This window comes from Microbacterium sp. NPDC089186 (assembly GCF_040685115.1).
In the GTDB taxonomy this organism is placed as follows: domain Bacteria; phylum Actinomycetota; class Actinomycetes; order Actinomycetales; family Microbacteriaceae; genus Microbacterium; species Microbacterium galbum.
Map to the genome: position 1 here is coordinate 88,662 of NZ_JBFBHJ010000001.1, position 54,631 is coordinate 143,292.

Annotated in this window: 59 protein-coding genes (1 of these 59 running past the window's edge); 27 read left to right on the plus strand and 32 right to left on the minus strand. The window is 70.5% G+C overall.

Translation table 11 applies throughout. The features are described 5' to 3' along the window. Positions 1 to 379 precede the first annotated feature (379 nt). From guaA to guaB, 6 genes are all read right to left on the minus strand, one after another. Positions 380 to 1,960, minus strand: a complete 1,581-nt coding sequence (guaA, locus tag AB0N82_RS00420) for a glutamine-hydrolyzing GMP synthase (protein WP_315993519.1) — start codon at positions 1,958 to 1,960, stop codon at positions 380 to 382. Beyond that, positions 1,957 to 2,478 (minus strand): DUF3817 domain-containing protein, encoded by a 522-nt coding sequence (locus AB0N82_RS00425; protein WP_363386845.1) that lies wholly within the window; start codon positions 2,476 to 2,478, stop codon positions 1,957 to 1,959. Before AB0N82_RS00425 ends, guaA begins: the two co-directional genes overlap by 4 nt. 10 nt (positions 2,479 to 2,488) lie before the next feature. Then, entirely contained in the window at positions 2,489 to 3,373 is an 885-nt protein-coding gene (locus AB0N82_RS00430; RefSeq protein WP_363386848.1) for an SURF1 family cytochrome oxidase biogenesis protein, read from the minus strand. A gap of 13 nt (positions 3,374 to 3,386) precedes the next feature. Next, on the minus strand, positions 3,387 to 4,502 hold the full coding sequence (locus AB0N82_RS00435; protein ID WP_076673877.1) for a GuaB3 family IMP dehydrogenase-related protein: 1,116 nt from the start codon (positions 4,500 to 4,502) through the stop codon (positions 3,387 to 3,389). A 15-nt stretch (positions 4,503 to 4,517) separates the two neighbouring features. Beyond that, entirely contained in the window at positions 4,518 to 5,204 is a 687-nt protein-coding gene (locus AB0N82_RS00440) for a TMEM175 family protein (RefSeq protein ID WP_363386851.1), read from the minus strand. A 76-nt stretch (positions 5,205 to 5,280) separates the two neighbouring features. Beyond that, complete coding sequence (gene guaB / locus AB0N82_RS00445) at positions 5,281 to 6,783, minus strand: IMP dehydrogenase (RefSeq protein WP_363386854.1); 1,503 nt, start codon at positions 6,781 to 6,783, stop codon at positions 5,281 to 5,283. A gap of 311 nt (positions 6,784 to 7,094) precedes the next feature. On the opposite strand from guaB, the gene AB0N82_RS00450 reads away from it, so the two are divergent. The 5 genes from AB0N82_RS00450 to AB0N82_RS00470 are packed head-to-tail and all read left to right on the plus strand — an operon-like array spanning position 7,095 to position 11,913. Continuing rightward, on the plus strand, positions 7,095 to 8,387 hold the full coding sequence (locus AB0N82_RS00450) for a branched-chain amino acid ABC transporter permease (protein ID WP_363386857.1): 1,293 nt from the start codon (positions 7,095 to 7,097) through the stop codon (positions 8,385 to 8,387). An 11-nt stretch (positions 8,388 to 8,398) separates the two neighbouring features. Next, positions 8,399 to 9,379 carry a branched-chain amino acid ABC transporter permease gene (locus AB0N82_RS00455; protein ID WP_315993525.1) on the plus strand — a complete coding sequence of 327 codons (981 nt, stop codon included), beginning with the start codon at positions 8,399 to 8,401 and terminating at the stop codon, positions 9,377 to 9,379. After that, positions 9,372 to 10,304, plus strand: a complete 933-nt coding sequence (locus AB0N82_RS00460) for an ABC transporter ATP-binding protein (RefSeq protein ID WP_315993526.1) — start codon at positions 9,372 to 9,374, stop codon at positions 10,302 to 10,304. The genes AB0N82_RS00455 and AB0N82_RS00460 overlap by 8 nt, the downstream gene beginning before the upstream one ends. Beyond that, positions 10,304 to 11,083 (plus strand): ABC transporter ATP-binding protein, encoded by a 780-nt coding sequence (locus tag AB0N82_RS00465; RefSeq protein WP_315993527.1) that lies wholly within the window; start codon positions 10,304 to 10,306, stop codon positions 11,081 to 11,083. Before AB0N82_RS00460 ends, AB0N82_RS00465 begins: the two co-directional genes overlap by 1 nt. 38 nt (positions 11,084 to 11,121) lie before the next feature. Beyond that, on the plus strand, positions 11,122 to 11,913 hold the full coding sequence (locus AB0N82_RS00470) for a hypothetical protein (protein WP_363386862.1): 792 nt from the start codon (positions 11,122 to 11,124) through the stop codon (positions 11,911 to 11,913). Between the two features lie 99 nt (positions 11,914 to 12,012). Here AB0N82_RS00470 and AB0N82_RS00475 read toward each other — a convergent pair whose 3' ends face one another. The 3 genes from AB0N82_RS00475 to groES all read right to left on the minus strand — a co-directional run bounded on the left by AB0N82_RS00475 (position 12,013) and on the right by groES (position 15,036). After that, on the minus strand, positions 12,013 to 13,299 hold the full coding sequence (locus AB0N82_RS00475) for an ABC transporter substrate-binding protein (protein WP_363386865.1): 1,287 nt from the start codon (positions 13,297 to 13,299) through the stop codon (positions 12,013 to 12,015). A gap of 315 nt (positions 13,300 to 13,614) precedes the next feature. Further along, entirely contained in the window at positions 13,615 to 14,556 is a 942-nt protein-coding gene (rarD, locus tag AB0N82_RS00480; RefSeq protein WP_363386868.1) for an EamA family transporter RarD, read from the minus strand. 183 nt (positions 14,557 to 14,739) lie between these two features. Then, on the minus strand, positions 14,740 to 15,036 hold the full coding sequence (gene groES / locus AB0N82_RS00485) for a co-chaperone GroES (protein ID WP_013583903.1): 297 nt from the start codon (positions 15,034 to 15,036) through the stop codon (positions 14,740 to 14,742). A gap of 132 nt (positions 15,037 to 15,168) precedes the next feature. Between groES and AB0N82_RS00490 the strand changes: the two genes are divergently transcribed. Continuing rightward, a complete protein-coding gene (locus AB0N82_RS00490) occupies positions 15,169 to 16,356 on the plus strand; it encodes a class I SAM-dependent methyltransferase (RefSeq protein ID WP_363386871.1) in 1,188 nt (395 codons plus the stop codon). A gap of 21 nt (positions 16,357 to 16,377) precedes the next feature. Here AB0N82_RS00490 and AB0N82_RS00495 read toward each other — a convergent pair whose 3' ends face one another. The 4 genes from AB0N82_RS00495 to tsaB are packed head-to-tail and all read right to left on the minus strand — an operon-like array spanning position 16,378 to position 19,107. Beyond that, complete coding sequence (locus AB0N82_RS00495) at positions 16,378 to 16,827, minus strand: hypothetical protein (protein ID WP_363386874.1); 450 nt, start codon at positions 16,825 to 16,827, stop codon at positions 16,378 to 16,380. Next, positions 16,824 to 17,921 (minus strand): tRNA (adenosine(37)-N6)-threonylcarbamoyltransferase complex transferase subunit TsaD, encoded by a 1,098-nt coding sequence (gene tsaD, locus AB0N82_RS00500; RefSeq protein ID WP_315993533.1) that lies wholly within the window; start codon positions 17,919 to 17,921, stop codon positions 16,824 to 16,826. Before tsaD ends, AB0N82_RS00495 begins: the two co-directional genes overlap by 4 nt. Next, entirely contained in the window at positions 17,921 to 18,478 is a 558-nt protein-coding gene (gene rimI / locus AB0N82_RS00505) for a ribosomal protein S18-alanine N-acetyltransferase (protein WP_363386877.1), read from the minus strand. The genes tsaD and rimI overlap by 1 nt, the downstream gene beginning before the upstream one ends. Next, on the minus strand, positions 18,478 to 19,107 hold the full coding sequence (gene tsaB / locus AB0N82_RS00510) for a tRNA (adenosine(37)-N6)-threonylcarbamoyltransferase complex dimerization subunit type 1 TsaB (protein ID WP_315993535.1): 630 nt from the start codon (positions 19,105 to 19,107) through the stop codon (positions 18,478 to 18,480). Before tsaB ends, rimI begins: the two co-directional genes overlap by 1 nt. Positions 19,108 to 19,182: 75 nt before the next feature. On the opposite strand from tsaB, the gene AB0N82_RS00515 reads away from it, so the two are divergent. After that, positions 19,183 to 20,139 carry an alpha/beta hydrolase gene (locus tag AB0N82_RS00515; protein ID WP_363386881.1) on the plus strand — a complete coding sequence of 319 codons (957 nt, stop codon included), beginning with the start codon at positions 19,183 to 19,185 and terminating at the stop codon, positions 20,137 to 20,139. Between the two features lie 17 nt (positions 20,140 to 20,156). Here the strand turns inward: AB0N82_RS00515 and tsaE are convergent, their stop codons facing one another. From tsaE to coaA, 5 genes are all read right to left on the minus strand, one after another. Further along, positions 20,157 to 20,606, minus strand: coding sequence for a tRNA (adenosine(37)-N6)-threonylcarbamoyltransferase complex ATPase subunit type 1 TsaE (gene tsaE / locus AB0N82_RS00520; protein WP_315994587.1), 450 nt, complete (start codon positions 20,604 to 20,606; stop codon positions 20,157 to 20,159). A 50-nt stretch (positions 20,607 to 20,656) separates the two neighbouring features. After that, positions 20,657 to 21,778, minus strand: coding sequence for an alanine racemase (alr, locus tag AB0N82_RS00525; protein WP_363386884.1), 1,122 nt, complete (start codon positions 21,776 to 21,778; stop codon positions 20,657 to 20,659). Further along, positions 21,775 to 22,206 (minus strand): holo-ACP synthase, encoded by a 432-nt coding sequence (locus tag AB0N82_RS00530; protein ID WP_363386887.1) that lies wholly within the window; start codon positions 22,204 to 22,206, stop codon positions 21,775 to 21,777. The genes alr and AB0N82_RS00530 overlap by 4 nt, the downstream gene beginning before the upstream one ends. 188 nt (positions 22,207 to 22,394) lie before the next feature. Then, a complete protein-coding gene (glmS, locus tag AB0N82_RS00535) occupies positions 22,395 to 24,245 on the minus strand; it encodes a glutamine--fructose-6-phosphate transaminase (isomerizing) (RefSeq protein WP_363386890.1) in 1,851 nt (616 codons plus the stop codon). A 99-nt stretch (positions 24,246 to 24,344) separates the two neighbouring features. Continuing rightward, positions 24,345 to 25,298, minus strand: coding sequence for a type I pantothenate kinase (coaA, locus tag AB0N82_RS00540; RefSeq protein WP_363386893.1), 954 nt, complete (start codon positions 25,296 to 25,298; stop codon positions 24,345 to 24,347). A 71-nt stretch (positions 25,299 to 25,369) separates the two neighbouring features. Between coaA and AB0N82_RS00545 the strand changes: the two genes are divergently transcribed. Beyond that, positions 25,370 to 26,299, plus strand: a complete 930-nt coding sequence (locus AB0N82_RS00545; RefSeq protein WP_315993541.1) for a Ppx/GppA phosphatase family protein — start codon at positions 25,370 to 25,372, stop codon at positions 26,297 to 26,299. Positions 26,300 to 26,454: 155 nt separating this feature from the next. On the opposite strand, the gene glmM is transcribed toward AB0N82_RS00545, so the two are convergent. The 5 genes from glmM to AB0N82_RS00570 all read right to left on the minus strand — a co-directional run bounded on the left by glmM (position 26,455) and on the right by AB0N82_RS00570 (position 30,286). Beyond that, complete coding sequence (gene glmM / locus AB0N82_RS00550; protein WP_315993542.1) at positions 26,455 to 27,810, minus strand: phosphoglucosamine mutase; 1,356 nt, start codon at positions 27,808 to 27,810, stop codon at positions 26,455 to 26,457. A gap of 14 nt (positions 27,811 to 27,824) precedes the next feature. Continuing rightward, complete coding sequence (gene rpsI / locus AB0N82_RS00555) at positions 27,825 to 28,295, minus strand: 30S ribosomal protein S9 (protein WP_058597862.1); 471 nt, start codon at positions 28,293 to 28,295, stop codon at positions 27,825 to 27,827. A gap of 24 nt (positions 28,296 to 28,319) precedes the next feature. Further along, entirely contained in the window at positions 28,320 to 28,766 is a 447-nt protein-coding gene (rplM, locus tag AB0N82_RS00560; protein WP_058597861.1) for a 50S ribosomal protein L13, read from the minus strand. Between the two features lie 212 nt (positions 28,767 to 28,978). Further along, entirely contained in the window at positions 28,979 to 29,359 is a 381-nt protein-coding gene (locus tag AB0N82_RS00565; RefSeq protein ID WP_363386898.1) for a CPBP family intramembrane glutamic endopeptidase, read from the minus strand. Positions 29,360 to 29,449: 90 nt separating this feature from the next. Then, a complete protein-coding gene (locus tag AB0N82_RS00570) occupies positions 29,450 to 30,286 on the minus strand; it encodes an alpha/beta hydrolase (RefSeq protein WP_363386901.1) in 837 nt (278 codons plus the stop codon). 143 nt (positions 30,287 to 30,429) lie between these two features. Between AB0N82_RS00570 and AB0N82_RS00575 the strand changes: the two genes are divergently transcribed. Together AB0N82_RS00575 and AB0N82_RS00580 are read left to right on the plus strand one after the other, a co-directional pair. Beyond that, entirely contained in the window at positions 30,430 to 30,915 is a 486-nt protein-coding gene (locus AB0N82_RS00575; RefSeq protein WP_363386904.1) for a PepSY domain-containing protein, read from the plus strand. A gap of 166 nt (positions 30,916 to 31,081) precedes the next feature. Next, complete coding sequence (locus tag AB0N82_RS00580) at positions 31,082 to 32,377, plus strand: hemolysin family protein (protein WP_315993546.1); 1,296 nt, start codon at positions 31,082 to 31,084, stop codon at positions 32,375 to 32,377. Between the two features lie 69 nt (positions 32,378 to 32,446). Here the strand turns inward: AB0N82_RS00580 and AB0N82_RS00585 are convergent, their stop codons facing one another. Continuing rightward, entirely contained in the window at positions 32,447 to 32,584 is a 138-nt protein-coding gene (locus tag AB0N82_RS00585; protein WP_315993547.1) for a hypothetical protein, read from the minus strand. 110 nt (positions 32,585 to 32,694) lie between these two features. Here AB0N82_RS00585 and AB0N82_RS00590 point away from each other — a divergent pair, with 110 nt between their 5' ends. Continuing rightward, a complete protein-coding gene (locus AB0N82_RS00590; RefSeq protein ID WP_363386908.1) occupies positions 32,695 to 33,174 on the plus strand; it encodes a MarR family winged helix-turn-helix transcriptional regulator in 480 nt (159 codons plus the stop codon). 37 nt (positions 33,175 to 33,211) lie between these two features. Continuing rightward, positions 33,212 to 33,631, plus strand: a complete 420-nt coding sequence (locus AB0N82_RS00595) for an organic hydroperoxide resistance protein (RefSeq protein WP_315993549.1) — start codon at positions 33,212 to 33,214, stop codon at positions 33,629 to 33,631. A gap of 132 nt (positions 33,632 to 33,763) precedes the next feature. Here AB0N82_RS00595 and AB0N82_RS00600 read toward each other — a convergent pair whose 3' ends face one another. Continuing rightward, a complete protein-coding gene (locus tag AB0N82_RS00600; RefSeq protein WP_363386912.1) occupies positions 33,764 to 34,849 on the minus strand; it encodes a PIG-L family deacetylase in 1,086 nt (361 codons plus the stop codon). 252 nt (positions 34,850 to 35,101) lie between these two features. Between AB0N82_RS00600 and AB0N82_RS00605 the strand changes: the two genes are divergently transcribed. The 3 genes from AB0N82_RS00605 (at position 35,102) to AB0N82_RS00615 (ending at position 36,209) form a co-directional block, all read left to right on the plus strand. Then, positions 35,102 to 35,383: a hypothetical protein gene (locus AB0N82_RS00605; protein WP_315993551.1), complete on the plus strand. Its 282-nt coding sequence runs from the start codon at positions 35,102 to 35,104 to the stop codon at positions 35,381 to 35,383. Between the two features lie 70 nt (positions 35,384 to 35,453). Next, positions 35,454 to 35,978 (plus strand): YbhB/YbcL family Raf kinase inhibitor-like protein, encoded by a 525-nt coding sequence (locus AB0N82_RS00610; RefSeq protein WP_363386917.1) that lies wholly within the window; start codon positions 35,454 to 35,456, stop codon positions 35,976 to 35,978. 9 nt (positions 35,979 to 35,987) lie between these two features. Then, a complete protein-coding gene (locus AB0N82_RS00615; RefSeq protein ID WP_363386920.1) occupies positions 35,988 to 36,209 on the plus strand; it encodes a three-helix bundle dimerization domain-containing protein in 222 nt (73 codons plus the stop codon). Here the strand turns inward: AB0N82_RS00615 and AB0N82_RS00620 are convergent, their stop codons facing one another. Next, positions 36,210 to 37,319, minus strand: a complete 1,110-nt coding sequence (locus AB0N82_RS00620; RefSeq protein ID WP_363386924.1) for a PIG-L family deacetylase — start codon at positions 37,317 to 37,319, stop codon at positions 36,210 to 36,212. 376 nt (positions 37,320 to 37,695) lie between these two features. Between AB0N82_RS00620 and AB0N82_RS00625 the strand changes: the two genes are divergently transcribed. The 8 genes from AB0N82_RS00625 (at position 37,696) to AB0N82_RS00660 (ending at position 45,051) form a co-directional block, all read left to right on the plus strand. After that, positions 37,696 to 39,174: a sugar transferase gene (locus AB0N82_RS00625; RefSeq protein WP_315994588.1), complete on the plus strand. Its 1,479-nt coding sequence runs from the start codon at positions 37,696 to 37,698 to the stop codon at positions 39,172 to 39,174. Between the two features lie 76 nt (positions 39,175 to 39,250). After that, positions 39,251 to 40,576: a UDP-glucose/GDP-mannose dehydrogenase family protein gene (locus AB0N82_RS00630; RefSeq protein WP_363386927.1), complete on the plus strand. Its 1,326-nt coding sequence runs from the start codon at positions 39,251 to 39,253 to the stop codon at positions 40,574 to 40,576. A gap of 143 nt (positions 40,577 to 40,719) precedes the next feature. Continuing rightward, positions 40,720 to 41,736 (plus strand): YihY/virulence factor BrkB family protein, encoded by a 1,017-nt coding sequence (locus AB0N82_RS00635; RefSeq protein ID WP_363386930.1) that lies wholly within the window; start codon positions 40,720 to 40,722, stop codon positions 41,734 to 41,736. A gap of 120 nt (positions 41,737 to 41,856) precedes the next feature. Beyond that, positions 41,857 to 42,081: a hypothetical protein gene (locus AB0N82_RS00640; protein ID WP_315993556.1), complete on the plus strand. Its 225-nt coding sequence runs from the start codon at positions 41,857 to 41,859 to the stop codon at positions 42,079 to 42,081. 35 nt (positions 42,082 to 42,116) lie between these two features. Beyond that, positions 42,117 to 42,524 carry an MFS transporter permease gene (locus AB0N82_RS00645; protein WP_363386933.1) on the plus strand — a complete coding sequence of 136 codons (408 nt, stop codon included), beginning with the start codon at positions 42,117 to 42,119 and terminating at the stop codon, positions 42,522 to 42,524. 68 nt (positions 42,525 to 42,592) lie between these two features. After that, on the plus strand, positions 42,593 to 42,769 hold the full coding sequence (locus tag AB0N82_RS00650; protein WP_363386936.1) for a hypothetical protein: 177 nt from the start codon (positions 42,593 to 42,595) through the stop codon (positions 42,767 to 42,769). A gap of 21 nt (positions 42,770 to 42,790) precedes the next feature. Then, a complete protein-coding gene (locus tag AB0N82_RS00655; protein ID WP_363386939.1) occupies positions 42,791 to 44,797 on the plus strand; it encodes an AarF/UbiB family protein in 2,007 nt (668 codons plus the stop codon). A 92-nt stretch (positions 44,798 to 44,889) separates the two neighbouring features. Beyond that, entirely contained in the window at positions 44,890 to 45,051 is a 162-nt protein-coding gene (locus AB0N82_RS00660; RefSeq protein ID WP_315993560.1) for a hypothetical protein, read from the plus strand. A 95-nt stretch (positions 45,052 to 45,146) separates the two neighbouring features. Here the strand turns inward: AB0N82_RS00660 and AB0N82_RS00665 are convergent, their stop codons facing one another. Beyond that, positions 45,147 to 45,605 carry a twin-arginine translocase TatA/TatE family subunit gene (locus AB0N82_RS00665; RefSeq protein ID WP_363386943.1) on the minus strand — a complete coding sequence of 153 codons (459 nt, stop codon included), beginning with the start codon at positions 45,603 to 45,605 and terminating at the stop codon, positions 45,147 to 45,149. A 1-nt stretch (position 45,606) separates the two neighbouring features. Then, positions 45,607 to 46,272 carry a hypothetical protein gene (locus AB0N82_RS00670; RefSeq protein WP_363386946.1) on the minus strand — a complete coding sequence of 222 codons (666 nt, stop codon included), beginning with the start codon at positions 46,270 to 46,272 and terminating at the stop codon, positions 45,607 to 45,609. A 221-nt stretch (positions 46,273 to 46,493) separates the two neighbouring features. Here AB0N82_RS00670 and AB0N82_RS00675 point away from each other — a divergent pair, with 221 nt between their 5' ends. Both AB0N82_RS00675 and tatC read left to right on the plus strand, forming a co-directional pair. Then, on the plus strand, positions 46,494 to 46,733 hold the full coding sequence (locus AB0N82_RS00675; protein ID WP_315993563.1) for a twin-arginine translocase TatA/TatE family subunit: 240 nt from the start codon (positions 46,494 to 46,496) through the stop codon (positions 46,731 to 46,733). 62 nt (positions 46,734 to 46,795) lie between these two features. After that, positions 46,796 to 47,527: a twin-arginine translocase subunit TatC gene (tatC, locus tag AB0N82_RS00680; RefSeq protein WP_363386949.1), complete on the plus strand. Its 732-nt coding sequence runs from the start codon at positions 46,796 to 46,798 to the stop codon at positions 47,525 to 47,527. Here tatC and AB0N82_RS00685 read toward each other — a convergent pair. Then, the gene (locus tag AB0N82_RS00685; protein ID WP_363386952.1) at positions 47,516 to 47,863 is read right to left on the minus strand and encodes a hypothetical protein; all 348 of its coding nucleotides are present in this window, start codon (positions 47,861 to 47,863) and stop codon (positions 47,516 to 47,518) included. The genes tatC and AB0N82_RS00685 overlap by 12 nt on opposite strands. 91 nt (positions 47,864 to 47,954) lie before the next feature. After that, positions 47,955 to 48,230: a helix-turn-helix transcriptional regulator gene (locus tag AB0N82_RS00690; RefSeq protein ID WP_315993566.1), complete on the minus strand. Its 276-nt coding sequence runs from the start codon at positions 48,228 to 48,230 to the stop codon at positions 47,955 to 47,957. Between the two features lie 349 nt (positions 48,231 to 48,579). Here AB0N82_RS00690 and AB0N82_RS00695 point away from each other — a divergent pair, with 349 nt between their 5' ends. Further along, positions 48,580 to 50,052, plus strand: coding sequence for a sugar transferase (locus AB0N82_RS00695; protein ID WP_363386956.1), 1,473 nt, complete (start codon positions 48,580 to 48,582; stop codon positions 50,050 to 50,052). Positions 50,053 to 50,118: 66 nt separating this feature from the next. Here AB0N82_RS00695 and AB0N82_RS00700 read toward each other — a convergent pair whose 3' ends face one another. Then, the gene (locus AB0N82_RS00700; protein ID WP_315993568.1) at positions 50,119 to 51,750 is read right to left on the minus strand and encodes a polysaccharide biosynthesis tyrosine autokinase; all 1,632 of its coding nucleotides are present in this window, start codon (positions 51,748 to 51,750) and stop codon (positions 50,119 to 50,121) included. A gap of 317 nt (positions 51,751 to 52,067) precedes the next feature. Between AB0N82_RS00700 and AB0N82_RS00705 the strand changes: the two genes are divergently transcribed. Then, positions 52,068 to 54,539, plus strand: coding sequence for a LuxR C-terminal-related transcriptional regulator (locus AB0N82_RS00705; RefSeq protein ID WP_363386960.1), 2,472 nt, complete (start codon positions 52,068 to 52,070; stop codon positions 54,537 to 54,539). On the opposite strand, the gene AB0N82_RS00710 is transcribed toward AB0N82_RS00705, so the two are convergent. Beyond that, on the minus strand, positions 54,514 to 54,631 hold the end of the coding sequence (locus tag AB0N82_RS00710; RefSeq protein ID WP_363386963.1) for a hypothetical protein. Its footprint extends 137 nt past the window's final position; 118 of the gene's 255 nt are visible here — the last part of the coding sequence; the start codon falls outside the window, past its right edge; it ends in the stop codon at positions 54,514 to 54,516. The genes AB0N82_RS00705 and AB0N82_RS00710 overlap by 26 nt on opposite strands.

The following is a 54,631-nucleotide window of genomic DNA, read 5'->3' on the forward strand; positions in this document are numbered from 1 at the left end:
CGCCGCAGGCGCGCTCATACCTCGACCGGCTGACACAGAGCAACGACGCCGCCATCCGGTGGAGGGGTGTCGTCTTCGAGTCGATCGGGGAAGGGACCCCGCTCTCGACCCCATACCCTCAGCGGACCGACAGAGCGCCGCCGTCGCCGGACGGCGCAGGGGCACCGTCTTCGGGTCGATCGGGGTAGGGGCCCCGCTCTCGACCTGCGCGCCGCAGGCGCGCTCATACCTCGACCGGCTGACACAGAGCAACGACGCCGCCATCCGGTGGAGGGGTGTCGTCTTCGAGTCGATCGGGGAAGGGGCCCCGCTCTCGACTCGAAGATGACACCCCGGAACCGGACGACGGCGCCGTTGCGGGGCCGGGGTCAGCCGAAGCTCACTCCCACTCGATCGTCCCCGGCGGCTTCGACGTCACGTCGAGCACAACGCGATTCACGTCGCGCACCTCGTTGGTGATGCGGTTCGAGATCTTCGACAGCACGTCGTAGGGCAGGCGCGTCCAGTCGGCCGTCATGGCGTCCTCCGACGACACCGGCCGCAGCACGATGGGGTGGCCGTAGGTGCGGCCGTCGCCCTGCACGCCCACCGAGCGCACGTCGGCGAGCAGCACGACGGGGCACTGCCAGATCTCGTCGTCGAGGCCCGCCTTGGTCAGCTCGGCGCGCGCGATGGCGTCGGCCTCACGCAAGATCTCGAGACGGTCAGCGGTGACCTCGCCCACGATGCGGATGCCAAGACCGGGCCCCGGAAAGGGCTGGCGGCCGACGATGGCTTCCGGCAGGCCGAGCTCGCGGCCGATCGCGCGCACCTCGTCCTTGAAGAGGGTGCGCAGCGGCTCGACGAGCTCGAACTGCAGGTCTTCGGGCAGGCCGCCGACGTTGTGGTGGCTCTTGATGTTCGCCGTGCCAGCACCTCCGCCGGACTCGACGACGTCGGGGTACAGCGTGCCTTGCACCAGGAATCGCACCTGCTCACCCTCGGCCGCGGCCTCGGCGACGAGGTCGGCCTGCACCTTCTCGAACGCACGGATGAACTCGCGGCCGATGATCTTGCGCTTCTGCTCGGGGTCGCTGACCCCGGCGAGGGCGTTCAAGAACGTCTCGCGCGCGTCGACGGTGATGAGCTTCACGCCCGTGGACGCGACGTAGTCGTTCTCGACCTGCTCGCGCTCGCCCTTCCGGAGGAGTCCGTGGTCGACGAAGACGGCGATCAGCTGGTCGCCGACGGCCTCGTGCACGAGCGCCGTCGACACAGCGGAGTCGACACCACCCGACAGGGCCGAGATCACACGACCGGTGCCGACCTGCTGGCGGATGCGCTCGACCTGCTCGGCGATGACGTTGCCGCTGTTCCAGTCGGCGGGCAGACCCGCAGCCTTGTGGAGGAAGTTCTCGAGCACGTTCTGTCCGTGATCGGAGTGCTTGACCTCGGGATGCCACTGCACGCCGTACATGCGGCGGGTGTCGTTCGCGAAGGCGGCGACGGGCGTGTGCGCGGTGCGGGCGAGGACCTCGAAGCCCTCGGGAGCACGCGAGACCTGGTCGCCGTGGCTCATCCAGACGTTCTGCTCGGCGGGCTGGCCCTGCAGCAGCGTCCCCTCGGTGACCACGGTGGCGTCGGTCGCGCCGTACTCGCGCAGGCCCGTGTTGGCCACCTCGCCGCCGAGCGCCTTCGCCATGACCTGGAAGCCGTAGCAGATGCCGAGCGTGGGCACGTCGAGGTCGAACACGTCGGTGTCGAGGCTCGGGGCCCCGGCTTCGTACACCGACGAAGGACCACCCGACAGGATGATGCCGACCGGGTTCTTGGCCGCGATCTCCTCCGCCGAGGCGGTGTGCGGCACGATCTCGCTGTAGACGCCGGCCTCGCGGACGCGGCGGGCGATGAGCTGCGCGTACTGGGCGCCGAAGTCGACGACGAGGACGGGTCGCTGGGACGTTTCGGTCTGTTCGGTCACCGGGTGCCCTCCGGGGCGGAGACGGGAGCCGAGGCCGGGGCGGCCTCGCGCTCGGCGAGATAGGCGCGCACGCCGCGGGCGGTGCGCACCTCCAGGATGAAGGAGAGGAACGGCACCACGCCACCCAGGGCGAGGAAGACGAACCGACGGAACGGCCACCGCATCAGGCTCCAGACGCGGAAGCACGAGAAGAGGTAGACGACGTAGAACCAGCCGTGGGCGACGAGGATGGCCAGCGAGACGTTGACGCCGTCGCCGGTCGACAGGATCTCGCACCCGCTGCCGCCGGGCACGAAGAGCGAGAACCACTGGCAGTCGGGGCCGGGGACGGCATCCGCGAACCACAGGAAGCCGCCGGATCCGCCCAGGAACAGCTCCACGTGAATGGGCGTGTACTTCAGGATCATCTCGGCGACCAGCAGCAGCAGGCCGACACCGGTGATGATCGAGCAGATCTGGTAGAACTTCAGGGCTCCGCGGATCGCCGGGAACGAGGCGAGCTTGGGGGCGCGGGGCATGGATGCCAGTCTAGTCGCGGGGTTCCGCGGGTTCTGCCGCGAGGGGGTCGGGCTGCTCGCCCTCGAACTGTTCGTCCTCGAGGTCTTCGACCTCCTTCTCCCAGGCGTCGCGCGCCAGGCGGTACCAGAGGTAGAGAGCGAAACCCGCGAAGACCGCCCACTCGGCGGCGTAGAAGATGTTCAGCCAGTTGACGCGCGAGCGCTCGTCGGGCGCCGGCGACGCGATGGCGTCGAGGGGGCCGATGGCCGTCTGCGACGCGATGTACTGCCGGTAGACGTTCAACCCCGCCGTATCGCTCCAGCGCCCGAGCAGCATGGCCGGCGACATCTTCACCAGCGTCTGCGGATCGGCCCCGGCGGGCGGGACCGAAGGGCCCTCGTCGGAGATCAGGCGACCGGTCACCTCGACCTCGGCACCCGGGTCGGCCTGGGCGTCGGCCTGCAACTGCGCGGCGGCGGCGTTCGCCCGGCCGAGGTCGCTCGTCCACCCCGTCGCCACGGCGATCGAGGTCGGCTCGGTCGTCCCCGAGACGCGGAGCTGGCCCGTCACCCAGTAGCCCTCGACGTCGTCGTTGAAGCGCGACGCCACGACGATGAAATCGGATGCCACCCACGTGCCGGTCACCTCGACCCTCTGCCCGACGAGCGGCTCGGGCAGGTAGTCGCCCGGCTGCACGACGTCGTCGAGCGGACGCACGACCTCGGTCTGCCCGGGCTCGGGCGGCGACGTGTCGACGGCTCTCCCGAGCTGCCACTGCCCGAGCCACGCGAGCGCTCCCGCCACCACGAGCGAGAACGCCAGGAGGGCGATCCACCGAGGCCGCAGCATGACCTCCCGCAGCGTGGGCGGGAAGATCTGAGGCGGCGCGGGGGCGGTCGCGGGAGTGGACGTCATGCGGTCTCCGGCGTCAGTGACCGTACGGCGCGACGACGACCTCGACGCGCTGGAACTCCTTGAGGTCGGAGTACCCGGTGGTGGCCATCGACTTCTTGAGCGCGCCGATCAGGTTGGCGGTGCCGTCGGCGACGGGCGCGGGGCCGTAGAGGATCTGCTCGAGCGGACCCACGCGGTCGACCGCGACCCGGCGTCCCCGCGGCAGCTTGGCGTGGTGCGCCTCGGGGCCCCAGTGGAAGCCCCGGCCGGGGGCATCGGTGGCCCGCGCGAGCGCGACGCCGAGCATGACCGCATCCGCGCCCATGGCGAGGGCCTTCACGATGTCGCCCGAGGTTCCCACACCGCCGTCGGCGATCACGTGGACGTAGCGTCCGCCCGACTCGTCGAGGTAGTCGCGGCGGGCGCCGGCGACGTCGGCCACGGCGGTCGCCATCGGCGCGTGCAGGCCGAGGGTGGCACGGGTCGTCGACGCGGCTCCCCCGCCGAAGCCGACGAGCACGCCCGCGGCTCCGGTGCGCATGAGGTGCAGGGCCGCGGTGTACGTGGCAGCCCCGCCGACGATGACGGGCACATCGAGGTCGTAGATGAACTTCTTGAGATTGAGCGGCTCGGCGACGCTCGACACGTGCTCGGCCGACACCGTGGTGCCCCGGATGACGAAGAGGTCGACGCCGGCGGCGACGACGGTCTCGTAGAGGTCGTGCGTGCGCTGCGGGGTGAGGGCACCGGCGACGGTGACACCGGCGGCGCGCACCTCGGCGAGGCGGTCGCGCACGAGCTCGGGCTTGATCGGCTCGGAGTACAGCTGCTGCATGCGCCGCGTGGCGTCGGCCTCGGGGAGGGTCGCGATCTCGGCGAGGAGCGGCTCGGGGTCGTCGTAGCGCGTCCAGAGACCCTCGAGGTCAAGCACGCCCAGGCCGCCGAGGCGCCCCAGCTCGATCGCGGTGCGCGGGCTGACCACAGAGTCCATGGGGGCTCCGAGCACCGGGATCTCGAACGGGAACGCGTCGATGGTCCACGCGGTCGAGACGTCTTCAGGATTGCGCGTGCGCCGCGACGGCACGACGGCGATGTCGTCGAAGGTGTAGGCGCGGCGGGCGCGCTTGGCGCGGCCGAGGTCGATCTCCATGGTCACCCGACCAGCCTACCCGCGCCCCCCGACATCCCCGTCGGATCCTCCACCGTCGCGAGAAGCGACCCACGGCGGCGACGACGGCTCATCGGCGCCGCGCAGGAGCCGCGTGAGGGGTCCGTCGAGGGCGAACAGCACGAAACCGATGGACCCGAGCCAGGGACTGAGCGCCATCGCCAGCCCGCTGATGACCACCGCACTGACGCTCGCCCGCCCCAGACGGCGGGCGTCGACGGCCGACAGGTCGGTGACGGCTCCGGATCGCACCGCCCACATCCACTGCAGCCACCCCAGCACGATCGCCAGGAAGAAGTTCACGGGCAGGAGAACACGTCCCAGGAGGAAGTCGCTGTATGTGGTGTCGAGGGATGACGTGAACGGCACCAGCACGATCAGGAGCAGGCGGACGTTGTTGATCCACATGCCCGCATTGTCGATGCGGACGATCCACTCGAACTGGCGCACATGCGTCATCCACATCACGCACAGGATGAGAAAACTGATGACGAACGAGAAGAGCGGATGGCCCAGGTCGCGCAGGCCCGTGACGAGGTCGTCGTCGGTGCGCACCGTCCCGAGCGACTGATCCGTCAGCCCGAGCACCAGCAGGGTCGCCGCGATCGCGAAGACCCCGTCGGTGAACGCCTCGGTGCGGCGCGTCGACACGGACGCCTCCGGGTGACTCCTGCTCCGGATCATGCGCTCAGCGTATCCGCGTCGCCGAGCACGACGAAGGGCCGGGTGGTCGCCCACCCGGCCCTTCGTGGGAAGCGCGTTACTTCTTGTAGTTCGGCGCCTCGACGACGATCTGCACGTCGTGCGGGTGCGATTCCTTCAGCCCCGCCGACGTGATGCGGACGAACTTGCCCTTGGCCTTGAGCTCCTCCACGGTGCGCGCTCCGACGTAGAACATCGACTGACGCAGTCCGCCGATCAGCTGGTAGGCGACGGCGGAGACCGGTCCGCGGTAGGGCACCTGGCCTTCGATGCCCTCGGGGATCAGCTTGTCGTCGCTGGGCACGTCGGCCTGGAAGTAGCGGTCCTTCGAGTACGACGTCTTCTTGCCCCGGGTCTGCAGCGCGCCGAGCGAACCCATGCCGCGGTACTGCTTGAACTGCTTGCCGCCCTGGAAGACGATCTCGCCCGGCGACTCGTCGGTGCCGGCGAGCAGCGAACCCAGCATGACGGTGTCGGCGCCGGCGACGAGCGCCTTGGCGATGTCGCCCGAGTACTGCAGACCGCCGTCGGCGATGACGGGCACGCCCGCCGGGATCGCGGCTTTCGCGGCCTCGTAGATGGCCGTCACCTGGGGCACGCCGACGCCGGCGACCACGCGCGTGGTGCAGATCGAGCCCGGTCCGACACCCACCTTCACGGCATCCACTCCCGCGTCGATGAGCGCCTGAGCGCCCTCGCGGGTCGCGACGTTGCCGCCGATGACGTCGATGTGGTCGAACGACGCGTCGGCCTTGAGTCGACGGACGATGTCGATGACGCCGGCGGACTGGCCGTTGGCCGTGTCGACGACGAGCACGTCGACGCCCGCGTCGCGCAGGGCCTCGGCGCGCTGCCACGCGTCGCCGAAGAAGCCGATCGCCGCACCCACCCGGAGGCGCCCGTGGTCGTCCTTAGTGGCGAGGGGGTACTTCTCGCTCTTGTCGAAGTCCTTGATCGTGATGAGACCGGCGAGCTTGCCGTTCTCGTCGACCAGGGGGAGCTTCTCGACGCGGTGCTTCGCGAAGGTCGCGATGACGTCGTTCGCGTGGATGCCGACGTGCCCGGTGATCAGGCCGTCCTGGGTCATGACGTCCTTGACCTTCGTGGTCTGACGTTCGAAGCCCGAGACGAAGCGCATGTCGCGGTTGGTGATGATGCCGACGAGCACGCCGTCGGGGTCGACCACGGGCAGACCCGAGATGCGGTACTGCGCGCACATCGCGTCGACCTCGGCCACCGTGGCATCCGGGTTCGTGGTGATCGGGTTGGAGACCATGCCCGACTCGCTGCGCTTGACCTGGTCGACGATGCCGGCCTGGTCCTCGATCGAGAGGTTGCGGTGCACGATGCCGATACCGCCCTGGCGGGCGATCGCGATCGCCATGCGCGCCTCGGTGACGGTGTCCATCGCGCTGGAGAGCAGAGGGGTGGCCACTGTGATCCGGCGCGTGAGCCGCGACGACGTGTCGGCCTCGCTCGGAATGACGTCGGTGTGCCCCGGCAGGAGCAGGACGTCGTCGTAGGTCAGTCCGATGAAACCGAAGGGGTCGTGCTGCTCCATGGATCCTCCTGCGCGCGCGGCGCCTGCTCGATGAAAGGACGTCGTCGGCCGGTGCGCCCGGGAAAGCGCTCCGCCTGGAATTCTAAAGCGTCGGCGGCCCCGGAATTGTTCCCGTGGGCCTGGCCGCTGCACGCACCGCGGATGACACGGTTCGCTAACGACAGTGTCTGCGAAACACCGTCGACACATTACGCTCGTAGCGTCGACCGTCGAAGCTGACGGGACGACTTCGTCAGCGCTGCCGAACTGGAGACTCCGTGGGTCATTCCTCCCCCACCGCGATACGATCGCGCACCCTATCCCGACTGGCCGTGATCGTCGCGCTCTTCGCGAGCACGATCGCCGTCCTGAGCCTGTTCTTCGCGACACCCGCGAACGCCCGGACCACGCCCGCCCCCACCCCCTCCGCCTCGGCGGGAACGGGCGACGTCGCCACCCAGTACTCCATCGGCGGCATCATCCGCGCGGGAGACGAACCGGTCGAAGGCGTCGAGATCAGCGTCGAAGGCTCCGGTTTCTCGGAGATCGGCACCACGGGCGCCGACGGACGCTGGGCGGTCGCGGTCCCCGGACCCGGCGCCTACACCGCGACACTGCAGGTCGACACCCTCCCCGACGGCGTCGCCCCGCGCGACCCCGACAACGTCACGCGCGACGTGACCATCGGGACGACCAACACGGTGAACGTCCTCTTCCCCACCGGTGAGGGCGCGGCTGCGACGGGCTCCATCTGGGACACGCTCTTCTCGCGCTTCTTCTACGGGCTCAACTTCGGCCTGCTGCTCGCCCTCGCCGCGATCGGCATCTCGCTCATCTTCGGCACCACCGGCGTGAACAACTTCGCCCACGGCGAGATGCTGACCTTCGGCGCGATCATCTTCTACGTCTTCACGGCGATGGGGTGGAACATCCTCCTCGCGATCCTTCTCACGGTCGCCCTCTCGGCGGCGTTGGGATGGACGCAGGATGCCGTGCTGTTCAAACCGTTGCGCAAGCGCGGCGTCGGACTCGTACAGGTGCTCATCGTGACGATCGGCCTCTCGATCGTGCTGCGCTACCTGTACCTCTACTTCTTCGACGGCGGCACGCGCAACATCGACACCGGCATCACCGACAACGTCACGATCGGCCCGGTCACGGTCACCCTGACCTCGATCATCAGCATGGGCATCAGCGTCGTCATGCTGGGACTCGTCGCGTACTTCCTGACCCGCACCCGCATCGGCAAGGCGACGCGCGCCGTCAGCGACAACGCATCGCTCGCCGCGGCGTCCGGCATCAACGTCGACCGTGTCATCCGCATCGTCTGGGTGCTCGCGGGCGCTCTCACGGGTCTGTCCGGCGTGCTGTACGGCCTGTACCGCGGAGTCACGTGGGACATGGGCTTCGCGATCCTGCTGCTGCTGTTCGCGGCGGTCACCCTCGGTGGTCTCGGCAGCGCCTTCGGCGCCCTCGTCGGATCGCTCATCATCGGCATCATCACGGAGTTGTCGACCATCGTCATCCCACCCGACCTGCGGTACGCGGTGGCCCTGATCGTGCTCATCGGCGTGCTGCTGTTCCGGCCGCAAGGTGTGCTCGGTCGTAAAGAGCGGATCGGCTGAGGAAGAACGACATGGACTGGCTTTCGATCTTCAACAACGCCGCGGGCGAGCTCATCAGCCCGACCACCGCGGCCTACGCCCTCGCCGCCATCGGCCTGAGCGTCCACTTCGGCTACGCGGGGCTGCTCAACTTCGGTCAGGCGGGCTTCATGGCCGTCGGCGCCTACGCCTTCGCCATCGCGACCCTGTCGTTCGCAGCCCCGGTGTGGCTCGCGATCCTCGTCGCGATCGTCGCCTCGGTGCTGTTCGCTTTCCTCCTCGGCATCCCGACCCTGCGTCTGCGGGCGGACTATCTGGCGATCGTGACGATCGCGGCGGCGGAGATCGTCCGCTACGTCGTCTCGACCGTGGGTCTGACCAGCGTCACCGGCGGGTCCCAGGGCCTGAACGGGTACAACCGCGAGTTCCAGGCGATCAACCCGCTGCCGGCCGGTACGTACGGCATCGGACCGTGGACCTACTCCGCGAACGACTGGTGGGTGCGCCTGTTCGGCTGGGGCCTCGTCATCATCGCGACGATCCTCGTGTTCCTGCTCATGCGCAGCCCGTGGGGTCGCGTGGTCAAGGGCATCCGGGAAGACGAGGACGCCGTGCGCAGCCTCGGCAAGAACGTGTACTCCTACAAGATGCAGGCGCTGGTGCTCGGCGGCGTCATGGGCGGACTCGCGGGCGTGGTGTTCATCCTCCCCCGCGCCGTGCAGCCCGGTAACTACGGAACGGCCCTGACGTTCTTCATCTGGACCGCGCTCCTGCTCGGTGGAGCCGCCACGCTCCTCGGCCCGATCGTGGGCTCGATGCTCTTCTGGGTGCTGCTCTCGCTGTCGAACGGCATCATCGTGGGACTGCGCGACGTCGGCATCCTGGGCTTCATGTCCAGCACGCAGACGGGCCAGGTGCGCTTCATCCTCGTCGGCATCGGACTGATGCTCCTCGTGATCTTCCGACCACAGGGCATCTTCGGCAACAAGAAGGAGCTGTCGTTCAATGTCTGACACGACCGTCACCCATCCTCTCGTCAAGGGAGAGGTCCGACCCGGCTGCGAGAAGGTCGATCCGATCGTCGTCGCCGACGGCGTCACCCGCCAGTTCGGCGGTCTGAAAGCCGTCGACGTCGAGCACCTCGAGATCCCCCGCGGGCAGATCACGGCCCTCATCGGCCCGAACGGCGCCGGCAAGACCACGCTGTTCAACCTGCTGACCGGCTTCGACAAGCCGAACACGGGTCGCTGGAGCTTCGAGGGCTCGAACCTCGCCAGCGTCCCCGCGTTCAAGGTGTCGCGCCGGGGAATGGTGCGCACCTTCCAGCTGACGAAGTCGCTCGGTCGGCTCACCGTGCTGCAGAACATGCTGCTCGGCGCCCGCGGGCAGAAGGGCGAGAACCTGTTCCGCGCCCTCATCCCGGGCACCTGGCGCTCGCAGGAGGCCGCCAACACCGAGCGTGCCGACGACCTGCTGCGCCGCTTCAAGCTGGATGCCAAGCGCGAGGACTTCGCCGCGTCGCTCTCGGGCGGCCAGCGCAAGCTCCTCGAGATGGCGCGCGCTCTGATGAGCGACCCGAAGCTCGTCATGCTCGACGAGCCGATGGCCGGTGTCAACCCTGCGCTCACGCAGAGCCTGCTGGGCCACATCCTCGACCTGAAGAAGGAGGGGATGAGCGTGCTGTTCGTCGAGCACGACATGCACATGGTCCGTCACATCTCCGACTGGGTCGTCGTCATGGCCGAGGGCCGCGTGGTGGCCGAGGGACCGCCCGAGACGGTCATGAGCGACCAGGCCGTCATCGACGCCTACCTCGGCGCCCACCACGACACCGACCTGGGCGACATGACCACGTCGCAGCTCGAGACCATCCAGGCCGAGGCCGCCGCGGAAGCGGAGGCGGAGCTCACCGCCGACGAGAAGGACGGAAAGCTCTGATGACCGACACCACCGCTACCCGCACCCCGGTCCTGCGCACCGACGATCTCGTCGCCGGCTACCTCCCGGGCGTCAACATCCTCAACGGGTGCACCGTCGACGCCTACCAGGGCGACCTCATCGGCATCATCGGCCCCAACGGCGCCGGCAAGTCGACCCTGCTGAAGGCCATCTTCGGCCAGGTGAAGATCCGCGGCGGCGCCGTCCTGCTCAACGGCGAGGACATCACCTCGTTGAAGGCCGACAAGCTCGTCGGCAAGGGCGTCGGCATGGTTCCGCAGAACAACAACGTGTTCCCGAGCCTGTCGATCGAGGAGAACCTGCAGATGGGGCTCTTCCAGCGCCCCAAGGTGTTCACCGAGCGCTTCGAGTTCGTCACGGGCCTGTTCCCCGAGCTCGGCAAGCGGCGTCGCCAGCGCGCGGGCTCGTTGTCGGGCGGTGAGCGTCAGATGGTGGCCATGGGACGCGCCCTGATGATGGATCCCTCCGTCCTCCTGCTCGACGAGCCCTCCGCGGGTCTCTCGCCCGTGCGACAGGACGAGACCTTCCTTCGCGTGGCGGAGATCAACCGCGCCGGCGTGACGATCATCATGGTCGAGCAGAACGCCCGCCGCTGCCTGCAGATCTGCCACCGCGCCTACGTGCTCGACCAGGGCAAGGACGCGTACACGGGCACGGGTCGCGAGCTGCTCACCGACCCCCGCGTCATCGAGCTGTACCTGGGCACCCTCGCCGCCGACGAGGACGCCAAGCGCGACGGGAAGGGCCCCGAGGCCTGATCCGCCGCCGATACGCCGCGAGTGCGGCGCTCACCCTGGTGGGCGCCGCACTCGCGGCGTGTTCGGCGCCTTCCCCGCCGCCCGCGCCATCGCTCGAGGTCGCCCTCGTACAGCAGCGCGGCGACATCGCCGTCGACCGCGTGCAGCTGCGCGTGACGAACACCTCCCCCGTGGCCACCACGCTCACAGCGGCATCTTTCTCCTCCCCCGTCCTGGACGGGCCCGCGGAATGGGATGCCACACGGCCGACCACCCTCGCGGCGGGGCGGACGGTCGACCTCCCCGTCTTCCTCCCCGCCATCCGCTGCACCGACGCCTCGGGTGTTCCCGAGGCCACGGTCACGGCCGACGGCGCGACGACGACCGTGACCCTGTCCGACGACCTGGACTTCCTGCACCGGGCGAGCGCCACCGCGTGCGATCGTGCGGAGCTGGCATCCGTGGTGCGGGTGACGGCCACCGGAGCCGCCGTGGGCCCTGACGGCTCGATCACCCTGCGTCTGGCGGTGGAGCCGTCGCAGAGCGGCGAGGGGACGGCCGAGCTCGTCGCTCTGCGCGGAACGGTGCTGCTGCGCTTCGCCGCGGGCGCTGCGGCACCGCTCGGGGTGAGCGTGTCCGCGCGTGACGCGCCGTCGGTCGTCGAGGTCGCCGTGGTGCCGCAGCGCTGCGACGCGCACGCCATCGCCGAGGACAAGGTGGGCACCCTCTTCGACCTCGTCGCCCGCGTCGACGGGCGGGAGATCGTGGTGCCCCTGGAGCGCTCGAAGGACGTCGCCGACGCGTTGCTCGTGCTCACCGCCCAGGTGTGCGGCCTGACCCCCGCGCCGTGAGCCGGGTTCCTCTGCCCCGAGAGCAGGGGTGCGAACGAGGTCCGGAGCACGCGAAAGGGGCCCGGATCCGCAGATCCGAGCCCCTCGCGTGGAGTCAGGTCACTCGTTGAGCGAGCCGAACTCCGTGTTCAGCAGGGTGTACTTGTTGTCGGCACCGTACTGGTAGATGCCGATGTACGCCTCGGTCGGGTCACCGTTCTCGTCGAACGTGATCGGACCGGAGACACCGTCGTAGTCGATGTCCTTGCCGTCGTTGATCAGCGCGAGGCAGTCGGCGAACGTCGTGCACTTCTCGCCGCCCTCGGAGACCGACTGCATGTTGTCGCGGATGGCCGTGCCCGAGTCGTCCTTGGCCTGCGCCGCGGCGAGAGCCGCGACGATGACCGCGTCGTACGACTCCGGCGCGTAGCTGTAGTCGGTGAGCGCGGGGTCGATCTCCTTCAGACGCGACTGGAAGTCGGTGTCGGCGGGGTTGCCGGGCAGCGTGCCCTTCGCGCCCTGGAGCGTGCCGGCCGGGAACTCGTACGAGTTCGACAGGTTGCCGTCGACGAAGTACACCTTCGACGCCGCGTAGCCCTGCGTGCTGACCAGCTGCGGGATGATCGAGGAGGTCTCCTCGAACGCGATGACCGCGATCGCGTCGGGCTGGGAGGCGAGCAGCTGGTCGACCTGCGAGGTGAAGACCGTGTCACCCGGGTTGTAGGGGACCGCGACCGAGACCTCGCCACCGGCGGCCTCGATGGCCGTGGTCGCGTTGTCCTTCAGGCCGGTGCCGTAGGGGTCGTTGATGTAGATGATGCCCACGTTGGCGGCACCGTCGCCGACCATCAGGTTGCCGAGCACGCGGCCCTGCAGCACGTCGGAGGGCGCGGTACGCCAGTAGTACCCGTCGTCGGCGTAGGTGGTGAAGTCGGGCGAGGTGTTGGCCGGCGAGATCTGGACGATGCCCGCGTTGACCAGCTGGTCGATGAAGGTGAACGAGACACCCGACGACGCGGCACCGATGACGACGTCGGCTCCGGCGCTGACGAGCTCGGACGCCGACTGGGTCGCGATGTCGGTCGTGGTGTCGCCCGAGTCGCGCTCGGTCAGCGTGGTCGTGAACGGGAATGCGTCTCCCGTGGCCTCGATGTCTTTGATGGCCAGCTTCACACCGGCGACCTCGGGCGGGCCGAGGAAGGCGAGGTTACCCGTGGCGGGCAGGATCGTGCCGACGCTGAACGTGCCGTCGGCCTCGGACACGGCGCCGCCGCCGCCCGACGATGCACTCGGTGCAGCGGCATCGTTGCCGCCACCGGAGCATCCGGCGAGGACGAGCGCGCTGGCGCCGACCAGGGCGATGCCGCCGAGGATTTTGGCGCCGCGCGTGCGCGAAATGACGTTCATAGTGCTCCTTGCTGTGAATGAACGTTGGGCGACCCTATGGGCCACCTGGTGTCCTAAACCTAATCGGCAGCGCATTTTCCGCGTGTTGCCGTTCGTTAACGATGTGCGTCGAAGCGGTCACGGCCGCATAACGGTTCAGCCCGCGTCTTGACGGCGACCCCGAAGGAGCACGGGTCGCCGGACCCGGAACGAAGAAACGGCCGGATCGGGCAGGACGAACGCGGAACGACATCTTCCGCGCCCTCATCGTCCCACCCGCCGCCGACATTGTCTGTCGACCGAACGGAGGACGCGACGGCGGGTCGGACGAGGGGATCAGACGGGTTCGGCGACGTCGTCCACCACGCGCCGGCGGCGCCGCGCGGCCACGATCGAGTCGACGCTCAACATGACCAGCGCGACCCACACGAGCGCGAACCCCACCCACCGTTCGAGCGTCATGGGCTCGTGGAGCACCCATACGCCGATGATGAACTGGATGATCGGCGCGACGAACTGCAGCAGGCCGATCACCGTGAGGGGGACGCGCCGGGCACCCGATGCGAACAGCAGCAGCGGTACGGCCGTGACCGCGCCGGCGAGCAAAAGGAGAACGGTGTGCAGCACCCCGGCCGTGCCCAGCGTGATCCCCGTCAGGTTCGCCACGAAGATCAGCTGGATGACGGCGACCGGCAGCAACCACATCGATTCGAGGGTCAGCCCGCTCACGGCATCCACCGCGGGACCGATCTGCTTCTTCACCAGTCCGTAGAAGCCGAACGAGAAGGCGAGGGTCAGCGCGATCCACGGGAAGGCGCCGTATCCCACGACGATCACCAGGACCGCGGCCACGGCGATGCCCACCGCGATCCACGGCAGGAGCCGCAAACGCTCGCGCAGCACGACGACACCCAGCAGCACGGTCACGATGGGGTTGATGAAGTAGCCGAGACTCGTCTCGATGACGTGCCCCGTGAGGGCACCGAAGAGGTAGGTCTGCCAGTTGACGTAGATGAGCACACCGGCGACCGCGGTCAACAGCATCAGCCGCGGTTGCCGCACGATCGCGAGGAACGGGCGCCACGCGCGCAGCACGGTGAGAAGCAGCAGGCAGAAGACGAACGCGAGGAGGATGCGCCAGGCCACCACCTCGAACGGGCCGGTCGGCTTCAGCTGCAGGAAGTAGATGGGCAGCACGCCCCACAGCAGGTAGGCGCCCAGTGCGTACAGGGCGCCGCGGGTGCTCCCGCCGGTCGGAGCGGAGGGAGCGGGGGTCACCGATACAGCCTACGCGCGCCCCCGAGGCGGCGACGGTCGCGCACCCGCGCATTCCTGCCATCGCGTGGCGAGCGCTCCGCATCGTCCATCGACCCCCGGGGACGACGCGCGCCCCCGCCCTCCCCCGGGAACGACGAAGGCCCCGGATGCCGAGCACCCGGGGCCTTCGATCGAGTCACGCGATCAGCGGACGACGACCGCCAGGACGTCGCGAGCCGAGAGCACGAGGTACTCCTCGGCGCCGAACTTGACCTCGGTGCCGCCGTACTTGCTGTAGAGCACGCGGTCGCCGACGGCGACGTCGAGGGGGACACGGTTGCCGTTGTCGTCGATACGGCCGGGGCCGACGGCGACGACTTCGCCCTCCTGCGGCTTCTCCTTGGCGGTGTCGGGGATGACGAGACCACTCGCGGTGGTCTGCTCAGCCTCGACCTGCTTGATGACGATGCGGTCCTCGAGCGGCTTGATGGAAACCGACACGGTCTACCTCTTCTTTCTCGTTACAGAAGACTTGTCAGCACTCACGCGGGGAGAGTGCTAATCCGAGTGTAGAGAAGCGCTGGCACTCACGCAACGCGAGTGCCAGCACACTCCCCCGCCTAGGCTGAATCGGTGGATACCAGCGAGCTGACCGCCCTGCTCACGCCCGACGGCCTGCGCCTGCTCGACGAGCTCGGTCCCATCGGCTCGACCGACGAGGCCGCCCGCGCGGTGTCGCGGCTGCGGGCGGCCGGGCACTCCCCCGACCTCGTGTCGGCGGTCGTCGGCCAGGCCCGGCTCCGCGTCCGCGCGACCGCGAAGTTCGGCGCGTTCGCCGACCGCATGCTCTTCACCCGCGCGGGGCTCGAACAGGCCACGCGCCTTCCGATCGCCGCTCGTCACGCGGGCCGCTTCCGCGCCGCGGGCGTGTCGAGCGTCGCCGACCTCGGCTGCGGTATCGGCGGTGACGCGCTCGGGCTGGCGGGACTCGGCATCCGGGTGCACGCGGTCGACGCCGACGAGGTGACCGCCGCCATCGCGGCGTACAACCTCGCCCCGTTCGGCGATGCCGCGACGGTGGCGCACGCGCGCGCCGAAGAGGTCGACCTGACGGGGACGGATGCCGTGTGGCTCGACCCTGCACGCCGCACGTCGGGCCACTCCGAGACGCGGCAGGTCGCCTCCGGCGAATGGTCGCCGTCGCTGGACTGGGTGTTCGAGCTGCTGCGGAGCACCCCGGGCGGGGTCAAGCTCGGCCCCGGCTTCGATCGCGCGCGGATCCCCGACGACGTCGAGGCCCAATGGATCAGCGCCGAAGGCTCGACCATCGAGCTCGTCCTCTGGGCGGGGGCGCTCGCGCGCGAGAACGTGCGACGGGCCGCGCTCGTGGTGCGCGGCACCGACGCGTGGGAGCTCACGGCTCCGGCGGACAGCCCCGACGCCGAGCCGCGGGACCTGGGCGCCTTCGTGCACGAGCCCGACGGCGCGGTCATCCGCGCCCGGCTCATCGGCGAGGTCGCGCGAGCACTCGAGGCGGGGATGCTCTCGCCGCAGATCGCCTACCTCACCTCCGACGCACCGCTGACGAGTCCGTTCGTGCAGTCGTTCCGGGTGCGCGAGCACCTGCCCGCCGACCCGAAGAAGCTCGGACAGGCGTTGCGGGCGCGCCGGATCGGCACGCTCGAAATCAAGAAGCGCGGCGTCGACGTCGACCCGGCGGCGCTCCGCCGGAAGCTCTCGCTCCGCGGAGACGAAGCGGCGACCCTGCTGCTCACCCGCGTGGGGTCGACGCGCCTGGCTCTGCTGGCCGACCGCGTCTGACGCCCGCCGGGCTCCCGCGCCTCAGCGCACGGCGAGCTGCGAGAAACCCCAGATCAACCACCCTGCGCTGAACACGACGGCCAGCAACGACAGGGACAACGCCCACACGGCCACGCGCCGGCTGTCGTGCGCGCGTCTTAGCGACAGGATGGCGAGGATCGCCCCGATCACGCCCAGGGGAAGCAGCCACCCGGTGATGAGGGCGGCGACCAGCGCGAGGATCGCCACGGCGAGCGCCCACGGCGCCAGCGAGGGCGGGGGTTTCGGCGCGGGCGAGACGTACGGGATCAGGTGGTCGCCGAAGGCCGCCATCTCCAGCTGCGCGGTGGGGAGGCGTTCGGGGTCGTCATCCGCGATCTCCGGGCGCTCGCCCGCGGGCACCATCCACGGCCGACGCGGGTCGATGGGCGCCGCGGCCGACTCGGGGGTCTCCTTGCGCGCACGGCGCGTGGGCGGGGTCTGATCCGTCACGGCGACCGGGTCTCGGCATCCGGAGCGGGGGCATCCGGGTCTTCGGCGACCTGGATCTCGGTGACGGGAAGGGTGGAGTCGGCTCCGAAGGCGAGGGTCGACGGGCGCCGACCCGAGGCGATGAGCTCCGCGGCGAGGGCGGCGATCATCGCGCCGTTGTCGGTGCACAACCGCAGCGGCGGAATGCGCACAGCGACCCCCGCCGCCGCCGCGCGCTCGAGGGCGACGTCGCGCAGGCGCTTGTTCGCGATCACGCCTCCGCCCAGCAGCAGTCGGGGCACGCCGTACCGCGCGCACGCGTCGAGGGCCTTGGTGACGAGAACGTCGACGACGGCCTCGCGGAAGGATGCCGCGACATCGGCGACCGGCACCGGTTCACCGGTCGCCTCGTGCTGCTCGACCCAGCGGGCGACTGCGGTCTTGAGCCCCGAGAACGAGAAGTCGTAGCGGTGGGATGCCATGTCGGAAGCGCGTGAGAGCCCTCGCGGGAAGCGGATCGCCGTGGGGTCGCCGCTCGCCGCCGCGCGGTCGATCTCGGGCCCCCCGGGGTAGGGCAGCTTCAGCAGCCGCGCGACCTTGTCGAATGCCTCGCCCGCAGCGTCGTCCATGGTCTCGCCGAGCAGCTCGACGTCGCTCGTGAGGTCGCGGACCAGCAGGAGCGAGGTGTGCCCTCCGCTGACGAGCAGGGCGACCGTGGGGTACTCGAGCTCCCCCGCCTCGGCATCCAGGATGTCGGCGGCGATGTGGCCCACGAGGTGGTTGACCGCGTAGAGGGGCTTGTCGAGCGCGACGGCGAGGCCCTTGGCCGCCCCCACCCCGACCATGAGCGCTCCGGCGAGCCCCGGGCCGCTCGTCACCGCGACGGCGTCGAGGTCGGCGAGCGTCACGCCGGCCTCGGCGAGCGCGGCGTCGATCGAGGGCTGCAGCGCTTCGAGGTGGGCGCGCGCCGCGACCTCCGGGACCACGCCACCGTAGCGGGCGTGCTCGTCCATGCTCGAGGCGATCGTGTTGCTCAGCAGCGTCCGGCCGCGCACGATGCCGATGCCGGTCTCGTCGCAGCTGGTCTCGATGCCGAGCACGAGGGGCGCGTCCATCAGCACCATCCCTTTCCGGTGGGCGACGGTGTCGCGGAGGCCGACGGCGCGTCGGACGCCGCGACACCGGGCGTCGCGCCGCCCGAGACCTCGGCGCGCCGGGCGGCCCACCCCCGCAGGTCGAGCTGCATCACGATCGCGTCCACGTCGTCGGGCTGGTAGTAGCGGGGGCGTCGCCCGACCTCGGCGAACCCCTCCGACGCGTAAAGCGCCTGCGCCACCGGATTGTCGGCGCGCACCTCGAGGAACACGTCGTGCACACCGCGTGCGACGGCCTCATCGAGCAGCGTGGTCAGCAGGGCCCGCCCGCGCCCGCGTCCGCGGGCGGCCGCCGAGATCGTGATGGTCTGGACGTCGGCATCCCGAGCCCCCCGCACCGCGCGCAGGCCCGCGTACCCGACGAGACGCCCGGCTTCTTCGACGACGACGTAGAAGCCGTGCGGGGAGGCGAGCTCCTCGCGCATCATGGCCGCGCTCCAGGCGTCGGTGGGGAACGACGTGCGCTCCAGGTCCATGATCGCGTCGAGATCGGCGGCGGTGGCCGCGCGGGTCGACATCAGCTGACCCTTTTCGGCGCGTGGGCGGCGACGACATCGGGGCTGCGCAGGTAGAGCGGCTCCGCGCCGGTGAGGGTGCGGTCGGCGTCGAGCGCCCGCGCCGCGACGAGGGCGATCATCGCCGCCGACACGCTCGTGGCGTCGTATCGCCGGGCACCGATCTCGTCGAGGCGCGCGTCGAGGTCGTCACGCGGGCTGAGGGCGGCGTCGGAGAGGCGCACCGGTAGACCGTCGTCGTCGAGGCCGTCGTAGACGCTGAAGGCGAATTCGCGTCGCCGCGCATCGGTCACCACGGCGAAGCGCCCGGTCTCGGTGCCGGTCAGGGCGTCCGCGAGCAGGACGCCGAGGGCGACACCGTCGTGGCTGGGCACCGGCACCACCGGGACGCCGCGACCCAGCGCGTAGACGCGCGCCGTGGCGATACCGACCCGCAGACCGGTGAACGGACCCGGGCCCATGCCGACCGCCACGTGGGTGGGGGCGACGGCGGACGATGCGCGGCGCAACAGGTCGCCGATGACCTCGGCGTGCCCGAGGGGATTGGCGCTCTGTTCGTCGGCGAGCACCTCCCCGTCGCGCGCGATCGCCGCGACGGCGGTGCCGAGCGAGGTGTCGATGCCCAAGATCACCGTTCCAGGGTATCCGCCGCCCTCCTCCCCCGAGCGTCACGGCATCCGCCGGCCCCTCCGCTCCGAAGAAAGGGCATGGATGCCACGGCACTCGGGCTGCGCCGCATGGTCGTCCCCACGGGGGTCGGCCCCGTCGTCGTGCGCGCGGGGAGGGCGTCGGGCAGTCCGGTCGCGACCGTGCTGCTGCACGGCGCGGCGGGGTCGTGGGCCACCTGGGCGCCGATGATCGCGGCGTCCGACGATCTCGGGCTCCCGCTCTCGGACATCGTCGCGATCGACCTGCCCGGTTGGGGCGAGTCCCCCGGCCCGGTTCCCGCGCCCGCCGACCTCGCCGTCGCCGTCGCGGCGGTGGCGCGCGCGCTCGGCTATCCCCGCTGGCGCATCGTGGGCCACTCGCTGGGCGGAGTGATCGCCCTCGACGTCGCCGCGCGCTTCCCCGCCGAGACAGTCGCCGTGGGCGTCGTCTCCCCGAGCGGCGCGGGCGCCCGCGCGGTGATGCAGCGCCCGCTGATCGGCGGGGTCCGCCTGCCCTGGCTCGCGGGCATGGTGCTGGCCATGCGCATCCTGCGCGCACTCGGTCGTCTCGCCCGCCCCCTGCTACGCGTCCTGCGTCGAACGGGGGCGCTGCGCACGCTCGCGCGGCCGCTTTTCCGGCATCCGGAGCGCGTCGACCCGGCCGTGAGCGCGGCACTGGCCGACGAGATCCGCCCGTCGGCCTTCCTCACCGCCGCGCGCATGTCGCGCACGCACGATGACGGCGTCTGGCGCCGCATCGCCTGCCCGGTGCGCTCGGTGCGCGGCGCGCACGACGTCTTCGTCGCTGCGGAGGACTCCCGGGCCTGGGCTCGCCTGATGCGCGACGTCGACGACCGCGTCCTCGCCGACAGCGGGCATTTCGCCCACGTCGAGCAACCCGCCGAGACGCTGCGCGCCCTGCGCGAGGTCTGGGCGGCCGCACGGACGCCGCAGTCTCCGCGACCGCGCCGCCGTGGCGCCGAGCCCCGACGCGGGCGCGCGACGCCGGCGACCTGACGAGAGCGGCCGTGCCGTCAGGGACGACGCGAGATCGTCACGGTGCGCGGGGCGTCGGCGTCGAGTTCGACGGTGTGCACGGCGATCTCGCCGCACGCGTTGTCGACGCCGCGACCGCCGGTCTGCCGCGAGATCTCGATCTCCCACCACGCGTCGGCCAGGTATTCGGCGACGCCACGGCCCCACTCCACGATCACCGCGCTGTGGGCGACGTCGATGTCGAGGTCGTCGAGCTCCACGGCGGCGCCGAGACGATAGGCGTCCACGTGTACCAACGGCGTCCCGCCGACCAGCGAGGGGTGCGTGCGCGCGATCACGAACGTGGGGCTCTGCACCGGCCCTCGGATGCCGAGTCCCTCGCCGATGCCGCGGGTCAGCGTCGTCTTGCCGGCGCCGAGGGGACCCGTGAGCACCACGACGTCCCCGGGCTCGAGCGCTCGCCCGATCCGTCGTCCGAGCTCCTCCATGTCGGCGGGGGCCTCGACCACCCGCTCACCCAGCAGCGCCTCCGGAACGCTCACGCGTGCACCTCCCGTCGGGGGACGCGCGCACCCACGCGCGTGACGATCTCGTAGTCGATCGTGTCGGCGGCATCCGCCCAGTCCCGCGCCGAGGGCGCTCCGAGCGTCGGATCACCGAAGAGCACGACCTCGTCGCCGACGGCCACGGGGTGCTCGCCGACGTCGACGACGAACTGGTCCATCGCGATGCGACCGGCGACGGTGAAGCGGCGGCCACCGATCGACACCGGCCCGCGGCCCGACGCCTGACGCGGAACGCCATCGGCATAGCCGAGCGGCACCAGGGCCAGCGTCGTGTCGGCCGACGTGCGGTAGTCGTAGCCGTACGAGACGCCGGTCCCCGCGGGAACGCGACGCACGGCCGCGACCGCGCCCCGCAGGGTCATCGCGGGCCGCAGACCCAGGTCGGCCGGGGTGCGGTCGGCGAAGGGCGAGACGCCGTAGAGCCCGATGCCGATGCGCACGCAGCCCAGACGGGCCTCGGGGAGCGCGATCGCGGCGTTCGTCGCGGCGATGTGCCGCAACGACGGCTGCAGGCCCGTCGACGCCGCCAGCACCACGCCCTCCTCGAATCGGGCCAGTGCCGCGCGGTCGTCGTCGAGGCTGGTGTTCGACAGGTGCGAGAAGAGCCCGACGACACGCAGACGGCCGATGCGCTCGAGACGGGCCGCCTCGGAGAACACCACCCGCCAGTCCGCCGGGGCGATGCCGTTGCGCGAGAGCCCCGTCTCGATCTTGAGGTGGACGGCCGCGGGGCGGTCCTCCGTCGCCGCCTGAGCCGCCCGCAGCAGTTGATCGAGGTCGGAGATCCCCAGCTCGATCCCCTCACGGACGGCCTCGTCGAACGACGCCCCGGGGGCGTGCAGCCAGGCGAAGAGCGGAGCGCGGATGCCGGCCCGGCGAAGCGCCAGGGCCTCGGAGATGTCGGAGACGCCGATCCGCGCGGCCCCGCCGCGCAACGCGGCCACCGCCGACCGGTGCGCCCCGTGCCCGTAGCCCTCGGCCTTGACCACCGCGATCACCTCGGCGTCGGTGAGCGCTCGCAGGTGCCGCACGTTCTCGGTGATCGCGTCGACGTCGACCAACGCTTCGCGCAGCACGCCCGGTGCCATCTTCATGCGGTGTCCTCTCGGGCCGGAACGGGAATGGATGCCGGATGCGAGGGCTCTCCGTCCGCGTGGGGAGTCGTGGCCGGAACCGCCTCGGCGATCACGTACGCCGTCGCCAGCCCCGCGTCGTGCGACATCGAGAGGTGCAGCGCCGTGATGCCGCGCGCGGCGACGGTGGACGCCGTCTCGCCCCGCAGGGCGAAGACGGGGCGCCCCGAGGGCTCGGAGGCGATCTCGATATCGGTCCAGTGCACGCCGTCCGACCCGCCCAGCGCCTTGATGAGCGCCTCCTTCGCCGCATACCGCGCGGCGAGCGACCGTGGCTTGAGAACCCGCTCCGCGGGCGCGAACAGGCGCGCGAGAAGCCGCGGCGTCCGCGCGAGGTGCTCCTCGAACCGCGGTACGTCGACGAGGTCGACGCCGATTCCGACGATCATGCGGCCTCCTCCCGGCATCCTGTCCATTCTGCCGGTGTCCGCCGACGTCGGTCGCCCTTGTCGGCGCCGGACGCAGGGGGATCAGCGTCCGATGCGGCCCGCGGCGGGGGCGGACGCCTCGGACCCCGTCGACGGAGACGACGAGGGGGCCGGATGCCACGGCATCAGGCCCCCTTCCATCGGCGGTCCTACTCGACCGTCACCGACTTCGCCAGGTTGCGCGGCTGGTCGACGTCGAGGCCCTTCGCCTCGGCCAGTCCCATCGCGAAGATGTGCAGCGGCACGACGGCGAGCAGCGGCTCGAAGAGGGGAGCCGCGAGAGGGATGCGCAGCACCTCGTCGGCGGCGGGGAGCACCGCGACGTCTCCCTCTTCGGCGATCGCGATGACGCGGGCGCCGCGCGCGCGGATCTCCTCGATGTTCGAGACGACCTTCTTGTGCATCTCGCCCGAGCCGCGGGGGCTCGGCACGACTACGAAGACCGGCTGCCCGGGCTCGATCAGGGCGATCGGCCCGTGCTTCAGCTCGCCCGCGGCGAAGCCCTCGGCGTGGATGTACGCGAGCTCCTTGAGCTTCAGCGCTCCCTCGAGAGCGATGGGGTAGCCGACGTTGCGGCCGAGGAACAGCACCGAGCGGGTGTCGGCCATCCAGTGCGCGAGCTGCTCGATGCGGGGCTGCTCGGACTCGAGGACGCGCGCGATCTTGCCGGGCACCGCCTCGAGTTCGGTGACGGCCTCGACGGCGACGACGGGGTCGATGGCTCCGCGCACCCGCCCGACGTGCAGGGCGAGCAGGTAGAGCGCGGTGATCTGCGCGACGAACGCCTTCGTCGAGGCCACGGCGACCTCGGGGCCTGCGTGCGTGTAGACGATGGCATCCGACTCGCGCGGGATCGTGGCGCCCTGGGTGTTGCAGATCGACAGCGTCTTCGCGCCGCGCGAGCGGGCGTACTTGACGGCCATCAGGGTGTCCATTGTCTCGCCCGACTGGCTGATCGACACCACCAGCGTCCGGGACGAGAGCACCGGGTCACGGTAGCGGAACTCGTGCGCGAGCTCGACGTCGACGGGAACGCGGGTCCAGGTCTCGAGGGCGTACTTGCCGACCATTCCGGCGTAGGCGGCGGTGCCGCACGCGATGACGAGGATGCGGTCGATGTCGGCGAGGAAGTCGTCCATCCCCTCCAACTCGGGGATCTCGACCCGACCCTCGTGGATGCGGCCGCGGATGGTGTTCGCGACGGCCTCGGGCTCCTCGGAGACCTCCTTGGCCATGAACGACGACCAGCCGCCCTTCTCGGCCGCCGACGCGTCCCACGTGACCTCGAAGGCCTCGACCTCGACCGGGGCGCCGGAGAAGTCGGTGACCTCGACGCCGTCGGGGGTGATCGCCACGATCTCGTCCTGCCCGATCGCGAGCGCGTTGCGGGTGTGCTCGACGAAGGCGGCGACGTCGGATCCGAGGAAGTTCTCGCCCTCGCCGAGGCCGATCACCAGCGGGGAGTTGCGGCGCGCGCCGACGACGAGGCCGGGGTGGTCCTCGTGCATCGCGAGGAGCGTGTAGGCGCCCTCCAGGCGCGACACGACGGCGCGGAAGGCGGCGACGAGGTCTTTGGACCGCGCGTACTCGCGGCCGATCATGACGGCTGCGACCTCGGTGTCGGTCTCGCTGCGGAAGCTGAAGCCCTCGCCCACGAGCTCGCTCTTGAGCTCGGCGAAGTTCTCGATGATGCCGTTGTGGATGACGGCGAGCTTGTCGTCATCGGCGAGGTGGGGGTGCGCGTTCGCGTCGGTGGGTCCGCCGTGCGTGGCCCAGCGGGTGTGCCCGATGCCCGTCGTGCCGTTCGGCATCGGCGAGGACTCGAGATCGTCGCGCAGCACCGCGAGCTTGCCGGCGCGCTTGCGCATGCCGAGAGCGCCGTCACCGTCGATCACGGCGATGCCCGCGGAGTCGTACCCCCGGTACTCCAGACGCGACAGGCCCGCCAGAAGGATGTCCTGGCTCTGCCGAGGACCCACGTAACCGATGATTCCGCACATGGTCACCGAGTCTACGCGGCGGGGCTGAGGGAACCCCTCCGCGGCGTGCCCCGAGCGGCGACCGGGCGCGGCGCCACCCGTCGGACCGCGGGGAGGCGGTCAGAGCTTGCGCAGCAGCACCGACTCCACGGTGTGGTCGGCGCCCTTCTGCAGCACGAGCTTGGCGCGATGCCGGGTGGGCAGCACGTTCTCCTCGAGGTTGGGCAGGTTGATCTCGCGCCAGTACCCGAGGGCTCGCTCCACCGCCTCCTCGTCGCTGATGTCGGCGAAGACGCGGAAGAACGAGGTCGGGTTCGTGAAGGCGTTGTCGCGCAGGGCGAGGAACCGGTCCACGTACCAGCGCTCGATGTGGGCGGCGTCGGCATCGACGTAGATCGAGAAGTCGAACAGATCGCTCACCGCGACCTCGTTCGGAGACGGCGGCGGCTGCAGCACGTTCAGACCCTCCACGATCACCACGTCGGGCCGATGCACGCTCACGTGCGCATCGGGCATGATGTCGTACCGCACGTGGGAGTAGAACGGCGCCCGCGCCTCCTCCGCCCCCGACTTGACCTCGCTCAGGAACTCCACGAGCGCCCGACGGTCGTACGACTCGGGGAATCCCTTTCGGTCCATGAGCCCTCTGCGCTCGAGCTCCGCGTTGGGGTAGAGGAACCCGTCGGTGGTGACCAGCTCGACCCGCGGGGTGTCGGGCCACCGGCTCATGAGCTCGCGCAGCAGGCGGGCGATGGTCGACTTCCCCACCGCCACCGATCCGGCGACGCCGATGACGAAGGGGGTCGTGGCATCCGGTTCGCCCAGGAACTCGCTCGTGTCGGCTCCCAGTCGCCGCGTGGCCCGGGCGTACAGGCTGAGCAGACGACTGAGCGGCAGATACACCTCGGCGACCTCGCGCGGATCGAGGCGGTCGCCGATGCCCCGCAGCTGCACGATCTCGTTCTCGGTCAACGGCTGCTGGAGACCCCCGGCCATGCGGGCCCAGTCGTCGCGGTCGATCTGACGGTAGGGGCTCAGCGACGGTGCGGGAGCGGTCGTCTCGGCGGCGGACACCTGCTCATGCTACCCGCGGGGCCCGCACCACCCGGCGACGCACGCCCGGCGCCGTTCGCTACGCTCGGACCGTGCGCTTGGGAGTCCTCGACATCGGCTCGAACACCGTCCACCTCCTGGTGGCCAACGCCCGGGCGGGAGGACGGCCGACCGCGACGAGCTCCCACCGCTCGGTGCTCCGTCTCATGCGCTATCTGCTGCCCGACGGATCGATCTCGCCCGAGGGCGTCCAGGGCCTCGTGGATGCCGTGACCGCCGCCTGCGAGCGCGCCCGCGCCGAGGGGGTGGACGAACTGCTCGCCACGGCGACCTCGGCCGTGCGCGACGCGACGAACGGCGAAGACGTGATCGCGAGGATCGAGGAGGTGCTCGGGCAACCGCTCCAGGTGCTCGGCGGCGAGACGGAGGCGCGCTTCACCTACCTCGCCGTCCGACGCTGGTTCGGGTGGTCGGCGGGGCAGATCCTGCTGTTCGACATCGGCGGCGGCTCGCTCGAGATCGCGGGCGGCGCCGATGAGCTCCCCGACCTCGCCGAATCGGTGCCCCTGGGCGCCGGACGCTCGACCGTGCAGTTCCTCCCGCACGACCCCCCGAGCGACGCCGAGATCGACGCCCTCCGCCAGCACGCGGCATCCGTCCTCGCTCCTGTGGCCGAGCGGTTCGCCGCGCTCCCCCGCCCCGACCACGTCATCGGGTCGTCGAAGGCCATCCGCTCGCTCGCGAAACTCGCCGGCTACCCGGTGCCGGGATGGTCGGGCATCGACCGTATGGTGCTGCCGCGCAAAGAGCTGAAGGACTGGATCCCCCGGCTCGCCCGCATCCCGGCCGACGCACGCGAGGCCCTGCCGGGCATCACCGCCGATCGCACATTCCAGATCGTCGCGGCGGCGGTCGTCGTCGAGCGTGCGATGAAAGCCATGGACGTCGAAGAGCTCGAGGTCTCGCCCTGGGCGCTGCGCGAGGGCGTGCTCCTGCGCTACATCGAGTCGCTCGAGTACTGACCGCCGCGGCGCTCCGCGCCCCGCCACCCGCCACCGACACCGAGGCCCCTGAGCCTGTCGACGGGACCGGGCCCCGCCCGGCGAGCCCACTCGCACCGACGACGAAGGCCCAGGCACCCCGCACGGGGTCCCTGGGCCTGTCGAACCGACCGGACCTACAGCGCCAGGCGCTCGCGCACGACCTCGGCGAGACGGTCGGCGTGGGCTCGGGCGACATCCTCGGATGCCGCCTCCACCATCACACGCACCAGCGGCTCGGTCCCCGAGGCGCGAAGCAGCACGCGACCGGATTCGCCGAGTTCTGCGGTGGATGCCGCGACCTCGCGCTGCACGACCTCGTCGGCGACGCCGTCGCGGTCGACACCGCGCACGTTGACCAGTACCTGCGGGTACACGGTCATCAGCGAGGCGAGCTCGCCGAGCGTCTTGCCCTGGCGCGCCATCTCGGCCACCAGGTGCAGACCCGTGAGCAATCCGTCGCCCGTCGTGGCGAACTCGCTCATGATCACGTGACCCGACTGCTCGCCGCCGAGGGAGTAGCCGCCCTCGTTCATGGCCTCGAGCACATACCTGTCGCCGACCGCGGTCTGCAGCACCCGGATGCCGTGCTCCTGCATCGCGCGATGAAGACCGAGGTTGCTCATGACCGTCGCCACGAGGGTGTCGTCGACGAGAGCGCCGCGCTCCTTCATCGCCACCGCGAGGATGGCCATGATCTGGTCGCCGTCGACGACGTTGCCCTGCGCGTCGACCGCGAGGCACCGGTCCGCGTCGCCGTCATGGGCGATGCCGACATCGGCGCCGAGGCGCACCACCGCCTCCGCGAGCACGTCGAGGTGGGTCGAGCCCACGCCGTCGTTGATGTTCAGGCCATCGGGGTCGGCACCGATGACGGTGACCTGCGCGCCGGCGTCCTTGAACGTCTCGGGAGACACCCCGGCCGCCGCGCCGTGGGCGCAGTCGAGCACCACGTGGATGCCGTCGAGCCGGTGCGGGAGCGAGCCGAGCAGGTGCAGCACGTAGCGGTCCTCGGCATCGGCGAAGCGTCGGATGCGACCGACACCGGCACCGGTGGGCTGCAGACGCTCCCCCTCGAGGGCGCGCTCGATGCGCTGCTCGACGATGTCCGGGAGCTTGGTGCCCCCGCGCGCGAAGATCTTGATCCCATTGTCGGGAGCGGGGTTGTGCGACGCCGACACCATCACGCCGAAGTCGGCATCATGGTCGGCGATGAGGAAAGCGGTGGCGGGGGTGGGGATGACGCCCGCGTCGAGGACATCGACACCCGACGAGGCCAGGCCCGCGGCGACCGCGGCCGCGAGGAACTCCCCCGAGACCCGCGGATCACGCGCGACGACGGCGGTGAGGCGGCGGCCTTCGGCCTTCCGCGCCTCCGCAGAACGGCCCTGGCCCAGGACGACAGCAGTCGCCTGGGCCAGGTGCAGCGCGAGTTCGGCGGTGAGGAGGCCGTTGGCCAGCCCCCGCACCCCGTCCGTGCCGAAGAGAGGCATACGGAGGGTCGAACTCAGCGCTTGGAGTACTGAGGCGCCTTGCGGGCCTTCTTGAGACCGGCCTTCTTGCGCTCCTTGACGCGAGCGTCGCGCGAGAGGAAGCCGGCCTTCTTGAGGGTCGGGCGGTTGTTCTCGGCGTCGATCTCGTTGAGCGCGCGGGCGATGCCCAGGCGCAGCGCGCCGGCCTGACCCGAGGGGCCACCACCGGAGATGCGCGCGATCACGTCGTACGAGCCCGCGAGCTCGAGCACCGTGAACGGGTCGTTGATCAGCTGCTGGTGCAGCTTGTTCGGGAAGTAGTCCTCGATCGTGCGGCCGTTGACCGTGATCGTGCCCGAGCCGGGAACCAGACGCACGCGGGCGATGGCCTGCTTGCGACGGCCGACGGCTGCGCCGGGAACCGAGAGCACGGGGCGCTCGGCCGCGACGACCGACTGCTCGGCCGGCGTCTCGGTGCTGTAGTTGCTGGAGTCGATGTTCGACACTGTTTCGTCCTTATCCGGCGGCGCTTACTGGGCGACCTGGTCGAAGGTGTATGCCGTGGGCTGCTGGGCACCGTGGGGGTGCTCTGCGCCGCGGTAGACCTTGAGCTTCTTGAGCTGCGCCGCGCCGAGGCTGTTCTTGGGCAGCATGCCGCGGATGGCCTTCTCGACCGCGCGGACGGGGTTCTTCTCGAGCAGTTCGTCGTAGGTGACGGACTTGAGGCCGCCCGGGTAGCCCGAGTGGCGGTAGGCCTTCTTGTTCTGAAGCTTCTGACCCGTGAGCGCCACCTTCTCGGCGTTGATCACGATGACGAAGTCGCCGGAGTCGATGTGGTTGGCGAAGGTGGGCTTGTGCTTGCCGCGGAGGAGGACCGCCGCGTGCGAGGCCAGGCGGCCGAGAACGACGTCGGTGGCGTCGATAACGACCCACTCGCGCGTGACCTCAGCGGCCTTGGGGGTGAAAGTGCGCGTCACAGTAGTGCTGCTTTCTTGATCGAACGGAGGAGTTCGTGAATCCCGCTCCGGTGGTCCGTTGCCCCGCCGATGACGGGGGAACAGGGCCGGTGGAGGGCTCACGTTCGGGCGACCCGCTCGCAGGGAGGCGGGCACCAAAGAGCAAGACTACGGCATCCGGATGCCATCGCCAAACGCCGACGGCACCCCCCGACGGCGGGGCGCGTGCGTCCCTACGAGAGCAGGGTGCCCGCAGCCACCAGCGCGTACCCCGTGGCGTTGAAGACCATGTGCACCGCGACGGCCGGCCAGACGCGCCCGGTCGCCACCACGAACGCCCCGGTCACGGCGCCGACCGCGGCGAGCGCGATCGGCGCGAGATGGTCCTGTCCCGCCGCGAACTGATGCGCGAGCACGAACAGCGCCGTCGAGAAGGCGACGGCGGCGATCGCCGCCGGGACGCGCCCGCTGCGCTCCCGCAGGAGCACGTACGCGCAGACGAGCACGACCCCGCGGAAGAAGAACTCCTCCACCATCGCGGCGCCGATCGTGTCGGCGAGCGCCTCGGCGAGGAACGCTTCCGGCAGCGATCCGTCGGAGGAGAAGTCACGCACCGATGCCCCGTCACCGGGCGGCGACGGGGCATCGGTCGGATCGGACGCGTCCCCCGCGGGTGCGGGCGAGAGTGGGGCGCGTCGACCGGGTCAGCGCTTCAGGAAGTCGATGAGCACGCGGTTGAACTCGTCGGCATGGCTCACGTTGACGCCGTGCGGCGCCCCGGCGACCACGTGCAGCTCACTGCCCGCGATGGCCTCGTGGGTCCGCTTTCCGGAGCCCTCGAACGGCACGGTCGCGTCGCTGTCGCCGTGGATGACGAGAGCGGGCACGGTGACGTGCGGCAGGTCGTCGCGGAAGTCAGTGGTGGCGAACGCCTCCATGGACTTCAGCGCCGCGTGGTGATCGGCCTGGTTCGCGAGGCGCTCTGCCTCGGCCTGCTCCTCGGGCGCCACGGCCAGCTGGCCGTCCACCGAGAAGAAGTCCGTCGTGAACTGGTGGTAGAAGGCCTTCTCGTCGTCCTTGAGCCCCTGCTTCATTCCGTCGGCGGTCTCGTCGTCGAGGGGGCCCTCGGGGTTGTCCTCGGTCTTGGCCAGGTACGGCGGCACCGCGGCGGCGAAGACGACGCTGTGGATGCGATCGGCGCCGTGGCGCGTGAGGTAGCGCGCCACCTCGCCGCCGCCCATCGAGAAGCCCACCAGAGTGGCATCCCGCAGATCGAGCGTCTCGATCACGGCCTGCAGGTCGTCGGCGAACGTGTCGTAGTCATACCCGGTCCGGGGCTTGTCGCTCCGGCCGAAGCCGCGGCGGTCGTAGGTCACGACCCGGTGGCCGGCCGCCTCGAGGGCCGGGACCTGGTGCGCCCACGACTCGCCCGACAAGGGCCACCCGTGGATCAGCACCACGGGGCGACCGGCGCCGCCGGTGTCGTCCACGTGGAGGTCGATGTCGGTCAGGAGTCCATGGTGTGCGGTGATCTCGCTCATGGCAGACATGGTTCGCCCGTCGTCTGAACGGAAGCCCGCCGTTGACGACCGCGCCGAGTCTTGGTAAGTCCCCGATCGACGCACAGGCGTTGCCGCGACGCAAGCTCTCCGCGGGCCCGTTCGCACCCGGCTAGCCTCGCGCCATGGCCTCGACCCGCTCCTTCGCCGTCGCCCTGCTCGCCGCATCGACCCTCGCTCTCAGCGCATGCTCGCCCGCCGCCGGTGGGGGCGGATCCCTCACCCCCACCGATCAGGATGCCGTCCGCGCGGTGACCACTGCCGAGTCCGATGCCGGGGGGCGCGCGTTCGAACTCGACAGCGATGACGATCAGTGGCAGGTGCACGTCGCGGTCGGCGACCGGGAGGTCGAGGTCCGGGTCACCACCGACGGAACCCGCGCGGAATCGTCCGACGACTCCGAGCAGCTCGACGCCGACGACGACGCCGCCCTCCGGGCCGCCACGACCACCCTCGCGGATGCCATCCGCATCGCCGCGGCACGCGCCTCCGGCGGTGCACGGGTAGAGGAGGCGGCCCTCGAGCAGGAGGACGGTACTCCCGTGTGGAAGGTGGAGATCACCGGAGGCACGACGGTCCGCGTCTCGGGCGTCGACGGAAGTGTCCGCTGAGGCAGCAGAAGCATGCCGCATGCGCAAGCCCGGCGCCGGCATCCGTGAGGCTCGCCCCGTCTCATTACACTCGGCGCATGCGCCACGCTCTCGACGCCGACGGACATAGTCCGAGCGCCCGGGTGACCCCGGGTACCGGACACATCGCGGGAGGAACGGAGCGGCGATGAACGACCTCGCGCTCAACATCGTCCTGGTCGTCGTCTTCGTGCTCATCGGCGGAGTGTTCGCCGCGACCGAGATGGCCCTCGTCACCCTCCGCGAGAGTCAGGTGAACGCGCTCGCCGCGCGCGGGCGGCGCGGCCAGAAGGTGGCAGACCTCGCTCGAAATCCCAACACGTTCCTCTCCGCCGTCCAGATCGGCGTCACGGTCGCCGGTTTCGCGTCGGCCGCGTACGGCGCGTCCTCGATCGCGCCGTCGGTGACCCCGCTCTTCACCGCCTGGGGGCTGGAGGAGCCGGTCGCGGCCACGGTCTCCACGATCGCGCTCACCCTGGTCATCGCCTACCTCTCCCTCGTCCTGGGCGAACTGGTGCCCAAACGACTCGCGATCCAACGCAACGCGGCGTTCGCCTACGCCGTCGCCCCCGTGCTGAACGGCTTCGCGAAGCTCATGCGGCCCGTCATCTGGCTGCTGTCGATCTCCACGAATGTGCTGGTGCGCCTGCTCGGCGGCGATCCCGACAAGACCGGCGAGGAGCTCACCGAGGAGGAGCTGCGCGACATCGTCTCGAGCCACGAGGGCCTCCCCGCTGATGAACGCCGCATCCTCGACGACGTGCTGTCCCTGCGCGATCGACATGTCAGCGAAGTCATGCGCCCCCGTCCGGAGGTCGTCACCCTGGATGCCGGCGGCTCGATCGCCGAAGCCGTGGAGCGCGTGCGGGACCTGCCGTATTCGCGCTATCCCGTCGCCGAGCACACGATCGACGACGTCGTCGGCTTCGTGCACGTGCGTGACCTCTACGAGGACACTGCGCGCCCCCTCGCCGCCGTCATGCGCGACATCCGTTACATCCCTTCCACCGCGCGGGTGCTGCCCACCCTCACCGCGATGCGCGCCGAGGGCAGCCATATCGCGGTCGTCGTCGACGAGTACGGCGGCACCGACGGCATCGTGACCCTCGAGGACCTCGTCGAAGAGGTGGTGGGCGAGATCTTCGACGAATACGACGTCGCCGCCGAGCAGCCCCTGGCCGAGGGCGAGCACGGGACCGTCGAGGGACGCCTCAATCTGCAGGACTTCGAGGAGGCGACCGGAGTGGTCCTGCCACGCGGTGCGTCCGACACCGTGGCCGGGTTCGTGGTCGAGCGACTCGGCCGCCTCGCCCGCGTCGGCGACACCGTGGAGGTCGACGGCGCCACCCTTCAGGTCAGCGCGGTCGACCGTCGCCGCGTGGCGGAGCTGCTCGTCACGCGGCATCCGGTCGACCACGACGAGGACGCCGCGGCCCGCGACTGAGCGCCCGCGGATGGTCCGGGCGCACGACCGGTCGCCGGCGGGGCGTCGCCCGCCCGCGGGTGGGGAGGCTCAGGCGAGGTCGCCTCCGAGCGGGGCGACGGAGTCCCCCAGCTCGAAGTGATGCCCGTTGATGGCGAGCAGATCGCGGTCGCCGTCGGGCAGGAAGCCCGACGGCACCGTGAAGCTCGCGTCGCTGCGGCGGATCATGCGCCCATCGTCGCCCGGGAGCGGGGGCGATGGCAGGGCTTGACAGGATGCCGGAGCCGACCTCCGCCGATTGAGTTGTGCACAACTCAATTGTGTGCAACAGTTCTCTCATGCCCGCCGTCGACGCCCTCGTGTGCTTCGCGCTCTACGCCGCCAACCGCACGACGACGCAGGCCTACCGCGTGCTCCTCGAGCCGTGGAACCTCACCTACCCGCAGTACATCGCCCTCGTCACCCTGTGGGCCGACGGCGACCAGACCGTCAAGAGCCTCGGGGAGGCGTTGCAGCTCGACTCGGGCACCCTCTCGCCGATGCTCGCCCGGATGGAAGCGGCGGGCTACATCGAGCGGAGCCGTCGCTCCGACGACGAGCGCGTGGTGTCGGTGTCCTTGACCACGCGCGGTGCCGCGCTTCGCGAGGAGCTGGCCCATGTCCCCCATTGCATCGCGGCAGGAGCGGGTCTGTCCGACGCCGACACCGCACGTGAGCTCATCGATGCTCTGCACCAGTTGACCGAGGCCATGAAAGACCTGCGCGACCACCCCGACACCGTTCTGTCGGCGGTGGGCGCCCCTCGCCACCCGGCATGATGCCGCCGCTCCCCCTCGTCCCCAGAAAGGAACACCCATGGACGTTCTCTACACCGCAGAAGCCGTCTCGACGGGCCACGGCCGCACCGGCCACGTGACGGCCGGTCCCTACATCGACCTCGAGGTCGCGCCGCCGAAGGAGATGGGCGGATCGGGCGCGGGCACCAACCCCGAGCAGCTCTTCGCCGCGGGTTACGCGGCCTGCTTCCACAGCGCCCTCCACGCCGTCGCACGCGGTCGCAAGATCGCGCTGGAGGACTCGTCGGTCGGCGGCCGTGTTCACATCGGGCCGAACGGCCAGGGCGGCTACCAGCTCGCGGTGCTGCTCGAGGTGGTCCTTCCCGGCATCGAGCACGACCTCGCCCAGGAGCTCGCCGACCAGGCGCACCAGGTGTGCCCCTACTCGAACGCCACGCGCGGCAACATCGAGGTGACCGTCACGGTCTCCGAGGACTGACCTCTCGACTCCCGGGGCGGGGCGCTGAGCCCCACGTATCGCGTCCCGTCCTGGGTCTGCTTCCGGCAGCGTGCGACGCCGCCCGTTCTGTGCGGGCGGCGTCGTCGTATCCGCCGACGCCACCCTCGATTGTCAGGACAGCTGCAGCTCCGCCTCGGTCTTGGGGTAGGAACGGCGCAGCCACTGGCCGAATCCCGGCTGGGCGAGACAGGCCGATTCATCGGCGCACGTGACGACCGGGTCCTCGGCCGCATACACCTGGTAGACCCCGACCTTCGCATCCAGCGGAGCACCGATCACGTTCACCGGCTGACGCTTCGACGGATACCCGATGTAGTACGTCACCGCGTCGGCCGACACCCCCGCGGACGGCGCCACGGCCCGCACGAGCGAGCCGACGCACGAGTGGTCGGGATGATCGCCGCGGGCGAAGGCGCTCTCGTGCGGGATGTTCGTCGTGATGTGGTCGGGCCGCCCCGCGTGGATGAGCTCGGCGACCGTGTCCGAGAGACGAACGGCGTCCAGAGTGGGGCCGTCGTCGATGGGCGCCAGGGCCGGCACGATGCCGTTGATGAGCTGCGTCAGCCCGGCGCCGCCGGTGGCGGGGAAGCCCTTGGCGCTCAGATTGCCGTCCGGCAGTCGCAGCACGGTGATCGACAGACGCGACTCGTCGCTGGGAACGAACCGCGTGACGCGGGCCCCGCTCAGGAGGGTGATCTCGCTCGTCCGCCACGGGGCCTCACTGCCGCGCATCCGGTCGTAAGCCGCGCGGATGCCGGCCTCTCGTTGCTGCGCATACGCGAGGCCGCGTCCGGCGTCGCCCGCGGTGATGAAGATCGTCCGCAGGGTCGCTCCCGAGGCGATGACGTCGCCGAGGTGCGGATTGGCGAAGATGATGTCGTCATCGGCATGCGCCCACACCGCCACCGTGGTGTCGGCGCCCGGCTCCTCGAAGGCGGGCGACGCGTCACGGGGCGCGTCCCGGGGCTGGGGCACGATCGGGCTCAGCTTCACCCACGTGCCGTCGGGACCGTCGGAGCGTCGCATCTCCCGGTAGACCAGCGCACCCCCGCCGATCGCGGCGAGGCCCCCGACGGCGAGGCCGCCGAAGACGAGCGAGCGGCGCGAGATCGACGGCCGGCGGGCCGCGCCCGACCCGTTCCGCGCGTCGCGGCCGACGGCGTCGTCGCCGCCCGAAGGCTCGTCGATGTCACTCACGGCGACTCCGTCCTGTGTTGCGCCCCCCGGCGACGGATTTTCGGGTTCCCCCTCGCCCTCGGGCGTACCTCGACGGTATCGCGATGCACGCCGCTCACCGCACACGAAACCCCGCGGCGGCGCGACGTCGCGGGCAGAGCGGACCGGTCACCGCATCGATCATCCCGCGGGTGACACCGCCCGGCGGAGCGGTCCACCCCACACATGGCCGATGCTCAGCCCGCGCCTAAGAACGCTCACGAGACTCGCCCCATGCAGACGTCCTCACCGCCGCGGTCTCTGTCGCCCGTCGCCCTCCGCATCCGCGCCGTCCTCAACGACTGGGACCCGATCGGAGTCCATCTCATCGGCCGGGGATGGCCCGACGACGAGTACGACGACCTCATCCTGCCGATCCTGAAGGCCCTCGAGGTCGCCCCGAGCGTCGACGAGCTGGCAGACGATCTGCGGGAGGTCGTCGAGGTCGACTACGGGCTCCCCTCCCCCGACGGATGCCACGACGCGGCCCGCTCGCTCCTCGCCCTGTCCCGCTGACCGCTAACCCTCGGCGATCCGGGGCGCAAGCCCTGCCGACCGGTCAGGACCGGGTCCTATCGTGCGGTTCATGGTCGATCTCTCCCGCCCTCAGACGCCCGATCCGTACCCGCTCCTTCCCGCCGCCGCGTCGTTCGACGTGGCCAGCGACGACATCGGCGACGGTCAGCCGCTGAAGGACGACCAGGTCGCCGAGAAGGGCAACACCTCCCCCCACCTGCGATGGTCGGGCGCCCCGGAGGGCACCAAGTCGTTCGTCGTCACCTGCTTCGATCCCGATGCGCCCACGCCGAGCGGCTTCTGGCACTGGGTGCTCGTCGACATCCCGGCCGACGTGCACGAGCTCGCCACGGGGGCCGCTGCGGACGACCTGCCCGGCGCGGCCTTCCACGTGCGCAACGACGGCGGCGAGAGCGGGTTCATGGGCGCCGCTCCCCCGCAGGGCGATCAGCTCCACCGGTACTTCTTCGTCGTCCACGCCGTCGGCGAGGAGACGCTCGGCGTCGACGCGGACGCGAGCCCCGCCGTCGTGTCGTTCAACCTTGCCTTCAAGACGCTCGGCCGGGCCATCCTGCACGGCACCTACCAGCACTGAGGCCGGGCGATGACGAAACGCAGTGAGGGCTTCGACAAGGACGAGACGATCGCGGACGTCGAGGAGCGTGTGAAGGTGCGCTTCCCCGACGCCTCGCCGGAGGTCGTGCACGACGAGGCGGTGGCCGCCGTCGACAAATACGCCGACGCCCCCGTGAAGGATTTCGTCGACATCATCGCGGAGCGCGACGCCCGCGCGGCCGTCGAGGACGCCCTCGGTTCCGAGGCGTGATCAGCCGAGCTGCAGTTCCGCCTCGGTCTTCGGATACGAGCGCTGCAACCACTCACCGAACTTGCGGGTCTTGAGGCAGTTGGCCCGGTCGGCGCAGCGGATCACCTTGTCCTGCTGCGTGTAGATCCGGTAGGTGTCCACCTTGCGGTCCAGCACGGCGCCGTCGAGGTTGCGCGGCAGGTTCTCGGACGGGTAGCCGACGAAGTACCGGATGCCGGGCGCCACCGCCGCGTCCGACGAGAGCGCTTCACGGACGAGGGTGCCGACCACCGAGTGATCCGGGTGGTCGCCGGGGGCGAAGGCGCTCCCGCGCGGAATGTGCGTGAGCGTCGCACTCGGCCGCACGGCGTCGCCGAGCTCGCGCAGCGATGCGACGAGTTGGTCGCGGGTGATCGCCGGGCCCCCGTCCACCGGGGCCAGCGAGCCGATCGAGCCGTCGATCAGCTTGCTCAGGGTGGCGAAGCCCGTCGCCGCGAAGCCGCCGTCCGTGATGTTGCCGTCCGGCAGCCGTACGTAGGCGACCGAGATGCGGGGATCGCCGTCCGGGCTGAGACGGCGGATGTGCAGGCCGGTGTCGAGGGTGATGTCGTCGGCGTGCCAGAGCCCCTCCTGCCCGCGCATGGCGTTGTAGGCGCGCAGGATGCCGAGCTCCCGGGCCTGGACGTACTCCATGCCCTTGCCGGCGTCGCCCGCCGTGAGGAAGACCGTCCGGACGCACTGACCCGCGGCGATGGCGTCGGAGATCGTGGGGTTGGCGAAGATGATGTCGTCGTCGGGATGGGCCCAGACGGTGAGGAGCGTGGGCGCCCCGTCGCAGACCTGTGCGGCCGGAGACGTGGGCGGATCCGGCGTCGGGGTCGGTGTCGGGGTCGGGGTCGGCACGGGAGCCGGGGCCGGGGACTCGGGCGCTGACGCCGACGGAGAAGGCGACGCCGCGGTCGGCGAGGCGGTGGTGTCGATCGCAACCGGATCCCCGGCGGGCCGCAGAAGTGCGAAGGCGAAGATCGCCGCCACGGCGACGAAGAGCACGGCGGCGATCGCGATCGCGGCGATGAGGCCCGCCGACCCCTCGCGTCGCGCGCCGGTGAGGGGCGGGGGGACGCGGGTCATCGTGTTCCTCCGGACGGCGGGTGTGGCATCCATCCCGCGTCGCGGGGGTGATCTCGCAGGCGGCCGGTGTCGGCCGATCCGCTGCCCGAGTGTAGGGGACGCGTCTCTGACAGGGCCACCCGTGCCCCGTCCTGCGCTGACGTGAACCGCGTGATCTGGCGAACCAACCTCACACGACAGGCGAGTTATGGGGTGAGTACTGGGGTGTTTCAGACTCATGACAACTAAGGCAGGGTGACTCGCCGGGTGACTTTCGCCTGTTATCGTTCACGGGGTAAGCCGACAAGCTCGCCGGTGGGGGGAGGAGCTGCACATCGTGACGTCCGACCTGCAGGTGAGCGCTGTCTCTCCCGACGCGGAACCGCTCGACGCGCGGGTGCCGCGGGAGGCCGCGGCGCCGACTCCGATGTACCGCCGCGATCCGTGGCGACGGCGCTACCGACTCAACCTCGCGCTCACCGACCTGTTCTCCCTGGTCTGGGTCGTCTACGGCACGCAGCTGCTCTGGTTCGGACTCGGGAACGCCCAGGTCGCCGCCGGTCGCGACAGCCGGATCAGCGATCTGTCGTACTGGCTCTTCTCGGCGATCCTCATCGTCACCTGGATGTGGGCGCTGTCGTTCGTCGACTCCCGCAGCGACCGGGTCATCGGCACGGGATCTCAGGAGTACGTCCGCATCGCCGACGCCAGCTTCCGCCTGTTCGGGACGGTCGCGATCATCGCGTTCCTGACGCAGATCGACGTCGCTCGCGGCTACCTGCTCATCAGCCTGCCCCTCGGCATCCTGGTCCTGATCTTCACGCGTTGGATGTGGCGACAGTGGCTGGTGGCGCAGCGCTCACGCGGTCTCTACTCCGCGAACGTGCTGCTCGTCGGGTCGCTGCCCTCCGTCACGCAGTTGGCGCGCGAGTTCGGTCGCTCGCCGAGCGCGGGCTATCGCGTCGTGGGCGCATGCGTCCCCAACGGCAAGATCGCGGACGTCATCCCCGGCACGGCGATCCCCGTCATGGGGCACGTCGGAGACGTCACCCGCGCCCTGCAGGTGACGGGCGCGGACACCGTCGCGATCACGAGCGCCGACGACCTGCCCGCTGACAAGGTCAAGCAGATCTCGTGGAGCCTCGAGGCCGGCCGTCAGCACCTCGTCCTGGCTCCGAGCATCATCGACATCGCCGGTCCCCGACTGCACACGCGCCCCGTGGCGGGACTCCCCCTCATCCACGTGGAGACGCCGAAGTTCTCCCGCGGGCAGAGCTTCCTCAAGCGCAGCGTCGATCTCCTGGCAGCGTCCGTCGGCGTCGTCCTGCTGAGCCCTCTGCTCATCTTCCTCATCATCGCCGTCCGTCTCTCCAGCGACGGTCCCGTGTTCTTCCGCCAAACCCGCATCGGGTTCCGCGGACGTGAATTCACGATGATCAAATTCCGCTCGATGGTCGTCAACGCCGAAGACCTGCTCGAACAACTCGCCGCGCAGGAGCGCGACTCGGGCAACGAAGTGCTGTTCAAGATGAAGAACGACCCGCGTGTGACCCCCATCGGGCGCATCATGCGGAAGTTCAGCCTCGACGAGCTGCCCCAGTTGTTCAACGTGATCGGAGGGTCGATGTCGCTCGTCGGCCCCCGCCCGCCGCTGCCCTCCGAGGTGGCCGTCTACGCCGATCACGTGCACCGCCGCTTCCTCGCCAAGCCCGGGATCACCGGCCTCTGGCAGGTCAGCGGGCGCTCCTCGCTCTCGTGGGAGGAATCGGTCCGCCTCGACCTCTCGTACGTCGAGAACTGGACGCTCCTCGGCGACTTCGTCATCCTCGGCAAGACCGCCCGCGCCGCCTTGGCGCCGGGCGAGACGGCCGCGTGAGAATCCTGCGCTCCCTCGCGGGTCCGCGACCCGGCGTGTCCGTGTCGCGTCGATGTGAATCTGAAAGGCTCTGATCGTGCGTTTGTCTGTGGTGGGTTGCGGGTACCTGGGAGCCGTGCACGCGGCCGCGATGGCGTCGATCGGGCACGAGGTGGTCGGCATCGACGTCGACGAGCGCAAGATCGCGTCGCTGTCGAAGGGAGAGGCGCCGTTCTTCGAGCCCGGTCTGCAGGAGATCCTCACCGAGGGCACCGCGTCGGGCCGCCTGTCGTTCACCACCGACATGTCGGCCGCGCAGGGCGCGAAGGTGCACTTCATCGGCGTCGGGACGCCCCAGCAGGCCGGCGGCCACGCCGCCGACCTCACGTACGTGGATGCCGCTGTCGACGGGCTGCTCCCCTTCCTCAGTGAGGGCGACATCGTCGCCGGCAAGTCCACCGTGCCGGTGGGGACGGCGGCCCGCCTCGCCCCGCGCGTGGCCGAGCGCGGCGCCGTGCTCGTCTGGAACCCGGAGTTCCTGCGCGAGGGCTGGGCCGTCCAGGACACCGTCGACCCCGACCGCCTCGTCGCCGGCGTCCCGTCCGAAGACGGCAAGCCCACCGCCGACGGCGAGCGCACCGCCGAGGTCCTGCGCGAGGTCTACCACCCGTCGATCGCGAAGGGCACCCCCTTCATCGTCACCGACTACGCGACCGCGGAGCTGGTGAAGGTCTCGGCGAACGCGTTCCTCGCGACGAAGATCAGCTTCATCAACGCCATCGCCGAGATCGCCGAGGTCACCGGAGCCGACGTCACCACCCTGGCCGACGCCATCGGTCACGACGCCCGCATCGGCCGCCGCTTCCTCGGCGCCGGCATCGGCTTCGGCGGCGGATGCCTCCCGAAGGACATCCGCGCCTTCTCCGCCCGCGCCGAGGAGCTGGGCCGCGGCGAGTCCGTCGCCTTCCTCCGCGAGATCGACGCGATCAACCTCCGCCGCCGCGACCGCGCCGTCGAACTGACCACCGACGCCCTCGGCGGCAGCGTCTTCGAGAAGAAGGTCGCCGTCCTCGGCGCTGCCTTCAAGCCCCACAGCGACGACATCCGCGACTCCCCCGCGCTCGACGTCGCCGTGCGCCTGCACGGCCTCGGTGCGCGGGTCACGCTCACCGACCCGGCTGCGATCGAGAACGCCCGGCGCATCCACCCCCAGCTCACGTACGAAGCCGACCTCGACGAGACCCTCCGCGACGCCGATGCCGTGATCGTCGTGACCGAATGGGACGAGTACCGTCGCGAGCTGTCCCCCGAGCACGCCGCTTCGCTGGCCCGGGGGCGCGTCGTCGTGGACGGACGCAACTGCCTCGACCCCGTCGCATGGCGTGCCGCGGGCTGGACGTACTTCGGCATGGGTCGCCCCTGACCGCAGATGCCGCACTCACGGACGCCCCGGCCATCGGCCGGGGCGTTCGTCGCACGAGGAGGGGAGCGACGTCAACGGTCGCGACGCAGCGGGCGCTCACGACCTAGACCGGGGGGACCCCTCCGTGCGAAAGGCCCCCGCTCATGTCATCGCCCACCGCGAAGCCCGACTCCCCCACCGATCTGCACCCCCGTTCCTGGAAGTACGTCCTGCGCACGAGCGTCCGCGAGTTCGGCGCCGATCAGTGCACCGACATCGCGGCCAGCCTCGTCTATTACGGCGTCCTCGCCCTCTTCCCCGGGCTGATCGCGGTCTTCTCCCTCCTCGGCGTGGTGGGGCAGAGCGACGCCGCCGCCGACACGGTTCTGGACATCCTGGCCCAGGTGGCACCCGGCGGCACCACGGACCTCCTGTCCCAACCCATCCGCGACCTCGCCGCCTCGCCCGCGGCGGGCTTCGCGCTGGTCTCCGGTCTGGTCCTGGCGATCTGGTCGGCATCCGGCTACGTCCGCGCGTTCAGCCGAGGGATGAACCGCATCTACGAGATCGACGAGGGGCGCCCCTTCCTCGCCCTGCTTCCCGCCCAGCTCCTGCTGACCGTCGTGACGGTGGTGCTGGTGGCGTTCTCCGTGCTGCTCCTGGTCGTGTCGGGGCCCGTCGCCGAGGCCGTCGGATCCGCTCTCGGGCTCGGCGGCGCCATCGTGACGACGTGGAACATCGTCAAGTGGCCGGTCCTCCTGGCCGTCGTGGTCGTCATCCTCGCCGTGCTCTACTACGGCGCACCGAACGTGAAGCAGCCGCGCTTCCGCTGGATCAGCGTGGGTGCGATCGTCGCGATCGTGGTCCTCGGGGTGGCGACGGTCGGCTTCGGCCTCTACGTGACCAACTTCTCCTCCTACGACCGCACCTACGGCTCGCTCGCCGGCGTGATCGTGTTCCTCCTCTGGCTCTGGATCGCCAACATCGCCATCCTCTTCGGTGCGGAGCTGGATGCCGAGCTCGAACGCGGACGTGAACTGCAGGCCGGAATTCCGGCGGAGCGCCGGGTGCAGCTGCCCCCACGGGGCACGGCGAAGATCGAGAAGGCTCGCGAGAAGAAGGAGAAGGACGTCGCCGAGGGACGCCGCATCCGGCTGACCCGTGGCAAGGATCGCGACTGACCGCCGCGCGAGCGACCTCGCATTTTCCTCCTCGGGCGTGACGAATACGCCCCGCGACGCGTCTGCGTAGTGACGGTCCGGAAGGGATCACCGCCGGACCCCATGCAGAAGGAGGATGCCATGCGCAACAAGATCATCCTGATCGGCGCCGTCGCGCTCGTCGCCTATGTCGTGGGAACCCGCACCCCGCGCGTGCAGGTCAAGAAGCGGGAGTCCGTCGGGCACCAGATCGTGCGGCTGTGGGACGACCCCAAGGCGCGCCGCCGTCGGCACAAGGCGGCGAAGAAGGCCGCCCACGCCGCCCGCAAGCGCGCCCGCCGCACCTTGCACGACCTGCGCTCCTGACGCGACGCCACCGAGAGAGAAGGGAACACCCCACCATGGGCCGCACCGCCTCGAGTCGGACGCTGATCCGCTCGCGCCGCAGCACCGCTGCCGCTCTGACCGGCGCGGGAGTCGTCGCCGTCATCGCGCTGCTCGGCTTCTTCCCCCTCGTGGGGTTCCTCGCGGGCGCGACGGCGAGCACCGCCGGACTGGTGCCGTTTCCCGCGGTGAGCGTCTCGCTGGTCACGCTCGTCGGGCTCCTCGTGACGATCGCGCTGCTCGCGGCCTCCGCGACCCGCCGCCGGGCACCCGCGGCGTGGGCGTTCTCCGCGACGGCGGTGGTCGTGGCCGCCGTCGTGACGGCGTTCCCGCTCATCGCCGTGATCGTGGGCTCCGTCGAGCGCGCGGGCGACCTGGGCAGCGTCGTCGAACAGCTCGTGCAACGGTTCGGCGGGCAGGGCTGACGCACGCCTGTGGATGACGCCCCACACCGCGGCATGCGCATGCAAGAATGCTGCCGCGAGGAGGAACCATGAACCCATCACCTTCCGATGTGCGGCGAGACGGTGACCACCACGGCGACGACGACCTCCTGGACGGCTTCCCCCCGAAGTGCCCGGCCTGCGCGAGCACGATGGAGCCGCACTCCTCGGGCGACGAGCGCGCGTGGTGGCGATGCGGCGAGTGCGCGCTCCCCCTGATCGTCTGACCGGGCGGCTACGCTGAGCCCGTGGGGGCCACCATCCTGATCTCGATCTCCGCCGTCGTCTCGGCGGTGCTGGTCGGCTTCGTCGCTCGGCGCATCCTCGGGACCGCCGTCGGATGGCCGCGCAGCATCGTGGTCGGCCTGCTCGTCTTCTTCCTCGGTGTGCCCTCGGCCCAGTGGACGCTCCGGCAGACCGGTCTCACCGACACGGCCGCCCCCGTTCCGGCGAACGATGTCTGGCTGTGGATCGGGCTCATCGCCCTGTCACTCGCGTGGGTGTTCGCCCTCGGTGTCGCCGCGCTCGTCGCGAGCGAGGCGATCTTCCCGACGCGCCCTCTCCCCAATCCCATCGACCTCGTGCGCGCCGCCTTGCGTCAGCGCAAGCGCACCCGTCGCTACCTCGAGATCCTGACGATCGCCTCCCGGCACGGCGTGGGATGGCTGTTCCACGGCGGTCGCTCGCGCGTCGAGGAGCAGCTCAGCACCTCGGAAGAGCGCGCGAACGCCATCGTCGCGACCATCAACGACGCGGGAGTGAGCTTCGTCAAGCTGGGCCAGGTCCTCTCCACCCGCCGCGATCTCATCCCCGAGCCGTACCTCTCCGCCCTGTCGTCCCTCCAGACGAACGCCACCACGCTCGCGTGGGACACCGTCCGCGGGGTCATCGAGGCCGACCTGGGCGCGGCCATCGACGAGGTCTACGCGCAGGTCGATCCGGTGCCCCTCGCCGCGGCCTCAGTGGCGCAGGTCCACCGCGCCGTCCTGCGCGACGGCACCCCTGTCGTCGTGAAGGTGCAACGCCCCGCCGCCCGCGCCCAGGTCGAAGCGGATGCCGACATCATCGGCCGTCTCGCGCACCGGGCCGAGATGCGCACCCGCGTCGGCCGCGATCTGCGGATCGAGTCCGTCGCGCGGGGGTTCACGAGCACACTGGTGGAAGAACTCGACTACCGGATCGAGGCCCGGAACACCCGGATGATCCTCTCCACCCTCGACCTCATCGACCGCGCGGAGCCCTCCCGCCGCGGCGTCGTGACGGCTCCCCGGGTCTTCGAGGCGGCTTCGGGACAACGCGTGCTCACGATGGACCTCGTCGACGGCGCGGCGCTGAGCGACAGCGTCGATCGCCTCGCGTCCTTCTCCGCCGAGGATCGTGATCGTCTCGCTCAGACGCTGATGTCGACGGTCATCGAACAGATCCTGGTGTACGGCGTCTTCCACGCCGACCTGCACCCCGGCAACGTCCTCCTCAAAGACGACGGGACTCTCGGGCTCATCGACTTCGGCGCCGTCGGGATCATCGAACGCAGCCGCCGGCAGCACATGACCGCTTTCCTCCTCGCCGCATTGAGCGAGAACGACGTCGCCGCCACCGACGCGCTCCTGCTGATCGTCGATCCCCCGGACGGCCTGGACATGGACGCGTTCCGTCACGACGTCGGCGTCGTCCTCACGACCGAGCACCTCCGCACCGACGGCCAGGGGTCGATCTTCACCCGCATGGTCGACGTGATCCGTCAGCACCGCATCGCCCTCCCCGGCGAGCTCGCCTCGGCCTTCCGCAGCTTCGCCACCCTCGAGGGGTGTCTGCGCGTCCTGGTCGACGACTTCGACATGGTCGGTCGTGCTCTCCCCCTCATGCCGACGCTGCTGCGTCGGACCCTCTCGCTCAAGCGCATGGCCACCGATCTGCAAGCGCAAGCCGTCATCTCGCTGGCGCGCCTGGAACGGATGCCGCAGCGTCTCGACGCCCTGCTGTCGGGTGTCGAGAAGGGGTCGATCGGCGTCACCCTCCGCAGCGACGACGGGAACGACGTCAGCGGGATCCTCGGACGAGTGACGGCCGAGGTCGCGTCGACGCTCGTGTCGATCGCCGCCGTCGTGATCGCGGTCGTCCTCGTCATCGCGGGAGGCGGTCCGGTGCTCGGCGGGTCGGTGACCCTGTTCGCCGTCCTCGGCGCGGTGATCGGTCTGTTCGGGTTCCTGGGCCTCCTTCGCATCGTGCGGAGGACGTTCACCCGACCGCGGTGAGGCGTCGGCGCGTCGTGCGCGATGCCGCCCGCGCCGCGGCAGTACGGTGAGCGCACCACCGACCGGTGGACGGGCTCCGAAGGAGAAGTCCCATGATCGCTCTCGCCGTCGTCGTCATCGCCGCAGCCACCTGGGCGATCACTGCTCTCGCCACGGGGATCGGACTCGGACGGGTCATCGCCCGTGCGGATTCGGAGAGGGCGAAGGGCTCACTGTCCGCAACGCCGCGTCTGTCGGAAACGGTGCCGTCGTGAGCGGGGAACCGGCCCCCTGACGCCCGCCCGCGCCTGAGCGTGGAGCCGTGCGGCCGGATGCCGGGCGTTCCCCCACCCTGCACGCGAGGGATGGGCTACGCGCGGGCGCGCGGGAGCCGATCGTCATCCGCGGAGGGCGCATCGTCGCCCACTCGGCGCCCCTCCCCGCTCGTATCGTTCTTCTGCGCGGTCTCGCTCGCGGGCGCTGACCGAGCGGCATCCCCACTTTCGCCGGATCCCCACTGGGCTTCACCCGTGGCCCCACCCGGATGCTCGCCCGACTCTGCGGGCAATATCGCTGACTCGGTCGCCCCCGACGCGATGTCCTTGAGGATGCGACGGGGATGCAACGGCCGGGGGTCGTATTCCCGCCAGTCCGGTGCGAGCTCGTCGAGCTCGTCGACGACCTGCGCACGACCCTGCTGATACAGCGCGTGGAGGCGGCCGATGTGGCGCGGAAGCGCCCGCCGGAGCTCGCGCAACCGCTCGGGTCCCATGATCACACCGACCAGGACGGCGACGACGATCATCTTGTCTATTCCGAGGTCGAACACCTCAGCTCCGTTCGCTCGATCCGGCGACCCGCAGGGCGTTCTCCCGCGCGTGGCGATACTCCCGCCGACTGAGGGGTCGCGCCACGGATGGCCGTGCGTCGGACGGTGTCGGTAGGGCCGTCAGGGCCGCGAGGATCGACGAGACCGCCTGCGTCGCCTGCCGCTCGAAGGCGAGCCACGCGGCGTCGGCACCCCCCACGGGGTCGAGCATGTCGTCCTCCTCGGGATCCCGCGGAGGACGACTGAGCCGTGAGCGCGACGCCGCCTGAACCAGCGCCGCCCAGCTCGGAGCTCGACCGGGGATCGTCTCCACCAGACGCGAGAACTCGCGGATGGTGAACACCGACGAGATGAGATCGGGACGCAGGTCGAGGACGACGCGACGGTGCGCGCGCTCCGCACACAGAACGGTGTCCCCCGTGCGGAGGAATCCCTCGTCCAGCCGCCGTGCGCGATGCCCCTCCAGGCTCAGCCCGTACGTGCGCCCGAGAGTGACGACCTTCTCGTCGGCCGGGGTGGAGGGCCGGGCGAGCGTTCCGGCGCTCTGGAACGTCAGGTGAGCCTTGTGCCCCTCGGGCGACCGCGAAGACAGCAGAGCTGCGACGAAGGCCGAACGGATCACGTTCGCCGTGCAGACGATCACGACGCGGTCAGCGCTCACGGTCACCTCGTCTCCTCGTGGCACGGTCGCCCCCCGGCGAAGGACGGCGCGGGGTGAACCCAGTAAAGCCGTGCTGCGGGATGCCGCCTCGCCGTCCCTCCCTCTCGACTGCGACGGTGAAGCTGGTGAAGTCATGCCGGGGTCCGGGCGAATGTCGAACGCCTCAGGAGGAGTGGAAGAGCGTGGACCCGAGCATGAAAGGACGGTCCTCCTCGAAAGGTCACCTCATGGGCATCTTCGGCAACGCATTCTCCGGCTGGCATCTCCTCCTGATCCTCGCCGTCGTCCTGCTGCTGTTCGGGGCGTCGAAGCTGCCGGGTCTGGCGAAGAGCGTCGGCGAGTCCGTTCGCATTCTCCGATCGGAGAGCGCGGCGCCCGACGAGGCCGCCGATGATGCCGCAACAGCCGCCTCGCCTGCCGTGGCCGATCGCGCCGCCGACAGCGGACGCACATCGCCGTCGGCGTGAGCCGCGACGCGCGCGAGCGCCGTCGGAGCGAACGGATCCGGTCGGATGGGAGAGGAGGGGCGATGCCCCTCCTCTCCCATCTTTCGGAGCTCCGACGCCGACTCATGATCGCGGCCGGCGCCATCCTGATCGGGGGCGTGGCCGGGTTCCTCCTCTCGGACATCGTGATCGGTGCGGCAGCCGAGCCGCTGTCGCACGTGCACGGTCCCTCGGTCGCCACTCTGAACTTCACCCGACTCGGCGAAGCCTTCGACCTCCGTTTCAAGATCGCCCTGACGCTGGGCATCGTCTTCGCCGCCCCGGTCTGGATCTGGCAGGTGTGGGCGTTCCTCGTACCCGGACTCACGTCGCGCGAGCGGCGGATCGGCGTCGGCTTCGTCTGCGCCGCCGTCCCCCTCTTCCTCGGAGGGGTCGTCTTCGGATGGATGATCGTCCCCCAGGTCGTGAACGTGCTCGCCGGATTCGCTCCGGCAGCGTCGACCACCATGCTGACCGCGGGTCAGTACTTCGACTTCCTTCTCAAGCTGGTCGTGGGCATCGGGATCTCCTTCGTCTCGCCGCTGGCCCTTGTGGCCCTGAACGCCGTGGGGGTGCTGAGCGCCCGGGCGATCATCCGAGGATGGCGGGTCGCCTTGGTGGCGATCATCGTCTTCTCGGCCGTGGTGACCCCCGCCTCGGACGTCATGAGCATGGTGCTCGTGGCTCTGCCCCTATGCGTGCTCTACGTCGGCGCCGCAGTGTGGACGTGGATCCACGATCGACGGAAGGCCCGCCGCGTGCTCTCAGGCGCCTGACGGACGTCCGTCGACGAAGTCCCGGAGATGACGGTCGGCACGGACGGCGTCTACGAGTGCCCTCGTCGCCTCCCTGGACAGGGCGATCGACACCCCGCGGGGCGCCTCGACGACGAGCCATGTCTCGGCGTCGGCGGATCGGCGGATGAGGCCGATCTCCCATTCCTCGAGGTGACCGAGACCGCGACCCGTCACGGCTCGCGTGCGGAGAGTGACCGCGACGCCGCCGCTGCGGTGGTCTTCGTCGTCGGGATGCACGGTACGACCGTGCTCCGTCGCGCACCAGTCGAAAGCACAGGGACGGGGGTCGGAGTCGAAAGCGTCTTGTCGGTTCATGGCGCACACCTCTCTCAGAGGACCGCCCGGGAGGGCGGACCGAACGGGGGTGGGCACGACACCAGTCTGCCGCGAACCTCCGACACTGCCGTCAGCGCCCGGGCGCGAGGCCTTCCGGCGGCGTCGGGACGAGGTCGCGGAGAGGAACGTCGAGGACCTCCGACAGCAGCACCAGGGTGCGCAGCCGGGGATTCGCCGCCGTTCCCGGGTTGGACTCGCCCTTCTCGAGCTTCCGGTAGGTGAAGGTCGCGAGTCCGGCCGCGTGCGCCACCTGCTCCTGCGACAGGTGCTTCCCGGCCCGCGCGCGGAGAAGGCGCACTCCGAGCTCTCGCGCGAACTCGGTCCAGGGGTCAGGCGCTTCGCTCATGCTTCCAGCTTGATCGGCGACCAACTCTCACATGAACATGTGAACATGCTGCCCTGGTGCGGATTGCAACTCCGTCAGCGCCAGGAGGACATGGTGAGCGGGAGGGCCCTTGGGGTGATGAGGGGAGCGATCCGCGTGCGGGTCGCGGCGATCCACCGGTCGCCCCCCACCTCCTCGTACCGCGTCCGCCCGCACCCGGAGACGTGGCTGCGCGCCTCACCCGCGCACTGCTCCTCTGCGGCCGACCATCGCGCGCGCGCACGGGTGGGACATTTCCCGCGCCCACCGTCGTATCCACACCCGGGCGGCGGTTTCCTCACGACCTCGGGGCGCGGTCCGCGGAGCACAGATGAACCCTTCCGTCTCAATTGTCGACTCACCCCCCACCTCAGATGACGTCACCCCTCTCACGGCCGAGCGACGCATTCCCTGGCAACGCCGGTACGCGCGACTCGTCCTCGCGATCGACACCATCGTGGTCGCGGTCGCCGTCTTCGGGTCGCAGCTCTTCTGGTTGGGCCCGCACTCGGTGGACGTCGCGTCCTCTCCGCTGGACTACACCACTCTCTCGCTCGTCCTCTCCGTCGCGTGGCTCGCGGCCCTGACCGCCTGGGGGACGCGCCATCCCCGGGTGATCGGCTACGGGGTGACCGAGTACCGCGTGACGCTCGCGGCATCGTTCCAGTTGTTCGGCGCACTGGCGATCGTCGCCTACCTGGCAGGGGCCGACGTCTCCCGCGGGTACTTCCTCCTGAGCCTCCCCATCGGGACGACCGCCCTGCTGACGGGGCGGGCGGTGTGCCGCCTCTGGCTGCGGAACCGCCGCCGTCACGGCGTGATGAACGCCCGCGTGATCCTGGTGGGCGCCGCAGACGAGAACGCCCGCGTCGCAGCGGAACTCGCGCGACAGCCCGCCGCCGGACTGCAGGTCGTCGGCATCCACGAGCTCGCGGGCGATGCAGCCACCGCGTGGGACGACGCGCAGGCGGCGTCTCTGCGGCGGCTCCTGACCGACCTGCGGGCCGACAGCGTGCTGATCTCGGGGGGCGCTCAGCTCGAGGCGCGCGACATCCGACGGATCGGGTGGAGCCTCGACCCGGGCCAGCAGCATCTCATCGTGGCCGTCAACCTCACCGACGTCGCGGGACCCCGCCTTCACACGCGCCCCGTCGCCGGGCTCCCCCTCGTGCACATCGAGACGCCGCAGTTCTCGGCGACGCAGCGCCTCCTCAAGCGTGCCTTCGACATCGTCGGCGCCGCGACGCTCCTGCTCGCACTGTCGCCCGTGTTCCTCGTGCTCGCGCTCCTCGTCCGTGCATCCGGCCCCGGTCCGGTCTTCTACCGTCAGGAGCGCGTCGGTCAGGGCGGGACGCACTTCGGCATGATGAAGTTCCGGTCGATGATCGACGGCGCCGATGCCACGCTGCAGGCCCTCCTGGCCGAGCAGGGGCGGGAGGGGACCCCGTTGTTCAAGGTGGTCGACGATCCCCGCATCACGCCGATCGGTCGCTGGCTCCGCAAATACTCCCTCGACGAGTTGCCCCAGCTGCTGAACGTGCTCGCAGGCCAGATGAGCTTGGTGGGCCCCCGCCCGCAGCGCGACGCCGAGGTGGAGTTCTACGACGACGACGCCCACCGCCGCCTCATGGTGCGCCCCGGCATGAGCGGCCTCTGGCAGGTCAGCGGTCGGTCCGCACTCGCCTGGGACGATGCGATCCGGCTCGACCTCTTCTACGTCGAGAACTGGTCACTGGTGGGAGACCTCACCATCCTCGCGCGGACGTTCAAGGCGGTCCTGGTGCCAGGCGACACCGCTCACTGACCTCGACCGACGAGAAGAGGCGCCGACCATCTGGCCGGCGCCTCTTCTCGTCTTCGATTCGCGTGCTCAGTTCGTCCGGCGGCGTCGACGCCCCGTCGCGGACGAGACGGGAGTCACGGGGGTCTCGTTTTCACTCGACGAGTCACCCTCGACCAAGACGGAGGTCCTGCGCTGCGAGAGGGTTCGCAGCCCGCTGACGTTCTCCGGGGGCAGCTCCGATGTCCGCCGACGAGGGCCGGTGGTCTCATCTCCGTCCACGACCTCCGCGACCCGGCCTCTCCGACCGAATCGCCACCAGGACGCCTTCACCGCGCCGCGCGGCGCCCCGTATCCGTAGTACCCGCCGTACCGGCCCCCGTAGTACGACGAATCGACGCCACGGAGGGGAGCCCGGTTCAAGACGACCCCGAGGAGATGTCCTCGCGTCTTGCCGATGTTCTCGGCGGCCCGGGAGAGCATGTCGTCGGTCGTCCGTCCCGCGGTCACCACGAGGACTGCACCGTCGGCCCAGCTCGCGATGACGGCGGCGTCGGCCACCGCGAGCGTGGGCGGGGAGTCGACGATGACCACGAGGTCCTCGGCGAGCTTGCGCGCCAGCGCCTGCATCCGCTGCGATCCGACCATTTCGCTCGGATTGGGCGGGGTGCGCCCGGCAGCGACGACGAAGAGTCGACCGTTCTCGTCCACCTGGTGGGCGACCTGCTCGATCTGGGCGCGCCCGGCGAGCACGTCGGACAGCCCCACGTCGTCGGAGAAGCCGAACATCCCACCCAGGACCGGGCGACGCAGGTCTGCGTCGACGAGGATGACGGCCTGCCCGGTCGCGGCGATGCTGACGGCCAGATTCGCCGCCGTCGTCGACTTGCCGTCACCGGGGAGCGGGCTCGTGATCACCATCACGCGCGCGGGCCTGTCGACGTCGACATACTGCAGGTTGGTGCGCAGCTCGCGCATCGCCTCTTTGTGCGCGAACGACCCTCGGCCGTCGCGGATGTCGTCGAAGGAGAAGACCGCGCGCCCCGACGCCAGCTCCTTGTCGACGGGCAGGATGCCGACCACGGATGCCGCGATGGTGTCGGTGATGTCCGAGGCTGTGCGTACGCGGCGGTCGAAGGCCCGGCGCACGAGGGCGAACACGACTCCCGCGAGCGCCCCGACGAGGGCGCCGATCCCGATGTCGAGCTTCACGTTCGGAGAGGAGGGCGAGGTCGGCAACCGCGCGGAGTCGCCCGCGATCAACCGCACGGCGCTCTCGCCGCCCTTCCCCGTCTGCAGCTGGTCGACCTGCGTCGTCATCCCCCGGATCCAGGCCTCGGCGAGGTCGCGGGCCGACTCCGGCGTCGGGCCGGTGGCATCGACGCGCACGTTCACCGTGTCGACGGGGTTGGAGACGCGAACGCGTTGCACCAACGCCTCCGGACTGTCGGTCAACCCGAGCTCGGATTTCGCCGTCTCCGCGACGCTGCGCCAATACCCCATGTCGATGAAGGACTTCACTTTCGACAGCGCCAGCTGATCGCCGGCGAGCGCGGCACCCGTCGATCCGTCGGAGGCGACGGCGGCGACGTAGCCGCTGGCGTCCGCGGTGTACACCCGGGGTTGCACGGCGCTCCACGCCAGTCCCACCAGGCCGCCTGCGATCGTCAGGGCGACGATCGCCTTCCAGTACGCGCGCAGGATGCGCACCACTCGCTGCATGTCCACTCGTGTCCGCCTTTCCGCGCCCGCCGGACAGACCCGTCGGACCGCCCGCAGCATAGGCATGCGCGACGCGACGGCGGGACCAGTCCCTCCCCCGCCGCGACCGGGCGAGGAATCGATCGGGCCGCTCTGCTGCCGTCGGAAGGGGTGACGCGGATGGGGTGATGAGGGGATGACGAGGAGGATGAAAGAGCCGCCCTCGATCCGTCTCGTCCTCCCCCTCACCCCCAGGATCATTCCTGCGCGGTCGGCGACCCGCTGCGCGCACGAACGCGTCCGACCGGAGGCGTTCGGTTCCTGAACAGGAGGTACCGATGCTGATCGATGTGGATAGCCTGCCCACGAACGCGCGCTCCACCCGTCGCACGAGCCGTTTCTGGGCGCCCCGCGACGGCACGCTCGCTCGTCTGCACGACGCGCTGAGCGGCGACGTGGTGCTGGTCCGTGGTCCGGCCGGGGTGGGGAAGACCTCTTTGCTGCGTCAGTTCGCCGCGTCGCTCGAGGACGATCCGGAGCGCGGCGTGCAGCTCATCGATGCCGCCCAGGTGCCGGCGATCCCCGTCCCGCGCGTCCTCGAGGCCTTCGCCGAGGGGCCGCCGGTCCACGTGCTCCTGATCGACAACTTCGTCGACGAAGCCGGGGTGACGACCGAGGACCTCCTCGGCATGCTGCGCAGCGATCCCACACTTCGCCTCATCGTGGCCACTCGCGTGTCGACGGGGCTGGAGAGCCCGCTCGTGGCCCTGGAGTTCGACGTGCAGGTGATCGCCGCGGACGACCTGCGCATGACCCGCGACGAGTTGACCACGGTCCTCTCCCTGAACGGTGTGCCATGGACGGACCCAGCCGTCGACGTGCTGACCGAGCTCACCTACGGCTGGCCCGCCCTCGTGCAGCTGGCGGGCACTCGTCTGCGCCTGGAAGGGACGTCGCTGCGGACGCAGGACGACGCGGTCGGTGCGGCGCGTTACGCGGTCGCCGCCCTGACCAGCGACATGGAACAGCGCCTCGCCCTGCCCATCACCGATGAGATGCGCCTCCTCGCCGTCGCGCCCTACATCACCGCCCCTTTGGCCGAAGCGATCGGGGTGGACACCACCACCGTCCTCTCGCACGATCTCCTGAGTCGCATGCAAGCGGCGGGCCTGGTCTGGCCGGGTTCCACGCGCGTCACCCTCGCCGAACCGATCCGCGAGCAGTGGGCGGGGGTCATCGCCGCCCGCAGCCCCCAACTCGTGTCCGCCGCACGACTCCGGCTCCTCGATCACCTCGTCGAGGGAGGAGAGCCACTCCTGGCCGCTCAGCTCGCGGCCGACGCCGGCCAGTGGAACACCCTCGCGGGAGTCCTCCGATCATCGGGACCCGAGATCTGGGCACGCGATCACGACGCCTTCACCCGTCTCGTCTCCGCACTCCGGGCGAGCGGGCCCGCGGACCCGAAGGTCGTCGGCACCCTGCTCGCTCTCGACGCCGAGACGGCGTCGTCGCCCGAGACCCCGGCGCAAGCGGTCACCGCCCTCGGCCGACTCACGGATGCCAAGAGCGCCGCCGCGGCCGACCTCGATGCGCTCATCCTGCGCGTGAGCCTGCTCCGCGCCGCGGGTCGCTTCGCGCTGGCCACGGAAGCGGCGACACTCCTCTCCGACGCCCTGCGGCGCCGTCATGACCTCGCCGGCGAGCCGGTGCACGAGGGCTGGTACCAGATCGGGATGACGGCGTTCGCGATGGGCAAGCTCCGCGAGGCGACCGTGGGGCTGGGACAGGCCGAGCGCGCGGCGCCTCCGGCACGGCGCATGCGCGTCCGCGGAGCCCTCGCCGTCATCGCCCTCCTCGAGGGGGACGTGCGCGGCGCTCGGCGCATCATCGACGACAATCGCGAGGACCCCTGGCTGGCGTCGCCCTGGGGCGAGGGGATGCGCGTCGCCGAGGCCTGGCTGCTCCTCGAGACCGGCGACGCCGCGGAGGCGAGGGAACGCTTCGACGCCATCCCGGCGACCGAGGGAGCCCGTGAGTTGTGGCCTTTCGCCGCGGCGGCGCACACCCTGTCATTCCTGCTCTCGGGTGCGGCATCCGATGCTCTCGGGCTGCTGCGCGCCTGGACGGGGCGCGCGCGCAGCACGCCTCCCTCGCACTATCAATCCACGCAGATCCTCACCGCACGAGCGAAAGTGCTCATCGCGCTCCGTCAGGCGAGGAAGGCGTTGGCGCTGTTCGAAGGACCCTTCGCGCTCTCGCCGGTGACGGCGCCCGCGATCGCCCTCTCTCAGCTGTATGCGGGACGCACGCATGAAGCCTTCGTCATGAGCGTGAAGTGGGGCCTGCACCACGAGCCGTCCGCTCGTGCGGCGCTGGAGAGTCTCGTCGTGAGCGTCGTCGCGGATGTGCGGCTCAACGGCGTCGACGCGCACCGAACGGCGGTGCAACGAGCGGAGGCGCTCAGCACGCGTCACGATCTCTGGGGTCCGTGGAGCGCCGTCGCACCGGAGGATCGCGCTCTGGTGCTGCGACTGCTGTCTCCCGCCGCACGGGCGCACGTCGCCGAACGCGCGTCGTTCTTCGCATCGTCGGTGAGCGTGCCCCATCTCACCAAGCGCGAGCAGGTGGTCCTCGCGCATCTGACACCCACCTCGACGATCGCGGACATCGCCCGTGCACTCGTCGTCTCACCCAATACGGTCAAGACGCAGCTGCAGAGCCTCTACCGCAAGCTCGAGGTGTCGGACCGGTCGAGCGCGATCCGTGCGGCCCACGCATGGGGACTCATCGAGGGCGACGGCGAGGGCTGATCGGGTGGTCGCGCCGCCGTCGACGCGACCACCCCACCACTGCGCGTCCGACGAAGAGCAGGACGAAGACGAACACGACGCCGGGAACGGTC

Excerpts from the sequence above, each read along its gene's own strand:
- tatC (WP_363386949.1), top strand. The coding sequence starts at position 46,796 with ATGCCCCTCCTCTCCCATCTTTCGGAGCTCCGACGCCGACTCATGATC.
- AB0N82_RS00575 (WP_363386904.1), top strand. The coding sequence starts at position 30,430 with ATGGCCTCGACCCGCTCCTTCGCCGTCGCCCTGCTCGCCGCATCGACC.
- AB0N82_RS00585 (WP_315993547.1), bottom strand. The coding sequence starts at position 32,584 with ATGATCCGCCGCAGCGACGCGAGCTTCACGGTGCCGTCGGGCTTCCTG.
- AB0N82_RS00695 (WP_363386956.1), top strand. The coding sequence starts at position 48,580 with ATGAACCCTTCCGTCTCAATTGTCGACTCACCCCCCACCTCAGATGAC.
- guaB (WP_363386854.1), bottom strand. The coding sequence starts at position 6,783 with ATGGAGCAGCACGACCCCTTCGGTTTCATCGGACTGACCTACGACGAC.
- AB0N82_RS00615 (WP_363386920.1), top strand. The coding sequence starts at position 35,988 with ATGACGAAACGCAGTGAGGGCTTCGACAAGGACGAGACGATCGCGGAC.
- AB0N82_RS00465 (WP_315993527.1), top strand. The coding sequence starts at position 10,304 with ATGACCGACACCACCGCTACCCGCACCCCGGTCCTGCGCACCGACGAT.
- AB0N82_RS00700 (WP_315993568.1), bottom strand. The coding sequence starts at position 51,750 with ATGCAGCGAGTGGTGCGCATCCTGCGCGCGTACTGGAAGGCGATCGTC.
- AB0N82_RS00460 (WP_315993526.1), top strand. The coding sequence starts at position 9,372 with ATGTCTGACACGACCGTCACCCATCCTCTCGTCAAGGGAGAGGTCCGA.
- alr (WP_363386884.1), bottom strand. The coding sequence starts at position 21,778 with ATGAAGATGGCACCGGGCGTGCTGCGCGAAGCGTTGGTCGACGTCGAC.
- AB0N82_RS00660 (WP_315993560.1), top strand. The coding sequence starts at position 44,890 with ATGATCGCTCTCGCCGTCGTCGTCATCGCCGCAGCCACCTGGGCGATC.
- AB0N82_RS00610 (WP_363386917.1), top strand. The coding sequence starts at position 35,454 with ATGGTCGATCTCTCCCGCCCTCAGACGCCCGATCCGTACCCGCTCCTT.
- AB0N82_RS00580 (WP_315993546.1), top strand. The coding sequence starts at position 31,082 with ATGAACGACCTCGCGCTCAACATCGTCCTGGTCGTCGTCTTCGTGCTC.
- AB0N82_RS00570 (WP_363386901.1), bottom strand. The coding sequence starts at position 30,286 with ATGAGCGAGATCACCGCACACCATGGACTCCTGACCGACATCGACCTC.
- glmM (WP_315993542.1), bottom strand. The coding sequence starts at position 27,810 with ATGCCTCTCTTCGGCACGGACGGGGTGCGGGGGCTGGCCAACGGCCTC.
- AB0N82_RS00620 (WP_363386924.1), bottom strand. The coding sequence starts at position 37,319 with ATGACCCGCGTCCCCCCGCCCCTCACCGGCGCGCGACGCGAGGGGTCG.
- AB0N82_RS00635 (WP_363386930.1), top strand. The coding sequence starts at position 40,720 with ATGTCATCGCCCACCGCGAAGCCCGACTCCCCCACCGATCTGCACCCC.
- AB0N82_RS00440 (WP_363386851.1), bottom strand. The coding sequence starts at position 5,204 with ATGATCCGGAGCAGGAGTCACCCGGAGGCGTCCGTGTCGACGCGCCGC.
- AB0N82_RS00595 (WP_315993549.1), top strand. The coding sequence starts at position 33,212 with ATGGACGTTCTCTACACCGCAGAAGCCGTCTCGACGGGCCACGGCCGC.
- AB0N82_RS00650 (WP_363386936.1), top strand. The coding sequence starts at position 42,593 with ATGAACCCATCACCTTCCGATGTGCGGCGAGACGGTGACCACCACGGC.
- AB0N82_RS00425 (WP_363386845.1), bottom strand. The coding sequence starts at position 2,478 with ATGCCCCGCGCCCCCAAGCTCGCCTCGTTCCCGGCGATCCGCGGAGCC.
- AB0N82_RS00685 (WP_363386952.1), bottom strand. The coding sequence starts at position 47,863 with ATGAACCGACAAGACGCTTTCGACTCCGACCCCCGTCCCTGTGCTTTC.
- AB0N82_RS00435 (WP_076673877.1), bottom strand. The coding sequence starts at position 4,502 with ATGGAGATCGACCTCGGCCGCGCCAAGCGCGCCCGCCGCGCCTACACC.
- AB0N82_RS00430 (WP_363386848.1), bottom strand. The coding sequence starts at position 3,373 with ATGACGTCCACTCCCGCGACCGCCCCCGCGCCGCCTCAGATCTTCCCG.
- AB0N82_RS00455 (WP_315993525.1), top strand. The coding sequence starts at position 8,399 with ATGGACTGGCTTTCGATCTTCAACAACGCCGCGGGCGAGCTCATCAGC.
- glmS (WP_363386890.1), bottom strand. The coding sequence starts at position 24,245 with ATGTGCGGAATCATCGGTTACGTGGGTCCTCGGCAGAGCCAGGACATC.
- AB0N82_RS00645 (WP_363386933.1), top strand. The coding sequence starts at position 42,117 with ATGGGCCGCACCGCCTCGAGTCGGACGCTGATCCGCTCGCGCCGCAGC.
- tsaE (WP_315994587.1), bottom strand. The coding sequence starts at position 20,606 with ATGGAGGAGCTCGGACGACGGATCGGGCGAGCGCTCGAGCCCGGGGAC.
- rimI (WP_363386877.1), bottom strand. The coding sequence starts at position 18,478 with ATGTCGACCCGCGCGGCCACCGCCGCCGATCTCGACGCGATCATGGAC.
- AB0N82_RS00640 (WP_315993556.1), top strand. The coding sequence starts at position 41,857 with ATGCGCAACAAGATCATCCTGATCGGCGCCGTCGCGCTCGTCGCCTAT.
- AB0N82_RS00675 (WP_315993563.1), top strand. The coding sequence starts at position 46,494 with ATGGGCATCTTCGGCAACGCATTCTCCGGCTGGCATCTCCTCCTGATC.
- AB0N82_RS00530 (WP_363386887.1), bottom strand. The coding sequence starts at position 22,206 with ATGATCGTCGGAATCGGCGTCGACCTCGTCGACGTACCGCGGTTCGAG.
- AB0N82_RS00690 (WP_315993566.1), bottom strand. The coding sequence starts at position 48,230 with ATGAGCGAAGCGCCTGACCCCTGGACCGAGTTCGCGCGAGAGCTCGGA.
- AB0N82_RS00515 (WP_363386881.1), top strand. The coding sequence starts at position 19,183 with ATGGATGCCACGGCACTCGGGCTGCGCCGCATGGTCGTCCCCACGGGG.
- AB0N82_RS00475 (WP_363386865.1), bottom strand. The coding sequence starts at position 13,299 with ATGAACGTCATTTCGCGCACGCGCGGCGCCAAAATCCTCGGCGGCATC.
- tsaD (WP_315993533.1), bottom strand. The coding sequence starts at position 17,921 with ATGGACGCGCCCCTCGTGCTCGGCATCGAGACCAGCTGCGACGAGACC.
- AB0N82_RS00590 (WP_363386908.1), top strand. The coding sequence starts at position 32,695 with ATGCCCGCCGTCGACGCCCTCGTGTGCTTCGCGCTCTACGCCGCCAAC.
- AB0N82_RS00705 (WP_363386960.1), top strand. The coding sequence starts at position 52,068 with ATGCTGATCGATGTGGATAGCCTGCCCACGAACGCGCGCTCCACCCGT.
- AB0N82_RS00605 (WP_315993551.1), top strand. The coding sequence starts at position 35,102 with ATGCAGACGTCCTCACCGCCGCGGTCTCTGTCGCCCGTCGCCCTCCGC.